Source organism: Paenibacillus chitinolyticus NBRC 15660 (assembly GCF_000739915.1).
Lineage (GTDB): Bacteria > Bacillota > Bacilli > Paenibacillales > NBRC-103111 > Paenibacillus_F > Paenibacillus_F chitinolyticus.
On sequence record NZ_BBJT01000023.1, the window covers coordinates 1 to 57,671 of the forward strand.

Below are 57,671 nucleotides of genomic sequence, written 5' to 3' on the forward strand. Positions count from 1 at the left end.
AATGGAGTGGTTTGTTTGGGTTACATCATTGATATTTTTCCACTATCATGATGTTTTATTGCTAACTGACCTCACTTCGAGGGTTGTCATTTAAAGCCATTTAATCAGCTCTTCCAGCTCCTCTACCAATCCTTTTGCAAGTTCAAAATCAGTATTTTTTAAAGCCAATTCTATTTTCATTTCAACTGATTTTTTCTTTTGTTCCGTTTCTAAATAATCTTTATCAAAATGACTATCATAAATCATCTGTCTAAACTTTGGCAAAGTCATTTTTCTAATCGTCTTATCGTCAATAATTAAAACATAATCCATACCATTTACAACAGAATAGAAATCATGGGAAACCATGAGAATCGCGCCTTTAAATTTTTCAATGGCTTTCTCCAGTGCTAGTTGTGTATAGGTATCTAAATGGCTTGTCGGTTCATCAAGAAGCAATACGTTTGCTTTACTGGCGGAAACCTTAGCCAATTGAAGTAAATTTTTTTCTCCACCAGATAGAGATTCTATCTTTTGACTAAGGGTCTCTCCTTCAAAGCCATAGTTGAAAAGATACAATCCGATCTCATCGTAAGTTTTGAACCCTGCATCGATGAATTCTTCTAGTATTGTATTAGCGTCCTTTAGCATTTCACCTTGAAGCTGAGACAAATAAGCTACTTTAACATCAGCATTGATTTCAATGGAAGCATGATTATTTTTAAAGATGTCTCGAAGTAAGGTCGTTTTCCCGGTACCGTTTGCGCCGATAATAGCTACTTTATCCGTAGATTTTATCTCAAAGTTAACATTGTCTAGCAGCAGCTCATCAAAGCCAACACTATAATGATGGACACTTACAACAATAGCGTCTTCCATTTCATTATCCACACCAAAACTGATATTCGGTTGTTTAATTTCAACGAATGGCGCTTTAATTCGACGCGCTTCCAGTCTTTCTTGAAATCTAACTCTAGCTTTTAACGCTCTCCCTCTCGAAGCGTCTGAATTGTAAGTTGCGATAACTCTAAGATTGTTGATGATCGTATCGTTTCTCTCCATCTCTTCTTGTTCAGCGACCGCGAGCTCTTGCAGCTCCATTTTTGTCTGAAGCAATGAGAAGTTATACTCGATATATCGCCCATCAAACTCCTGGATCTCCCTATTTTCAAGGTGTATAATTTTGTTGAAACAATGATTCAATAGATATCGGTTGTGCGTAACAACCAGTAGTATGCCTTTGTACGAATGAATAAGTTTTTTAAGCGCATTTAGGTTTTCGAAGTCTAGAAATACATCAGGCTCGTCCATAATCAATATGTCGGGACGATTAAGCATTTCCTTCATCACTTGAATAAGTTTGAATTCCCCGCCGCTCAGGTCGGCTACCTTACTATCTCTTCGCTTCATAAGGTTTGCTACATTTAGCTGCTTATGAATGTTGCTTTCAAAATCATCCCCACCAATAGCATCCAATGCGTCTAAAGCGAATTGATACTTTTCCAGTAACGGCTCTATATCTGTTGAGGTCTCCATTTCCGTACAAATCGATTGAATTTCATTTTGAAGCTTTATAAATGGTTCTCCTATATATTCAAAAACGGTTGTTTCTTTCGTGTTGTCTAGTTCTGAGAACTGACTTACGTATCCAATTGTACAATCGGGGTCCATCTCTAATTTACCATCGAAAAGATATCTTTCCGGGTCCATCAGTATATCTATCAATGTGCTTTTCCCACTGCCGCTTGTTCCGATAAAAGCGCAATGTTGTGCTTCTTCTAACGTAAATGAAATGTTGTTAAATAGTTCTTTTTGCGGAAACGAGAAGGATAAGTTATCGACTTTTATCATAGTATTACCTTTCTTTATCACTAAAATAGTGGCTATTAGATGTATTGCAAACCATAGATTTTGAATTTACCGCTGTTAGAGTAACACTGTTTACAACCAACTTCAATCCCATTGTATCCCTTGTGGTCCTTATCGGATTAGCTGTCATTGTGGCGGGTGGTCGTTTTTAAGCCGACGTTAATTGGGTCTTAGATCAATGGTCTTTGGGCTGTATGCCATCTTTACCATTTATCGTTATAATGAAGGGAGGGATTTACGAGCGGCCAAAGCTCAAGAAAGGAATGTCCGGCATTATGACGATAACCGAGTCAAATCGACTGAGCGAGCTGAGCATTGAAGAGTGTCAGGGCCTGATCGCAGGCTGCGCCGAGGGAGCGGCGAGCAGCCCGTTTCAAATAAACTACGGTAACGAAGTGCGCTCCAAAGTGCGTCTCTTTCTGTCCGAATTGACACCCGAGGAGGCCTGGCTGCTCGAGCTGAACATCGGGCTGTTTTTGCTTCGCAAGCAATCGACCGACCGCCACTCGGGCTACTTCGCCCAGGTGGCGGCATCCGAGACGATAGATACGATTGAGGCTCACCTCAATAGCAGCTTGCCGCCGGAGATCGCGGTCAAGCATCAAGGGCGACTGCTGGAGACGGCCGTTTACATCCGCGAAACGGTAAAGGCGAATGCGTGGTTCCCTCCAGCCTATTTGGATATCTATGTGGAGCTGTGGTTGATCCTGGTATCGTCCGATGCGGACAGCCCTCGCCTCTTTAAGGAGGAGCTGTCCCATTTGGCCGATGGATTCGGCAAGGAAAATAAGCTCTTCCCGCTTGTCGCCCGCGCTTGGATTCACTTCTGGCTTCAAGAGGATCAAGCTGCTTGGCGGCTGCTCGAAGCAGCGGAGCGGCATCGGCTAAATCCCGGGCATGTGTTCCGCTTTCTGCGCGTGCTGGAGGAGGCTGGCGAATGGATACGGCTAGAGGCTTGGCTAAGCCATTGCGCCACCGAGCGGGTCGGTCGCAGCCCCGGCAGCCTGGATACATATGGACGCTACTGGGAAGCCGTCGTCGGACAATTGCCGGAGGCCGAGAGGAACATGTGGAGCGCGATTACGAGCCTGCTTCCCTACTCCAGCAGCCTGTACGAGGAGAGCCTGATGCGCTTCGGCCGTTGGCGTCAGTGGGTTGATTATCAGCTTAGCCTCGGCAGCGATCCGCTCGACTTCCGGGCGAAGGATCTGCAGCCCATCGAGAAGGAGGCCCCGGAGGCGCTGCTGCCGTTCTACCACCAAGGCACAGAGAAATACGTGTTGTTAAGAAACCGCCACGGCTACAAGCGAGCGGTGAAGCTGCTCAAACGGCTGGCCAAGCTGTACAAGAAGCTAAAGCGTGAGCAGCGGTGGGACGTGTACATAGAGACATTCGTGAGCCGGCATAGCCGGCTGCGGGCCCTCCAGGAAGAGCTGCGGAAAGGAAAGCTGATTCCATGACGACGACGATCGATAATCTGGATACCATCGCGGTTCGAATGGTGTTGACGTCGCATGGCGACGCGTTGTTCTTCGCGGACCCGGATTCGCTGCGGGAGTGGACCGGGCTTCAACTGAAGCATCGCCTGTTCGCCTGGCACGAGCCGTCCTTCTATGGCACCGAGCTGGAGCTCGTCAAGGTCGGGGAGCTCGAAGCCATTGTGCTGCCCGCCGAAGAGGTCATCCCCTTCTTTGCATCTGGACCTCTACTGGCGCATATGGAGTGGAAGTGGGAAGACGATGCCGCGCGCTTGGCCGAATTGGCGCCATTGCTGGCCGAATGCCTGGAGAAGCGGCTGTACGCGCCCGATCTTGCGGCTTACCGCAGCGGCTCGCTGCGCTGGAGCTGGGATGCGGCGGCGGTCGGTGCGACCTTCGGACAGGCGCGCCGCGACGAACTGGACCTGAAGAACAGCAGTTGGAGCGATGAGGCGCGCGACGGGCTGAAGGCGGCCTTCTCGGCGGCCGTCATGAGCCGCTTCTACGGAACGGAGCCGGACGAGGCGGATCTGCGCCGCGAATTCCCGGCCCTGTTCGCGCGCGAGAATGCGGCGGCCGCGACGGCGGGACTGGACGACGAGAGCTGGCTCGTGCAGATTGGCTGGAAAGCGGATGTCGCGCCGTTCCGCCCCTTGCTGCAACTATTGGAGCCATGTGAGGGCGACGAGCACTCCCGCTGGCGGCTGCGGTTCGTGCTGCAGGACAAGAGCGATCCGGCTAAGCTCCGCAGAGTACGGCTCGGCGACGACGGCTCGGCGGTCGGCAAGTGGCCTGACGCATGGGCGGAGGCTATCCGCAGCCGCTCGGACGGTTGGCTGCAACGGCTGCGAGCCAGCCTTCCGCACGATCGGCTGTCGCGCGGCGAGGACGTGCTCGGCAAGCCGCTTGACGACGAGGCGGCCTGGCGGTTTCTGAACGAGGACAGCCGCCGGCTGCTCGAAGCCGGCTGGCAGGTGCTGCTGCCCGCATGGTGGGAAGCCGCCAGCCGCAAGAAACCGCGGCTGCGCGCGGCGGTGCAGTCGGAGGACGAGTCCAAAGAGCGTGGCGGCATCAAGTCTTTATTCGGGCTGGAAGCGATTCTGAGCTTCAACTGGCGCATCTCTATCGGCGGCGCCGACCTGAACGAGGAGGAGTTCGACGAGCTGCTCGCGCGAGGGGAGCGTCTCGTGAAGTTCCGGGACCGCTGGATCGTGCTCGACCCGGCGCTGATTGCCCAGATCCGCCGCATGATGGAAGGCATGGACAAGAGCCAGGGATTGAGCTTCCAGGATGTACTGCAATTGCATTTGCTCTCGCAGGCCGAGACGGACGCCGGCGCGGATGGCGGGGCCACGGATGCCGGCGCGGAGACATTCGGGACCGATGCTGCTCACGTTGAGCTCGATGTCGAGCTCAACGCGCATTTGACCGGGCTATTCGCCAAGATTAATCAGCAGAGCGAATGGCCGCGGCTCGATCCGCCGGCCGGTCTGCGTGCCGAGCTGCGCAGCTACCAGCAGGACGGATTCACCTGGCTGGCTTTTCTCCGCCGCTTCGGGCTCGGGGCCTGTCTCGCGGACGACATGGGCCTCGGCAAGACGGTCCAGTTGATTGCCTACCTGCTCTACGCCAAGGAACAGGCGGACGAGGGGATGGGGCTCCCTTCGCTTATCGTCTGCCCCACGTCGGTGCTCGGCAACTGGCAGAAGGAGATCTCCCGCTTTGCCCCGTCGCTGCGAGTGGCCATGCATTACGGCTCCGGGCGTAAGAACGGCGACGCGTTCCGGAACGAGGCCCGCAGCGTTGACGTCATACTGACCTCCTTTGCTACCGCCTCGCTCGACCAGGAGACGCTCGCCGGATTCCAATGGGGCGCCGTCTGTTTGGACGAGGCCCAGAACATTAAGAATGCCGGGACCAGGCAGGCCGCGGCGGTCAAGAGCTTTCCCGCGCTCCATCGCATCGCGCTCACCGGGACGCCGATCGAGAACCGGTTGGCGGAGCTATGGTCCATCTATGATTTTATCGTGCCCACCTATCTCGGGGCCGCCAAGTCGTTCCAGGAACGGTTCGCCTCTCCGATCGAGCGCGAGCAGGACGGGCGTCGCACGGCTGAACTAAAGCGGCTAGTGAAACCGTTCATGCTGCGACGCAAGAAGAAGGATCCCGCCATCCAGCTCGACCTGCCGGACAAAAACGAGATGAAGACGTATGTTCCACTGACCTCCGAGCAGGCCGCCCTGTACGACAATTGCGTTAAGGAACTGCTAGAGAAGCTGAAGAAGCTCGACGGCATCCAGCGCAAAGGCGCTATTCTCGGGGCGCTGACGCGGCTCAAGCAGGCTTGCGACCATCCAGCTCTACTGGATGAGGATATGGGAACGGAGCTGGAGGATGGCCCTCTACATACGGAGGCGATCGTCGCCCGCTCCTCCAAGCTGGAGAGGCTGCTGGCCATGGTCAAGGAGCTGCGCGAGGCGGACGAGCGCTGCCTCATCTTCACGCAATACATCGGCATGGGCAAGATGATACAGGATGTGCTGCAGCGCGAGCTGGACGAACCCGTGCTATACCTGAACGGCAGCACGCCGAAGGCGCAGCGGGACCGGATGGTCGAACGGTTCCAGTCCCGCGACCTTCCGCCGTCCGAGCAGCCGAACGTGTTCATCCTCTCCCTCAAGGCGGGAGGCGTCGGGCTTAACTTGACCGCGGCGAACCACGTCTTCCACTTCGACCGCTGGTGGAACCCGGCCGTCGAGAACCAGGCGACCGACCGCGCCTACCGGATGGGCCAGACGCGCGACGTGCAGGTGCATAAATTCATCTCGCTCGGCACGCTCGAGGAGCGCATCGACGAGATGCTGGTGAACAAGCAGCAGCTAAGCGACAACGTCATCTCCAGCTCGGAGGGCTGGATTACCGAGCTGTCGACGGATGCGCTGCGGGAGTTGTTCTCGCTGCGGCGGGACTAGTCTCGCGATTAAGCGGGATTTGGGCAACCTAGCATGGGTTCCTTACTTTCCTCTCTGAGAAATTCTTTAATCATCTCAAAGTATCGAAAACTACATGATAATTGCGACAGACGAAAACCTTGTTACGGATGAAACTTTTGAAATTGCCCTCCAAGCAAAAAGGATCTGGAAGCTTACTTTCAGATCCTTTGTCCAGGGGTAACTAATTATTATTTCGTTTGTTAACTTCAATCGCAATGAACTCCGGCAAATAATTGGGAATACAGCCCTTTGATACCATTTCATCTTTATAAAGACCCGTAACTCTAGGTAAACCTTTAGGAATGTTTTCCTTATTGAACCGGCAAATATATCCATATATCCATTTTGTATATTTCTTTCAGAGTCGGTACTCAGGTCACTAACCAACAATCCCAATTTTTTATCGTCACTTATGATAAGGTTCACCGTACTGACACCAAGCACAAAATTTATTTTGATAATAAGATATACATTAGCATATAAAACAAAGCCACTCCTTACAATGGAGTGGTTTTTATGTATGGTTTCCTTTCATTTCATCTGTTGCTTCCCTTAATTGATTTGCACCCTTCGTCAGTCCAAGGAAACTCCCTAATAGCAACAACATCAAAATTAAACTCATGTAATAGTTGGATAGATTCAAAAGTAAAATTATAGCCTATAGCAAAGTTCTTAACTTCATCATTAACACTTATGCCCATCTTACTCAAGGCTTTTCTCAAGCCATTACTTTGGTCTTATCCAATAAAACATACCACCCTTGGTAACAAAGCTAAGTTTGATGATATTCATTAACAATCACCATATACTACCTACTTATGATAAGGTTCAGCTTAACGGGGCTATCGGCGAAAAAAGGGCAACGGCGCATAATTGCCAACCTTTTACCCAGCCTACGGTTTTGATCAAATCTGCTTGATAAGCACGGAAGGCCACCGAAGTAAATCGGCGGCCTTTGCAAACTTGATTCAACTAACGTACCCGTTAGCGTAACAAAATACTGCCGATTGCGGAGTAACAATGATACCTATGGTTCCCAACGTTCTCGACTCAAGTAAAAATATATTAGCGTGTCTCTTAATTCGGGTTCCTTCTCGATGGAAACATGGGTTGGAGCGATAGTTGAACATGAACGTTATTTCAGAAGCGTTCTACTAGTCATATTGTGAGTACAGCGCAAGCATATCATCAGCACAGCCAGCTATAATAGTATTTGCTTGTTCAGCATGTTTTACTGCCTCAGCGTAAAGTTGTAGATTAAAACTAACAGAAGCCATTATTAAATGCCATTCAGCGTCCGTATTTCCCTTATCAGAAACAGTTTGCAACAGCCCGTATGCTTGCTCAAATGGATTGGTCTGTTCAGAATAATCTTGCAGATAATTCAGTGCCCTTGCATATGCTAAAATCATTTCATATGACCACTGTTCCTGAGGGTACTGCTGCAGGATTGATTTTATTTCATTATAATTATCTACAAGCTTCATTATATCCATCTCTGTCTCAAGACCGTTTATATACTGCATGTCAATCATTCAGCTTCACCTCTGGCTAGAGTCATACTAACATACTAAACTGAATTCCGTTCTATTTTCCGGATTTAAGAGAAACGCGAAGAAGTACAAGCAACATGCCGCTCCCATGCTATTTCATATGCCAATTTTACCAATTATTGATACATGATGTAAAAGAGGATTTCGTCCTATTTTTTGCTATCCTGACCGTTATTTAAGCGAAAGGCTGCCGATTGCCGGCATCCAATGTTTGAGCAAACGTCTCCATTAGTTGAGCATTCGCCACACATACTGAAGAAAATTTTGACGTGAATCAATTTCATAAATCATTTTCTCAGTGATCCGCTCAACCGAATATAAACATCGTTTTGAAAATTGAAGTTAAGCAGCTACTTTTTGAGCCTTTGTACTTCTAAATGACTTAAACCTTTTTTCCTCTAAAGATAAATAAAGCTTAAGTCAACTTAAACATCAACCATTTTTTAAATAATTCTGATCTTCGTTCAACTTTTCTAACCATTTTTCAAGTGTCTGTTTTATCTCAAACCTATCCCTTGAACTAATTTCCATTAGCGTATCCCATTTCCCATTAGTGATTGCTAATCCATACTCGCCGCTCGCTCTTGAATCTGGATGCCACCCTAAAAGAATATGTATCCTTCTATTTTCATCTTTAGGTACATTCCAACTCCCTTTTTCAAGTTCCATTTTACTTATTTGAAGTAGGTCTTGTGTAAAGAATGTCCAATTTGTTAAGAAATCATCTTCATTGGGGTCTGATATCGGTTCAACATCATAAAACCTATTATAATAAATAGCGAAACCTTGTGGTATTCTTAGTTCCATTAAATTCATGTTATCATTCCAATCTAATAAAATCCGTGTTTTATTTACTTTTGTTATCTTTGGACCTCTGTCAAGATAGCAGACACAAAATTTAATGATTTAACGTATTAAAGTAGTACTGGCATTCAAAATCAGATGGCGTGCTGTATCCGATTGATGAATGAATGCGTTCATGGTTGTAATGTCGAATACTATACATCTGGAGTTCTTCCTTTCTCTCTCTAGTGTGTGGTAGTGGCACTAAACACTTCGAGATTTGGGGAGGTACTCCTTTTTTTATGCCTTAAAATTTCAAGCCCAGTAAGGCTTTCGATTTATGAAATTGATTCACTTACTAAAATAAATCGCTCTTTACTTGGTGAAGCCTATGCACAGCAAGTAGCAAGGGAGGCAATGGAAGATCACTCGTGACGAAAAGGAGAACGCCGTGACGGACTTAAGGTTTTATGCAACGCTGAAGCATGTATTTTCTAAAATATATGTCCTAATACTATCAGTAACGATAACAAAAGACACCTGTGCTTCCGGGTGCCTTTTATCTGTTTAAAATAATTTCCCGATTTGAAATACATCTTTTCCTGTCGCTTCGACTGTCTGAGCCTCAATTCTTCTGTAAATTTTGTCTCCCACAAAACAAGGCTCATCCCCTGATTCAATTCTTCTTATAAATACAGCCTTTTCTTTAGAAGAATTTGCCCATTTGGAAATGATCTCAGATGCTTATTAGCAGTGCTATTCATGGAGTCTTTTTCTGTTACAAATTTTCCTGTTCTGATTTTGCTAGTCGCCATTCTCGAACAAAAATATCTGAACCTGTCATAAAAACATTATAAAATTGGTCTAAAAATTCTTCCGTCTCTTGAATAAATGGTTGTATAAATTCATAATCATTGACTTTATCATAATTAATTTTTATTGTATCTTTCTTCTTAATTGTTGATTCATCAAAGCTATTATACATTTGTGTCTTAAAATGTATAATTTTTTGCCCCGCAACTTCCTCAAGAAAGACAAATCCACCAATTGCAAAAGGTCTTCCACTTTCATGACAAGGATAACATTCGACCTCCGCTTCAACTCTCCATTGAGTGTCTTGTCCCCAAATATGTGTTTCAAGCAAACATACAATATTATTCATCACATCAGTGTAATTTCTGTCAGAAATAGCTTTTTCTATATCTCTGCAAATTGCTGGCATTTTTTTACGTAAAAGTTCATTCAACGAATTATATAAAATACTCTTTCTTACTTCTATTTTACTGTCTTGGTTCATTGTAATCTATCACCCCTAATTCTTCATTATAAATCATCGTATTTGAAGAATCTTTCATTTTTCCAAGCTTTTTTCTCCTGAATTATGGCAACCTTGACGAATGTCATTTGACATTCAGAATTTATTTAAAAATGTTGTGTTGAAGGCTCTGCCTTAAAGCTGTTTTGTCACAGACGACTACTGATTATCAGAATCAGCAAACAAAGGCGCAAGTTTAGATTAATCTTAACATCACTACATGTGTATACCGTTTACAGTGTCCACGCCATAATGGGGGCCACACTAAATTTTTCGCCGTCACTTATGATACGGTTCAGCTTAACGGGGCTAACGGCGAAAATTACGAAAGGAGCAGCCGCGGCATGCTCCTTCGTACAGATTGAATCTATTATTTTTCGATAATTTGCCAGTTCAGTTTGGCAGATGTATCTGCTAATAATTGGAGGAGCCTGCGTTTTACCCCAACCATTCTTTAAATTCATGTACTCTCCATTCATTTTCTTTAATTAGTCTTTCATCCTCCAAGACAACTTCATGTGCGCGTCTGATCATTTCCTGCCCTTCCAACTGAACACCTTCATATAAGTCGGTTAATACGCCATCACATAATAAAGCGAGCGAAGCCGCTGAATACCATCCTATTCTGAATTCAAAACTATCCCGGGCACTAATTTTAAAAATAACTTCAGTGTCTGCCTCACTTAGCTTTTTCTCAATTGGGCTTAATTGTTTTTGTCCGCTGAACAACTTTGTAAAAAGGGATTGCCTCTTAATCGATTCTTCAATACGATTAACGAACAATTCATAACCCGTTAGCAATTCGATATTATTCAAACTCCTGTTTGGACAATCATAGGTAACTATCTTAAAAGGAAGGAATCCTGAATGATTATTGAATGAAAAATTCGGATATATATCTACATCCATATTAAATTTCCTTATTTCAGCTAACCATGCTGGTATAATTTTGTCATTTAACCCTTTTAGTTGAACAGATAGTTCGAAACCCATATATTTCCCCTTTCTTGGAAGAATAGCATTGCCAACGAATTTTCTGCCCTTTAACGGAACGAGGTCACAGATCATTACCGTAGTGCCCCATACAAAATAATCGTGGAGGACGCTGATCCAGTTCTCGTTGCTTTTACTTACGTACATGACAACTTTTTGAGCTTCATAGATGGCCTAATCGCTTTCTTATGTATGTTTGTTATTTCCATTATAGTGATCGTTTGTCCTGAGTCTACCTACTTTTTACCTGATTTTTGGAAATGACCTTTGCAAGGGTAGTTTGGTCACGAAGTAAAGCCAGATGAATGTTCAACACGTCCTGCTTTCCAATCCTGATTGATAACAAACTTGTTACGATTCAATGGAAGAACAATAATAGCGTGAATCCATTATAATAATGTTATGCCAGAACGAAGGGATATGATAATAATGAAGAAATACAAGATCGACAGTTTTACCCGCGCCAGTGAACCGATCCGGACTCCCATAACGAAATTCGGAGGACAGCCAGTGTGGCTAACAGAACCGCAATGGCCGCTTAGCAGCGGGTGGGACAAGCGCCCGATGATGTTTATCGGTCAGATAGAGCTGAACCCGCAACTTTTCCCCACTTCAAAAGTTCCTAAGCCCCTGATGGCCTATCTCTTTGTTACACATGCGCAAAATATGGAGGAAGGCTTCTTTGATCCTGATATTATCGACCCGGATGGTGGTGAAAATGCGATCATTATCCAGCCCGGAGGCGAGCCTCTGATCGATACAGCCCCATTGGCTAACGGACCAACGCTGTGGGATGACAATGGTGAATCTTATGAAGGCATCCCTCAGCTGCAAGAAGCCCAAGACCCCGAATTTCTCGATTCCGACTCCTACATCTTGCTCAGTAAGGATGAGCAGAAAGTCTATAGCGATGAAGTTGACGGCGATAAAATCGGGGGTGTGCCCTATTTTTTCCAAGGCGATGGCTGGCCGGATGATAGTAACTGGCGGTTGTTGCTGCAATTGCATGCGAATTTCAAGCCTTTCTGCTTGCTGGTGGGAGCCTCGCCAACGATTTTTGCTTTTGTGAATGAGGATCTGACGACCGGAAAGTTAGTTATTCAGGATTGTTAGTGAGGAGCACTGCGATGTCATCGTAGACCTTTGGGAAGAAGCCATAGAGTTTGCCTTTCCAGATTCAAATGTAACCTGGATCAGTGTTGGAACTTGGTGACCATGCTGAATCTCCGCAACCATTTCTATAGGCTCTTCACCATCCTCTAAGACCCAATTTTTCGCCGTCACTTATGATACGGTTCCCCGCGGTTTATCTTAAACGCCCGATAAACCTGCTCCACCAGCACCAGCCGCATCAACTGGTGCGGCAAGGTCATGCGCCCGAACGACAGCTTCGCGTCGGCGCGGCGCAGCACCTCGCTCGACAATCCGAGCGAGCCGCCGATGACGAAGGCCACCTGGCTGCGCCCATAGGTGGCCAACTTATCGAGCGAGCCCGCCAGCTGCTCGCTCGTCCACATCTCGCCGTCGATGGCCAGCGCCACGACGTAAGCGTCCGGGGCGAGCTTGGCCAGCAGCCGCTCGCCCTCTTTGGCCCGCACCTGCTGCTCCTCCGCAGGGCTCATGCTTTCCGGTGCCTTCTCGTCCGGCACCTCCACAAGCTGCACCTTGGCATACGGGCCAAGGCGCTTAACGTACTCGTCAATCCCGTTGACGAGGTATTTCTCTTTCAGTTTGCCGACAGAGGCAATCGTGATGTGCATAGCGAAGTCGCTCCTTTTTTTACCGATCATTGGCTTAATCTTCCCTTACTGTACCCCAAATCCCACCTAAATCCAACCCGAATCCAACCCGAATCCAACCGGTCCCATTCCGAAAAACACCCGTCCGGCCATTTCCCGTATTTTCACGCCGCCCGATCCGAAAAAAACACACTTGACGTTTCCCCCCAAGCAGGTATGATGCCAGTAGGGGGTAATTTCCAGCAGGGCTCCTGCCGCGGAAAAACCCTCTTGGAGTGCGGTTTGCAGCCACCGAACAGAGAAAATAGAGCTGCATTTTCGAAAGTCTGCCCGATAAGCCTTATAATGAAGATAGAGATGCTGACCATTGAGGCAAGGAGATCGACCATACCGACGCAGAGGTGAACTAGAATTGACCTATTTCATGGGACTTGACATTGGAACGACGAGCACGAAGACCATCATCACGAACGAAAAAGGAACCCTCCTCGGAGCCGGGGAAGCCGGATATCCGCTGGCCGTACCGCAGCCTTCCTGGGCGGAGCAGGATTCGGACCTGATGTTTGAAGCCGTGCTTCAATCCATCAAGGAAGCGATTCAGCGCGCAGGCATTGACGGCAAGCAGCTCGAAGCGATCGGCTTCAGCACGGCGATGCACAGCGTCATTCCGATGGACGCCGACGGACGTCCTCTGATGAACAGCATCATTTGGGCGGATAACCGCAGTGTGGCCCAAGTACAGCGCCTGAAAGACGAGAATCTGAGCAGCATGCTTTATCATAAAACCGGCATCCCGATCCATCCGATGACCCCGCTTCCGAAGATCATGTGGCTGAAGGAAGAGCGTCCGGATATTTTCGAGAAAGCCGTTAAATACATATCGATCAAGGAATATGTTCTCTACAAATTTTTCGGCCGCTACGTGGTCGATCATTCGGTCGCAGGCGGCACCTGCCTCTTCAACCTGAACACCCTGAGCTGGGACCCGGACGCTCTGCGCATCGCCGGTATTCGCGAGGATCAGCTCAGCGAGCTGGTTCCGACCACCCACATCATGCGCGGCATGAACCGGGAGTTCGCCGACCTGCTCGGCCTTGATCCCGAGGTGGCTTTCGTCATCGGCGCGGCCGACGGAGCGCTTGCCAACCTGGGCGTCGGTGCGGTTGAGCCCGGCGTTGTCGCGCTCACGATCGGGACAAGCGGCGCCGTCCGCACCGTCGTGCCCAAGCCAATGACCGATTCCAAGGAGCGCACGTTCTGCTACGCGCTCACGGAGAATCACTGGGTCATCGGCGGGGCCACAAGCAACGGCGGCCTTATGCTCCGCTGGTTCCGCGACGAGTTCTCTTGGCCGGAGGTCGAGGAAGCGCGTCGTACGGGCCGCGACCCGTACGACGTCATGATCGCGGCGGCCAAGGAAGTCGCACCGGGCTCCGAAGGCCTGCTCTTCCTGCCGTTCCTGTCCGGCGAAAGAGCGCCGTACTGGAACGCGGACGCGCGCGGCAGCTTCTTCGGCATCGGCCTGCACCATAAGCGGCCGCACTTTATCCGCGCCGTGCTCGAAGGCATCCTCTTCGCCGTCTACGGCATCGGCATCGCCCTGCGCGACCTGGCCGGTCCGGCGACGGAAATCCGGGCGTCCGGCGGCTTCGCCCGCTCCCCGGAATGGCGCCAGATCATGTCCGACATGTTCGGCTACCCGGTTCACATTCCGAAGAGCCATGAAAGCTCCAGCTTCGGCGCCGTCGTGCTCGCTATGTACGCCGTAGGCGCGCTGGAGCGTCTGGAGGACGTGAACAAGCTCATCCCGATTACCGAGCGCCAGGAGCCGAACATCGAGATTTCGCCTACGTACATCGAGCTCTACTATCTCTATGACCGCGTCTACCGCAAGCTGGAGCAGGAGTTTTCGATTATCGCGGAGTACCAGCGCCGCACGACCACCAAGTAAGCCATTACTCTAAAGGCTTCAAAAGAAACTAAAAGAGACCGTACAGGACAATTTTCTTTTGTCTTTACGGTCTCTTGGTTTATTAAACGGGCTTTTTTATTAATACCTTCCACTTGCTGTCCACCTTTACAACCGTAATCCTGCTTTCTTCCTGACTAGCCTCCTTCATGATAAGAACTCTCATTTCATACCTACCGGGTTCTGACAAGAGAGCGTCTTTTATTTCAAAGTCTTTGATATCATTTGCCCAAATGTAATTTTTAAAGTCTGACCTTTCCTTAGGAGTAAGCGTCAAATCATAAACCACGTTCTCTTCAACCACCTCCGCATTATGTTTGATAACTGCCGTCAAATACCGATTTGCGCTTCGTTTTGCCTCAGTGGAAGCATCCTGCTTAAAAAATAAAATTCCCATCCCTAGAAGGACGAAAATAAAAAACGCAGTAGAAGGAACCATAATTGTTTTATAAGTTTCTAAGAAAGGTTTCAACCCAACACTCCTTCAACAAGAAATTTTTTCCATTTACTATATTAATGGAAGCCGAAAGTTTTCTCAAATTACATCGCTATATTTTACACTCCCCCACACCAAAAAGGCCTCTGCGCCAAGCTCGCTTCCAGCGAACCTTGTGCAGAGGCCTCTTTTTCAACTCGTCAAACGACCAGATACTGCGGTTTCTCCTTGCAGTGCTCGCAATGAGCGGGAGGCTCCCACTCGGCGAACTTCACTTTGCCCAAATCCACGATGTCCGGTGCGTCCTCGTATTCGTCCACGAATACATCAATGGCCAGCTCCAGGTGCTCTTTACAGACGGAATACATTGCTCGGCCCCTTCTTCCCTTAATTCTCTCCCGCTTCGGCAAGCGTCAGCTCGGTCTTCTGCTTCTTTCCTTCGCGGTAATACGCAACTTCAATTTTATCCCCTATCTTGCTTTCGTTATACAAAAATTTGCGGAGCTGGACGGTCGTCTCGATCTTCTTTCCGTTGATCGCCACGATGACGTCCTCGCTTTTGAGGCCCGCGATCTTTGCCGGTCCCGAAGCTTCGATGACGATCAGGCCCCTCTTCACGTCGGCAGGCAGCTTAAGCTCCTCCGTCCCTTGGAAAAGCTGCAGCTCCTGGGTCGACACGCCCATCAGCGGGCGGATGACTTTGTGGTTGTCGATCAGCGACCGGATCACAGGTTCCGCATCCTTGATAGGGATGGCGAAGCCTAAACCTTCCACGCCCATATCGGAGATTTTCAGCGAATTGATGCCGACGACCTGACCGTTCAGGTTAACGAGCGCGCCGCCGCTGTTGCCTTGGTTAATGGAGGCGTCCGTCTGGATCAGCTCCATCTCCCAATCGTACTGGCCGTCCATGGCGAACGAGATCGGGATAGACCTTTTGGGCGACGAGACGATGCCCTTGGTGACGGTCGGCGAGAAGCCGAGCCCCAGCGGATTGCCCAGCGCGATGACGGTTTCTCCGGCTTTCAGGCTGCCGGAGTCGCCGAATTCCGCGATGGACGTCAAGTTCGACGCGTCCGTCTCCAGCACGGCCAGATCCGTGATCTGGTCCTTGCCGAGCAGCTCGGCTTTCTTCTTCTCGCCGGACGCCGTATAAACCTCGAACTGCTTGCCGCCGTCTACCACGTGGTAGTTCGTGACGATTCTTACCTTCGAGCCGTTCTTCTCGAACACAATGCCGGACCCGATGCCCGTCTGCTTGAGTTCGTTCTTGTCGTTCGGCTGCAGATTGACGATGCTGACGATGGCCAGCTTCACCCGTTCCGCGGCTTGAACGACAGCATTGTTGTAGGAGTCCTCCATCTGCTTGGGAGACAAGGCCACCGGCTTCGCGCTGCCGGTTCCGGCCAGCGCCTGCACGAGCAGGACGACGAGCAGCATGATCACGGCTCCCGTGCCTCCTGCCAGCCATACCGTGCGGCTTCCGCGGTCCGTGAGCCCTCTCAGACCCGTCAGAGGGCTGTTTGCCGAGGAGAAAGGCTTTCCCTTCGACCAGCCCCCCTCCTCCTGCTTCCGCCGATCCTTGCGCTGCTTCGTAGAATAGAAATCGTCATCGAACAAACTCACGCGATCACACCTCTCGCTCTATCGGCGGATTATTGTACATGTTGCATTTCATTCGGGAAAACACGGAGAAAACAGGAATGTTTTTGGGCCAAACAGCCTACAATAATAGTAAATGGTTTTATAAGAATGCTAGACCAAGGACGGCCCACTAATCCGTAAAGGAGCTACCCTCCATGAATAACCGTATCCGCACCCACCTGGATGAAGTCCAGCTCATCGGCAAGCTCGCCGATCTCAAGGAAGACCATTACCGCAATTCGCTCATTCTTACCGCTCTCATTGACGTTCTGATCGATAAAGGCGTAATAACCACGCAGGAGCTTCAAAACCGGATGGACAAGCTCGACAACAGCTTCAGTCCGTACCCAGCTCCTCCCATTTCGTAGGACGGTCAAAATACGTGTCCATCAGCCGGATATTGCGCTCCTTGAGGGAGACGCCCCGGTCTTCTAATACACTATTCAGCGTAAGCCTGGCCAAATCCATCAGGTTATGATTTTGGCTCAAATGCGCCATATACACGGCTCTCGTACGGGCCGTCATAATATCCAGCAGCGCTTCTCCGGCCGCTTCGTTGGACAAGTGGCCGAGATCGCTCAGAATCCGGCGTTTGATGTTCCACGGGTAACGCCCCATCCGCAGCATCTCGATGTCGTGATTCGCTTCCAGAATAATGGCGTCGGAATCCCCGATGACATCCTTGACCTTGGTGCTCATATAGCCCAGATCCGTCGCCATGGCGAGCTTTTGGCCTCCGCTGTGAAAGCAATATCCGACCGGCTCCGCAGCATCATGGGAAATGCCGTAAGACTCGACGCGGATGTTCCCGAAGTACTCTTCCGTGCCCGTCTCCATAATCCGGCGGTTCGGTTCCGCTATCGTACCGATATGTTTATCAAGCGCTTCCCAAGTCTTGGTATTGGCATAGACGGGAAGATCATATTTCCGCGCAATGGCCCCAAGGCCCTTAATATGATCCGAATGCTCGTGGGTCACCAGAATCGCGTCGATCTGATCCCCGCTGACCTCCCGTTCCTTCATAAGCTGTTCGACTCTCCGGGCGCTGAGTCCCGCGTCTACCAGCAGCTTCGTTTCCCCGTCGCAGATAACGGTCGCATTGCCCGTCGAACCGCTGGAGAGCACCGTAAATCGTAAACCCATAAGCGTTAACTCCTCTATCGTAAAATCCCGTCCCGGAAGACCGGATTACTTTTTAGTATCCGCGGCTGCATCTTCCGTCGAGGCCGTCTGCATTTCGACCGCCCCGTTAAAAGCATGCACATAATAAATATCGCCGTTATTAATCGTGACACGCCAGTTCGGCACCATATATTGCGTCTGGGAATCAAACAATTGCCCGTGGTAACCGAGCCTTACATCCGTAATTACCGAACCGTCGAGCAGAAACTTCTCAACCAGACTGCGCACCGCAATATAAGCCGGAATCACCTTCTGCTCCTTGTCCTCTCCACCTGATTCTACTTCAACATACGCTTGCCGGTAACTGGTAATTTGTGCATCGGTTTCATAGAGCTTTAATTGAACATCGAACATCGGATAATCGTTGTACATCTGGTTCAGCACGTACATCCCTTTCTTACTGAGTATCGGGTCGTGCTTGTACGCGTCCAGTTTGGGAATGTCGGTTTTCGGCAAATCGTCCTTCGGAGAAATCCGGTTCAGGAGGCTGGCGATTTTGAACGGGTACTGAAGCTTGAGTATGACGTTCGGCTGGTAAGACTCCACGAACTTAAACGTGATTTCCTTGAGCTTCGGCGCTTCCTTGGGCAGCTCGTGGCTGAGCTGAATGCTTTTTCCCTTCAAAAGCTTGTTCGTCTCCTCCAGCACACCCGTCATATCCGTCGCCAGCTCGGTCTGCTTCGCTTTTCCCGTCCATACGAGATACCCCAGCACCACATTCAGAAAGAAAAACGAAAGAATCAGAATGGTTTTGGCTCTTCCCCAGTTCAACTGCGCAGCCTCCTTCCCGTAAAAATAGTAGATACTCGTGTCGCGTGAACGCCTCATCTGCTTGTTTTGATTCTTGAGCTTCTAAAAAGCTCCTCGTACACTCAGCGAAAAAATTCGTATGTCCCGTCTTTAAATTCGATCGCCCACACGGGAGACAGATTGACGGTCTTGACGCCCAGCGTCGGCCGGTAAGCCGGGAACACGTTCACGATACTGTAGCGCTTCGGATGATTCGTAATCTTCGCGTTCAGGGCTTCGCCGCCGATCAGCTCGCTTTTCTGCTGGTTGATGAGTTTCAAATCGGAATAAACCACGGAGCGCTCATAGTTGGAGACGACTCCTTTTTGCAGGGTAATATGGATGGCCCCGTATCCTTCCTTCTGCTCGGTCAGAATCGGGAACGCGTCGTATACCTGCCGGAACACAAACATCTGATTCGAAAAAGCGTGCTGCTGCTGCGGCTTGCTGATCGTATACGTCCCGTTCCAGCCGCCGTGCTGGTTAATAAACTGTACCCCCGCATCGAGGTTTTCCTTGATGCTGTTCTTGCTGTCCGTTACCGCAAGCGGATCGGTATATTTCATCCACTTCTTTTCCTGGTTGATCTGCAGCCCCCGCTTCGCGTCCGTGTAGATCTGCGAGCCGTCCCTGTCTTTGAGGTTCCTCGTTAAGGAAGGGTCTGCGAAAAGGCTGCTTTTCAGCTTCTCCGTCGGAAACTCCTTATAACCGAAGTCATAGGAAGCCGCCGGAAGCGGATTGACCGGCAAATAATACTCCCCGCCGGATGCCGCCACGTAAGGAGGGTTGGTGCCGGCAATAGCCGTAAAGTTCTCTACATCCTTCGCCGTAAAATCGGCCCCGAGCACTTCGAAAGCCGTATTCGAGGAGTCCGTGAACAAGTACGTCCCGGCGGATTTTTTATCGCTGCTCGCGAAAATCCAGATCCGGGTAATCAGCTCCGTGTCGTCCGGGATATCCCCTTTGATCTGAAACGTATTCTGCAGCACGCTCAGCGGAAGACCGTCCCGGAAGCGGACCTCGACGCCTTCCTGCTTCTCGCGGATTTCGTCCCAGTTCGTCCGTTCCTGATTCAAGATAACTTTACGGAAACGTTCCATTTTCCGCTGTTTGACGCTTTCGAAAATGGTCGAGTACGAAGTGGAATCCGGATAAAGGACGGTATGCTGCTGATTGCCGAAATGCAGCACAATCTGATCCGGGAACAGCAGATCTTCCAGCTTCGCCTTCGTCCCTTCCAGTTCGCTGGAAATATATTCGGAAGGAGGCAGCGGCTCGTAGTTCGGTGTGCTGTACGCCAGCAGATAGCTGAGCAGCAGACTCAGCAGAATCAGTACGGTCAGCGTGACCGACTTCAGCTTCTCTATCATGACGCATTCTCCTCCTCCGGCAGGACCGGCAGCATAAAGGTGACTTTCGTGCCGGACCCCGGCTCGGACTCCAGAGACATGGCGCCGCCATGGGCTTTTACTATTTCCCGGGCAATCGAGAGCCCGAGGCCGGTGCCGCCCATGTTGCGGGAACGCGCCTTATCGACCCGGTAGAACCGGTCGAAAATGCGCGGCTGATCCTTCTTCGGAATCCCGATGCCCGTATCCTGCACCGAGATTTCGAGCTGCCCCCCCTCCGCCATCCGGGCATAGATGGTGATGGCTCCCTCGTCCGGCGTATATTTGATCGCGTTGGAGACCAGGTTGTCCAGCACCTGGTCGATCTTGTCGCGATCCAGCGCCACCGGACGGATTCCCGGCTCCGCCACGATGCGGATCCGGATGCTCTTCTGCCGCAGCTGGAAGGAGAAGCGGTCCGCTACCTCCTCCAGCATATCGGCGATATCGGTCTGCTCCTTCGTGAGCAGCGCCTGCTTCGAATCCAGGCGCGACAAGTGGAGCAGATCCGTCACGAGCCGGATCATCCGCTCGGTCTCGTTGCGCGTCACGCTCAAGAAGCGCGGAGCGAGCTGCTTATCTTCCATCGCGCCATCCTCCAGCGCCTCGAGGTAGCTCTTGATCGTCGTAAGCGGCGTCCGCAGCTCGTGAGACACGTTCGCGACGAACTCCCGGCGCGACTGCTCGAGCTTCTCCTGCTCGGTGACGTCCTGGAGCACCGCAATCGCTCCGGTTACGCCGTCGCCCCTGCGGTGAATCGTCGTGAACGTCACACGCACGGTCTGCACGTCCTCGTCATCCGGCAGAGGCACATCGATCAGCGTCGTGTTGCGCTCGCCGTTCACGTACTGGTCGATCTCCTCGCGGGTGAGGCCGAGCAGCTCCGAAATGTGCCGCTGTGCGGATTGCTCCTCCTTAACCTGGAGAATCTGCATCGCCCGGCGGTTCATGAGGATGATCTGCCCCGCTTCGTCGGTGGCGACCACCCCGTCGTTCATATTCGTCAGAATCGAGGCCAGCTTCTCCTTCTCTTCCTCATTGATGAAGATGGCTTCCTTGAGCCGGTTCATCATGAAGTTGAACGTATGGCCGAGCTGGCTGATCTCGTCTTTGCCGTAGACTTTTACGCTCTGGTCGAAATTCCCCTCGGCGGCGGCCGTCGCCTGCTGGGTAATTTCCTTGATCGGCTTCGTGATCGTACCGGACAGAATGACGCCCAGCCCGGCCGTGAACGCAAGGGCGATCAGCGTCGCCACAATGAGAATCCGGTTGATGCTGGACATCGTTTTGTACAGATCCTCCATCGAGGAGACGATATACACCGCGCCCAGCACCCGGACGCCGCTGCCGATCGGCTTGGCCGTCGCGAACTTGCGCGTATTGTCCACGTCCGTGAACATGCGGTCGTTATCCCGGATTCCCTGAAGGGCGCGGGTCACTTCCGTCTTCGTCGTTTTCTGATTCACAATCTGTTTATTCGCTTCCAACGACGTGCTGAGCACAACCCCGCCGGCGTCGATAATCTGTATTTCTGTATTTCCCGGCGCGAACAGGCTGTTAACGAAGTAGGTCAGCTCTTCCGACAAGTTCTTCGTATCGCTGTTTTTCGGCTCGTTCAAATACTGGCTTTCCACCAGCCCCGCGATCAGCGTAGCCTGGCTGTTGATGGAATCGCGAAATTCATTTTTATAATGGCTGTCGAGCGTCTGATAGAAATAAGCCGCGATCAGCTGCATGGCGATCAGGATCAGCAGAACGTAAATAATAATCAGCTTCGCCTGGATGGATTGGAAAAACCGGATCACCTTCATCTTAGAAGCCTCCGTTTTTCGTTCCCCGCATCATGTAACCGAGCCCCCGCCGGGTCACGATGTACTCCGGTTTGCTCGGATCGGCCTCCAGCTTCTCGCGCAGACGCCGTATCGTGACGTCCACCGTCCGGACATCGCCGTAATAGTCATAGCCCCACACGGCCTGAAGCAGATGCTCGCGCGTCATCACCTTGCCGGGGTGCTTCGCCATATAGTGGATCAGCTCGAACTCCCTGTGGGTCAAATCCAGCGGTTCTCCATCCCGGTAGACGACATACATGTCGCTGTCGATAAAGAGCCCGTGAAGCCGGATTCCGTTGGCTTCTTCCGGTTCCGGCTCCGCTTGTCCGAGCGGCGTGGTTTTGCTTTGGCGGCGTAAATGTGCCTTGACGCGGGCAAGCAGCTCCCGGTTGCCGAAAGGCTTCGTCACATAGTCGTCCGCCCCCATCTCCAGACCGAGCACTTTATCCAGCTCCGTGTCCTTGGCCGTCAACATGATAATAGGCGTATTCAGCCTGGCGCGGATTTCCCGGCACACGTCCATCCCGTCTTTGACCGGCAGCATCAGATCGAGGAGAATAAGATCCGGCCGCTCCGAAAAAGCCAGCTCTACCGCCGCTCCGCCGTCATAAGCGCAGACGACCTGGTAGCCCTCTTTTTCCAGATTAAACTTCAATATATCTGCAATCGGTTGTTCGTCGTCGACCACGAGTATTTTGCCATTTGTGCCGAACATGTCTCTCTCATCACCTGTCCTTCACCTAGAAAACCATACCCTTTTATTGTAGCATACCTGTACGCAAAAAGAGACATAGCCCCCGCCCGGGAGGCCACATCTCTCTTAAAACTTGCGTCTATGAATAGGCGATTCGCATCGCGATTTACCGGTTCAAATATTTCAGCGGATTTTCCAGGCCGCCGCCTTTGTGGATCTCGAAGTGAAGATGAACGCCGGTCGAGTCGCCCGTGCTCCCCATGACACCGATCTGCTCTCCTTTTTCCACGATGGTGCCGGCAGTGGTTTCTACCTTGCTCATGTGAGCATACATCGTTTCGTACCCGTTCATATGATCGATAAGAACATAATTGCCGTAATCCGATTTATACCCGGCCGATACCACTTTCCCGTTGTCCGCCGCCATGATCGTGTGATTGCCTACAATGTCGATGCCTTTGTGCATCTTGCCCCAACGTGTACCGAACGTAGAGGTGATGGATGGAGAAAGAACCGGCCATGCGAATGTCCCTGTGCCTTCCCCTTTTACAACCTTGGTGCCTTTTCTTACTTTCTCCGTTACCGGTTGTTCAACGATATCTTCTCCGACGATTTTCTCGTCCGTCAGTTGGCCGTTGATCTTCGTCAGCTCATACGTGACCTGCTTCAATCCGTTCTTGCCCGGAGAGATTGTCTCCACAATGCCTTCTTTCATCGTCGGATCCGTCTCGACTTCGGTTTCGAAGTGGACGTCCTCGTTCTCCACCATCTTCTCGACCGTCTTGACGGACAGATCCGGCTGGATGACCGTAAGGTCGAGCACATCGCCTTCGCGGATCATATCGTCATGAATCCAAGGATTCTTGTCGTAAATCACCTGCTTCGGGATGTTCAGCTTCTGGGCGATGCAGCCCACACAATCTCCGGCTACCACCGTATACTTCGTCGGCTGTACGCCGCCCGTCTTGATCTTGGCGATTAGCTCCTCGGGCTTCATCACATCCTGAGGCTGGATATCGACGGCTTCCTCCGTTTTGACCTGCTGCACGAATTCCACCTTCTCGACCGTGGTCGGAGCCGCAGACGGACTGCCGTCCGCCGACAGAACGGCGACCTTGCTTTCCTTTTCCTTCTGCTCGAAAGGCTTCTTGATCTCCGCCAGCACACGGTCGGCCGTGGCTTGATCTTTGACGATCGCATACGTTTTGCCTTCGATGACCAGTTCTACACCGGATGCGATAGGCTTCAGCTTCTCGTCAAGTAGCGCGAGCACCTTCCCATCGTCCGTTTTCTTCATGAAAGCTTTCTCCGGTTTGGGTTCTTCGATGTCGGGTAATGCCATATGTACATCCGGATACTGCTTCCCCAGCTTTTCTTCACGTTCTTGTTTGTACTCCTGCAAGACTTCTTTCGAACTGATATAACCGAGTGTCTCCTGACCGACTTTGACCGGGTAAATGTCCGCGAGATTCGCTTTGACATACTGCTGACCGCTAACGGTTAAAAATCCGACTATTGCTATGGAACTGACGCTATATAGGAAGAACCCTTTTCCCCGCCCTGCCGGACCAGCCGCAAGTTCGGTGGAAGGTTCCGCTTTATTCCCGGTCAAGCTATGCCACTGAGCCCGGCTTTGATTCCACAACTTCCTGGCCCAATCTACCGCTTTAAAACCTTTCATATCCTTCTCCTTATCCGTTTGTTTCTTTACGTGGCACGAGAATGATAGGCCCTGCCGATCATCTCTAACTCTACCACCGCATAAAACTTCCTTAATAATTTACCACACCTTCTCTTGCGGTTTCAAGAAAACGGGGGGTTGCCACTATTAGGAACGGCCTGGAAGAAGCTCATAAATCAGGGTTGAAAGGGGTTCAAAAGGGCTTAATCAGCCCCCATATTTTTTCAAAATCCCCGAAAGTTGTTCATATTCGGTCGAATTCAGGTATTTTTTCAGCTTGCTGTCCACTTCCTTCAGCTCCTCGGCTGTAATGCCGTCTTCCACCATCGCGGAAAGCTTCTGAACTTCTTCCGCAGGCAGCTTCGCGACGAGAATAGAGAAGATTTTCTGTTTGTCGCCGCTCGACAGAGCGTCCTTCTTCTTGGAAAAGTCATCCGTCGACATGACCACGTCCCGCTTCTGCGCATCCTTCGGATCACGGCTTGCCTGCCCCTCCTTCAGCTCGCCCATTACGGCTACGGCATCCGGCATTCCGCTCGGCTCCGGCGAAGAGACGCCTCCCTGTACCGGGGAAGAAGACGGTGACGGCATCCCAGAGCCGTCCAGACTGCCCGTCACGGGCTTTTCCGCTCCTCCGGGGGTTGAGGTGGGGGTTGGACTCGGGCTTGGACTGGGCTTCGACGAGGAAGCCGCTATGCGCTCCACCCGATCGTTGACCGAACCTCCCTTGCCTACCGCGCCTATACCGAACTGCTCACCCAGCTTCCCCGTAATCTGAGAGAAGGAAAGCTTGTTCCCTATCGGCGGCAGCTGAAACTGCTTAAGCACTTCATCTACCATCGTAGTCACAATCACATACGTCGTAAATATGGACAAAAAAGACATCACAACCGTACCGGCCGTCCACCTGCCCAGCCTTCCCAACCATTTCATTCGTTCGTCCACCGCCTTGAAACTTCTCGTTTATTCTGGTTTCTCTATAAAACCAGTATTGACGGTTTAGAACCGGATCAACCCCGCTGTTCCCCAAAAAAGACCGGAGACTCCAGCCCGCGGCTCGCAGCTCGGGTTGACTTCGCATGAAGGTGGTCACCCGGCCCCCGCCGGTCACTCCTTTCGGACAATGAAAAAGACCCCGCGCAGCCGGAAGCATATCCGGCTGCGTGAGGTCTTAGGGACGATGATTAAGAAATCGTCCTTTCCATACAATTTTTTAAAGAACCGATTAAGAGTAAACCGGACGGACCAGGTTCGTCTGCTCACGGTTGCGGCCGACGGAGAAGATGGCAAGCGGAATGCCGGTCAACTGGGAAACGCGCTCCAGGTAATGACGCGCATTTTCCGGCAGGTCGCTGAGCGACTTCGCGTTGGAAACATCTTCGCTCCAGCCCGGGAGCTCTTCGTATACCGCTTCGCACTCGGAAAGCATGTTGAGGCTCGCCGGATAGTGCTCGATGATCTCGCCTTTGTATTTGTAACCGGTGCAAATCTTAACGGTCTCCAGGCCCGTCAGCACGTCGATGGAGTTCAGGGACAGGCCGGTGATGCCGCTCACGCGGCGGGCGTGACGGACCACGACGCTGTCGAACCAGCCGACGCGGCGCGGACGTCCGGTAACGGTGCCGTATTCGTGGCCCGTCTCACGGATTTGGTCGCCGATGGCATCGTTTAGCTCCGTCGGGAAAGGACCGTCGCCGACACGGGTCGTGTAGGCTTTCGCTACGCCGATGATCTGGTTGATCTTCGTCGGGCCTACGCCGGAACCGATACATACGCCGCCGGCCGTCGGATTGGACGACGTCACGAACGGGTACGTGCCTTGGTCGATGTCGAGCATAACGCCCTGCGCGCCTTCGAACAGAACGCGCTTGCCGGTGTCAATCGCATCGTTCAGGACCACGGACGTGTCCGTTACAAACATGCGGAGCTGCTCGGCGTAACCGAGGTATTCTTTCAGAATCGCATCCGCATCCAGTCCGTCGCGTCCGTACACCTGCTTCAACAGCGTGTTCTTGTCTTCGACGATATGGCGGAGTTTGCGCTCGAACTCTTGCGCGTCCATCAGGTCCGCGATGCGGATACCGTTGCGCGCCGCTTTATCCATGTAGCAAGGGCCGATGCCTTTGCGGGTCGTGCCGATTTTGTTAGCGCCTTTGCGGTCTTCTTCCAGCTCGTCCAGAAGCAGATGATAAGGCATAATCACATGAGCGCGGTCGCTGATTTTCAGGTTGTCTACCGAGAATCCGTTGTCGCGAATATATTGAAGTTCGTCTACCAGAGCAGCCGGGTTGATGACCATGCCGTTTCCGATGACACACATTTTATCGTGATTGAAAATACCGGACGGTATCATCGTAAGCTTGTACTTCTTGCCTCCGATCAGAATGGTGTGGCCGGCATTGTTGCCGCCTTGGTAGCGGGCGACCACTTCCGCGGACTCCGCCAAATAGTCCGTGATTTTCCCTTTCCCTTCGTCTCCCCATTGGGTTCCGACTACAACCACTGTTGACATTCTGTATTACCTCCGTTAGGCGAATTGCATCGCCACTCATTTTGCTTACTTCTTTTAGACACCACTTTAGTGTAGCAGACTGCATGAAGCAAAGTCAATAAAACGCGAACAATCATACTATCTCTAGTATGATTGTTCGGATATTTCAGTCAACCTGTCTGCATCTCCTGATGAGCGCGATCCATGTTGACGAATTTATTAAAGTTTTTGAGAAACGCCAGTTCTACCGTGCCGACCGGGCCGTTACGCTGCTTGGCGATAATGATCTCGATGATGTTCTTTTTCTCGGATTCCTTGTCGTAGTAATCGTCCCGGTATAGGAACGCCACGATGTCGGCATCCTGCTCGATCGAACCGGATTCCCGAAGGTCGGACATCATCGGACGCTTGTCCTGACGCTGCTCCACACCCCGGCTGAGCTGGGAGAGCGCGATGACCGGCACGTTCAGCTCACGCGCAATCTGTTTAAGCGTACGGGAGATCTCCGAGACTTCCTGCTGACGGTTGTCTCCCTTGCCCCTGCCCTGGATAAGCTGCAGGTAGTCGATCAGGATCATGCCGAGCCCCTTCTCCTGCTTGAGGCGGCGGCACTTCGCCCGGATGTCCGCTACCGTGACGGAAGGCGAATCGTCGATATAGATGTCCGCTTCGGAAAGCGAACCGATCGCCATCGTCAGCTTCTCCCAGTCGTCGCCTTCGAGGAAGCCGGATCTGAGCCGGGTGGCGTCGACGTTGGCTTCCGCGCAGATCATACGCTGCACAAGCTGAGCGGCGCCCATCTCGAGCGAGAAGATCGCGACGGTTTCCTTCGCCCTGACACCGACGTTCTGTGCGATGTTAAGGGCGAAAGCCGTCTTACCTACGGAAGGACGGGCCGCCACGATGATCAGATCGGAGCGCTGGAAGCCCGACGTCATTTTGTCGAGATCGTTGAAGCCCGACGGAATCCCGGTGGAGCCGCCTTTATGGGAATAAAGAAACTCCACCCGCTCGAAGACTTCCATCAGAACGTCCCGGATGGAGATGAAGCCGTTGGAAGCCCGGCGCTGCGAAATTTCGAGAATGCGGGCTTCCGCGTCGTTGAGCATCATGCCCACATCGTCGGCGCTCGCGTAGCCGTCCGATACGATCTGCGAGGCGGTCCGGATGAGCCTCCGGAGCAGCGATTTCTCTTCTACGATTTGCCCGTAGTAGTCGATATTCGCTGCCGTCGGTACGGCATTGGCCAGCTCCGACAAATAGGCGACGCCGCCGATTTCCTCCAGTTGCTGCTTGTTCTGCAGCCGGGCGGTCAGCGTCACGAGATCGACCGGCTCGTCTTCCTCCGCCAGCTCGATCATCGCTTCGAAGATGTGCTGGTGGGCCGGACGGTAGAAATCGTCCGGACTCATCCGCTCCATCGCCGTGATCAGCGAGTCGCTGTCCAGCAGGATCGCGCCAAGAACGGCCTGTTCGGCTTCTATATTTTGCGGCAGAACACGTCCCATGAACATTTCTTCGTTCATGAAGCTTCACCTGTTCTATTGTTAGTTTCTATCCTGTCCAAACTTAGAAGGAATAATAACACCGTCTATTCTTCCGATACTTGCACGCTGATCGTTGCCGTTACTTCCGTATGCAGCTTGACGGGCACCTTCGTTACGCCCAGGGAGCGGATAGGATCGTTCAGCAAAATTTTACGCTTGTCGATTTTATAGCCGGCTTTCTCCAGCTGTTCCGCGATCTGCTTGCTTGTGATCGCCCCGAACAAACGGCCGCCTTCGCCGGCTTTCGTTTTGATGGTCACCGTTGTTTCGTTCATCTTGCCCGCCAGAACTTCCGCGTCTTCTTTCTCCTGATCCTTACGCTTCTGTTCGGCTTTCTTCTGCTGGTCAACCTGCTTAACCGCCCCATCCGTTCCTGCCGCGGCCAGTCCGCGGGGGATCAGGAAATTCGTTGCGTAGCCCTCGGATACCTCTTTAATTTCCCCTTTTTTGCCTTGCCCCTTAACGTCCTTCAGAAATACGACTTTCATTCGAAAAGCCCCTCCTCTTCCTCTATCTCTTGCAATATTTGTTTCAGCTTCGCCGCCGCTTCCCGCGGAGTCAGCTCAAGCTGGGTCGCTGCGTTCGTCAGGTGGCCGCCGCCGCCCATCCGTTCCATCACGATTTGAACGTTCATCGCGCCGAGCGAGCGTGCGCTGATGCCGGTTAAACCGTCCGGCCGTTCACAGATGACGAAGGAGGCGAAAACGCCGGTCATATTTAATAAGGTATCAGCCACCTGGGCAATCATCAACTGAGAATATTTGTGATTCTGTTCGCCGACCGCCAGAGCGATATGATCATACATCATTTCCGTATGCCTCATAATCTCGGCTTTCTCGATATAGGCTTGAAGATCTTCCTTCAGCATCTTCTGAATGAGAGTCGGGTCCGCTCCGTTCCGTCTCAGGAAAGAAGCCGCTTCGAACGTACGGGAGCCCGTACGGAGACTGAACTGCTTCGTGTCGACCACGATCCCGGCAAGCAGTACGGTGGCCTCCAGCGCATCCAGCGACATCTTCTCGTTGAAGTACTGGAGCAGCTCCGTTACCAGCTCGCAGGTCGAAGATGCGTACGGCTCCATGTACACGAGCACGGCGTCGTGGAAAAACTCTTCGCTGCGGCGGTGATGATCCACGACCATGACACGGTGTGTCAGGTTGAACAGCTTCGGCTCGGCGACCATCGAAGCCCGGTGAGTATCCAGCACGACGGCCAGCGTGCGCTGCGTCGTGATCTGCATCGCCTGCGCCGGTGTGATAAACCACCGGTTCAGCTTCTCGTCCTCTTCGATCATCGCCATCAGCTTCTCGATCGAAGGATTGATGCCTTCCAGCACAATGTAGCCTTCCTTGTTGCTGATCTGCACGGCCTTCAACAGGCCGATCGCCGCGCCGATAGAGTCCATATCCGGAAAGCGGTGTCCCATGATGATGATCTTATCGCTTTCCTTGATCAGATCTCTCAGTGCGTGCGAGATCACGCGGGCACGCACCCGTGTGCGCTTCTCTACGGCGTTGGTGCGCCCGCCGTAGAACGAGATGCGCTGACCCGCCTTGACGGTCACCTGGTCGCCTCCGCGGCCCAGAGACATGTCCAGGCTCGTCTGAGCGACCCGGCCGAGCTCCTCGAGCTCCTCGATGCCGGAGGCGATCCCCACGCTGACCGTAAGCGGCAGCTTGTATTCCATCGTGAGATCGCGCACTTCATCGAGGATATCGAAGCGGTTCTGCTCCAGCTCGCGCAGCGCCTTCTGATTCATCAGAATCAGAAAACGGTCGGACGCGGTCCTGCGCAGATACACTCCGTACCGGTGAGCCCACTCCGTGATTTCACCGGTTACCCGGGCGAGCATGATGCTCCGCGTCTGATCGTCCATTCCCTGGGTGACTTCGTCCAGGTTATCCATCAGAACGATGCCGATCGCGATTTTTTCCTCGTCATGCTTCTGAACGAGCCGGACGTAATCCGTCACATCGCGGATATACAGAAGACGTTCTTCGGCACGATGCCATATTTTATACACCTGGCCGTCCTGCTCGACTTCATACGTCTCTTCTTTTTCCTTCTCCTTGCCCGGCTTCCAGCTTGGAAGTACGTCCTCCAGGGAATCCCCGATCACGGAGTCCTTTTTGGCGAGCTTGGCGACGAACGGATTGTGCCATTCGATTTCTTTTTCTTCATTATATAGAATCATGCCGATCGGCAGCTCCGATATCACGTCGCCGGCGGATTTTTTAACCCGGTGTGTGATGGTGCCCAGATAAGCATTCAAATCGTGACGAAAAGCACTCTCCGCTTTCCACGAGAAATACAGCACAAGTCCCGAGGCGAGCAGAGCAGCGACACCCAGTACCCATTCATACAGAAACAGTACAATCGTTAAAGCGCCGAGCAGCGCAAACGTCCATACCATATGTTGTCCATGCCATCGTTTCGACAAGAATTTCGGCATTTATTCTCCCCTGACCCTTATCTAGATTTGAAGAGCCTTTCCCGCAAAGGAAAAGCCACATCGAACACGCCGAGTAAACTGTAGAGCACAAGCAAAAACGGCATAAACACGATCAGAAGAATCGTGCCGGCCACCGGCAGCAGTTTACCCCAACCTTTATAATGGGCCACGAACGCAAGAAACGAAATTGCTTGGATGGCGAACGCGAACATAAGCAGCGGCAGCAGATTGATAAGCAGCGCCGACATCAGCGAATTGGTTGCCGATACGAACAGCATATCCGCCGCGAACGCGATGAGGTAAATCCAGACGAAAGCTCTCGGAAGTTTCCACTCTCTCACAGGCGGCATGCCCGGGATATCCTCTCCCATGCGATTAAGCAGCCGGCGTCCGATTAGATGAGTAACTCCGATAAAATAGAGCGAGAACAGAATCATATCCAGCGGAATGATTTGTACGAGCACATCCACATACCACTGCATGTCGCCCTGGGTCGGCAGCATTCCCTTTACAGCAGGCTGCATGTTGTTTAAGTAATCCAGCATGATCGTCTTGAATTTCTTAATGAAATTCAATTTGAACAAGAACCCGATCACGAGCGTAAGCAGCATTTCGGCCAGAAAAGTAAGCGTCCCGTATGTGATGACCAGATGTGCGGGGGCCTTCTTCTTATAAAGCGTGCCGATTACGATGACCGGCGGCAGCAGGAATAGTGAAATGGCCAAGACGACGAATCCCGTCCACCCCAGCAATAAATTCACAATGAGGAGAATTCCCAGATAGAAAGCCGTAAATCGTTTGGCGTCCAGCTTCACGAACAGAATCAAGACCGGAATCATCAGAAAACTGGCCGTAATCACCAAGTAGGACGTCATAAAAGATAACAGAAAGAGTATATACAGCAGACCCCATCCGATGAACTGCAAGTTTTTCTTTGTCAACGCGTTCACCTCTTACGAAGATGATCTTCCAGCGCCGAGATATCTCCATACCAATCCTCGAGCTGGTGACCTTCTTCTCTATGCTTTTTCATTTTATCCATGATTGCTTCATCTAAACTTCGAAAAGAGACCCCAAGCCGGCGGCCAAGTATATATACGCTGGAAATCAGACTGGCAAGGCCATCTATAATTTTAGCTTGATTGCCTTCCCATATCCCTTTCAACAGATGCGCTACCTGATCAACAACTTCGGTTTTGAGCCATTCAATGACCTTGACCCGCTTCGCGAGATCAACCTCTCCTTCCCGATTGGACAATGCCCGCTCCTCCCCTTATCCCTTACAAAGCTTTATACACGATTATACCACAAAACAGCTTGAGCTGTGTTTCCTGAACTTGGCGCTTAGCGGGCTTCGGGCACGTTAAATTTCAGTCAGGTTTGAGTTCTTCCCGGGGGATTCGGTCTCCTTTAGTACCCGGTTTGGAGATAACTAGAAACTCCGCAGCATCATGCGAACGGTTATGAATACAGTGCGGAGTTCCCGGTGCGATCCGAAGCCCTTCTTGAGGCCCCAGCTCAAGCCACTCGCCATCCGTTTCCATCACAACCTGTCCCGTTAAAATGAAAAAGAATTGAGCCGCGCGCTCATGCAGATGTCTCTCCTCGCTCGTTCCCGGAGGCATTCGTTCGTGAATAATCGTTTCGTCTCCTTTGTGGAGATACCAGCCGTCGCATCCGTCTCCCCATACGTAATGCTCGGCGTTTTGTTTGCTGATTTTCAAATCATCCGCCACTCCTCGTTTTGTAGATAACTTGCGTCCGTATTTTATCCACATGTGCATAACCTTTCGTCCGGATTTAGTCGCCGTGTTTTCCACATGTCCCCAAGTCCTATCTCCATTCTATAAAAGTTCCTGTGGACTGTCTAACTTCAGCGGTTATCCACAGTTCTGCTCCCCTCGGGAACGCAAAAAAAACCGGAAATTTCTCTCCGGTTTCCTTCGTTTTATCCTTTTTTTCTTAAATAATTCTTGTTTATGCCGCTGCCTTCCAGCTCAGCTTTCTTTTTTAGCGATAAAAAAAAGACAGCCGGCAGAACCGGCTGTCTTCTTCTCTATACAAACTACTCCGTAGTGTATGGAAGCAAAGCAATTGTGCGCGAGCGCTTGATTGCTGTTGTCAGCATACGCTGATACTTCGCGGAAGTACCTGTTACACGACGAGGCAAGATTTTACCTCTTTCGGAGATAAATTTCTTAAGGGTCTCGATATCTTTGTAATCGATATGAGTGATCTTGTTTGCTGTGAAGTAGCAAACTTTACGGCGCTTACCGCCTTTACCGCGGCGTGGAGTGAATTTACGCTCCGAACGCTCCGGACGATCACCGCCTTCCGAACGTTGCGGACGGCTGCTTGTTTGTTGTTCGCTCATTTGAGTCAGTCCTTTCTACTTAGAATGGCAAATCATCATCGGATATGTCGATCGGTTTCCCGTCGTCGAGGAAAGGATCCTGCTGTTGATCCCGCGTATTCCGGCCGCTGCCGCTTCCGCCGCCGCCATATCCACCGCCTGAACCGCCGGAGTAAGAACCCTCTTCACGGTTAGCGGAATTAGCAGATTCCAGGAAACGCACATTGTCGGCAATGACTTCGGTTACGTAAACTTTACGTCCCTCGTTATTGTCGTAAGAGCGTACCTGCATGCGTCCTTCCACAGCCGCCAAACGGCCTTTGCGAAGATAGTTGGCGCAAGTTTCCGCAAGCTGTCTCCAAGTTACGACAGGTATGAAATCGGCTTCCCGTTCCTTCGATTGCGAACTTACGAACGGCCGATCCACCGCCAGTGTAAATTGGGTTACGGCCACACCCGCAGGTGTGTAACGCAGCTCAGGATCTCTTGTCAGTCTGCCGATAAGAATTACACGGTTTAACAACGTTCATCCCTCCGATGCTTCCTTACTTAACACGCTGATTAAGCTACGTCTTTAACGATCAGGTAGCGAATGATTTCGTCGGAAATCTTCATTACGCGATCAAGCTCTGCTACAACTGCAGGTTCTGCGTTGAAATGTACGAGTACATAGTGTCCGTCACGGAACTTTTCGATCTCGTACGCAAGGCGACGTTTACCCATCAGGTCGTGCTTCGTAATTTCGCCACCACCGTTGGTGATAATGCCTTGGAACTTTTCTACAGTAGATTGAACTTGTTCTTGTTCAATGTCTGTACGAATGATATACATCACTTCGTATTTACGCATGCTTGTCACCTCCTTTTGGACTAAGCGGCTCCCAATTCTGATCGGGAGCAAGGAGCGAGAATTAGTTGTATTACAAAACTCGCACCTAAATACTATAGCAGATTGCTTTCCCCTTTACAAGTCATATCCTGTCCAGCCGCCAGAACTGCCAATGTATGCTTACCGGCGGGCTCCCTGCGCGGCACATGCTTTCTTAAGCAAGGGACATACTAACGCCGTAATTAAAACTTGGGGGTGAAAAGAATGGGTGAGAAAACGCAGTTCGTGCCTGGCGACAAGGCGCCCAACGAAGGCCGCTACATCGAAATCGGCGAGAATGCTTTTCATATGGGGATCAACAACCCGGAAATCGTTCACTTGAAGAAAGGTGACTCGTTTCCCGACACCAAAAATCACAACCGCAAATGGAAACGGCTGTACCACTGAAAAGGAGCTCTGCCTTTATGAAGAAATCCTTCACGCTGTACGGAACGATGCTCGGTCTTTTACTCTGTCTGATTCATTATTTCGGCCATAACCAGGACTCGCTGTATCTGCTCTTCTACTCCCTCAGCGTTCCTGCCTGGTTTGCTCCCATGTTCACGAATGTCTACGAGATCTCCATGGGTAAAATGTTCGTGATCTACGTGCTTACCGTAGCTTCCTGGGCGCTTATCGGTTACGTCATCGACCGTTTCTCCGTTGTGCGGAAAGAACGGCAGGGACGTACCGGCGGGGCAGCCTGAGAGCGGACGAAGTCCGTCGCTTCGCAAAACGAACTTTTGGCCCGCTTCGGCGAGCCGATGTAAGCTTGAACCGCAATGGTATGCAAAAACCTCCTGCTTCATAACGAAGCAGGAGGTTATCATTGGTAAAGTTATGGCGGAAAGAGTGGGATTCGAACCCACGCACGGCTTGCGCCGCCTAGCTGATTTCGAGTCAGCCCCCTTGGGCCTCTTGGGTACCTTTCCGTATCGAGAACATTTTTTATTGTAGCACAAGCTATGGTTAGTCTGCAAGAGGCAAATTCGGCAAGAAAAAAAGGAGCGTCAAGAACCTGACACTCCGTTTTCCGAAACTTCCGCTCCCTTATCTGCCGAGGACCGGAGCACCTTCTTCAGTTTGCTTTCGAACTTGGCGCGCGGCACCAGCACGCTGTGTTTACAGCCTACGCATTTGATCCGGATGTCCATGCCCATACGAATAATCTCCATCTCATTCGTTCCGCAGGGATGCTGTTTTTTCATCTGCACGATATCCCCGAGTTCGTACTGTTTCTTCTCCATAGGGCTACATGGCTCCCCTTTCCCCTTTGAAATAGGTCACGGTTTTCGGACACGGAATCTCGATTCCGTGCGCATCCAGCTGCTTTTTCACTTCCGCGAACATTTTACGCTGCACATCCACTTGCATATTCGGTTTGCACTCCGCTGTAATCCGCAGGACAATCTCCGACTGTCCCATAGACTGGACACCGAGCACCTTCGGCTCGCTTACGATGTTCTCGTTGCCTTCCGCCATGCGGTCTACCGTGTTCTGCAGAACCCCAATCGTCTTATCGATATCGGATTCATAAGCAATCGAAATATCGACGATCGCCAGCGAATTGTTGATGGAATAGTTCGTAACCTGCTTGATGTTCCCGTTGGGGATAAAGTGAACTTCCCCCGTCCAGCTGCGGAGCCGGGTCACCCGGATACCGATTTGCTCTACGGTTCCCCGGAACGCATCGATTTGTATAACGTCCCCTACGGCAAACTGATCCTCGAAAATGATGAAGAATCCCGTTATGACATCCTTCACCAAGCTTTGGGCTCCGAAACCGATCGCAAGTCCGAGAACCCCCGCTCCGGCGAGAATAGGTCCCAGATTAATGCCTACTTGGGCCAGAATAAGAAGAATCGTTATGAAGTTGACTACATAAGAAATGATATTGTGAATTAGCTTGCCGATTGTAGCCGTACGCCTCGGATCGAATTTGAGAGGGCTCTTCTCCCTCGTTTCCATCATCCGGGTTACAAGCTTGTCGGCTACTTTAATGATTAGACGCGAGAGTACGTATATGACGACAATTTCAACGATCGTCGCCCCGTACTTGATCAGCTGTTGGGAATCCAGCAAATATTTTTTGATATCATCCACGAAATGGGTCACCGTTTCTTCAGGATTTTGCAGTCCCGTAATGGCAGCCAGTCTGTTCCCCATGTTAGTCATTTTTCCACCGCCCTTACTGTTCCATCCTAACATATTCGGATTCTTTTTTGAAATAAATGCCTCTGATTTCAACCTGCTCCGTCTCGATGATCCGCTGAACTTCCGCATAGTCCTCTGCCGGAAATTGAATGGAAAGCGCGCAGCCCGCCGTTACGCCTTTGGGAGTCGGGCACAGGTCGATTTCGATGTCCGCGTATTCGAGCAGCATTTCAGCCCGCAGCGCCTGCTGGGTAGAGTCGAATGCAATGAGCAGCCATTCCCCCATTCTTCATCCCTCTTTTCACTCTAGTTTCTTCTCTATCGGCTACGTATATTTCCCCGGCTTTCTCCGTATACTAGTAAAAACTTCTAAGCGCCCAGCTACTGCCTGCCGAAAGCACTTTGCCACGATTAAGAAGACAAACCCGGAGGGATCCTCAATGAAACCATTCGGCTTTTCCGCGAAACCGGCTGCCGAGCAGCCCGCTTCTATTAAACTTTCCCATTCGGAAAGCGGCACGCCTGCAGCTCTATCCGCATACTTTTCCGAGATTCTAAAAAAGCTGCCCTCCTATCAACCTATTGTAATCGTTTGTGTCGGTACGGACCGTTCCACAGGCGATTCACTAGGCCCCCTGGTTGGCAGCAATTTAAAGAGACGAAGCGGCGCTTCCTACTCCCTGTACGGAACCTTGGATGAGCCGGTACACGCCATGAATTTGTCGGATACGATTGCGTCCATCGAGACAGCCCACCGCTATCCCTTTATCGTGGCGATCGACGCTTGTCTCGGTCAGGTATCCAGTGTCGGCTCTATTCAAGTCGGGCATGGCCCGCTTAAGCCGGGAGCAGGCGTAAATAAGGAACTTCCGTCGGTTGGCGATATCCATGTTACCGGTATTGTAAACGTCGGTGGTTTTATGGAGTATTTCGTGCTTCAAAATACCCGCCTCAATCTGGTGATGAATATGGCCGACGTTATCGCCGGCTCCCTCCATCACGCGCTTTACTCCGTCCGGCGGTCTTCCCCTACTTCTGCGCTAACGTCAGACTGATCGCTTCTTTCTCCTCGGGAGAAAGCGAGTATGGGGAACCGCCCTTCTCGACCGGTTTGGCATAGATGTATGTATCTTCTCTGCTGTGAATGCCGGTGATGAGAATCCCGTCTTCATACTCGTCCAGAATAGCCACCGTGAAGCTCATAAGACTCCCCGTGTCCGAGAAGGCGTTATAGCGGTGAATGCCGACCTTGGATTTCATCCGCTTCATGGATTGGCTGATCCGGTTCAGCCGGTCCGTCGTATCTCCCTGCAGGATGATCTGGTCCTCAATCTGCTGCTGCATGTGAACAAGCAGCTGTTCGATATTAACCTCTCCGGCACCATTCATGACTTTCTTATATTGTTTGCGAAGCTTGCTAAGTTTAATCCACAACGCAAGCATTCCAATTAACAGCAACAAGACAAGCAAACAAAGAACCGATAAAATCGGTTCAACCGGCAGCCCGATGTTGTTTTCACCCATGTCCTTCTTCCCCTCTGCTATCTTGTCTCGCTGTTTCTTGTTCATTCCAGTCGGCTGCATTCATGCTTATAAAATAACGGAGTCCGCTATTTCTTTGACCGCTTCAATTAAAGTATCCACTTCTTCATCTGTCGTAAAATAGCTGACGCTTGCCCGGACGGCACCGGTTTTACCTGTGCCTGCGGTTTCATGCGCAAGCGGCGTGCAGTGATAGCCGGCTCTGACCGCGATGCCGTAATGCTGGTCCAGGATGAACGCCACCTCGGACGCATCCATATGCTCCAGGACGAAGGACACGATGCCCGTCCGTTCTTCGCCGATTGCGGGACCGAGAAGCCGGAGATGCGGCACATCCCGAAGTGCTTCCATGATCCGCTGAGTCTGCCCCCACTCCTTCGCGTGGATGTTTTCCGCACCCGTTCGGAGGACAAACTTCAAGCCTTCGCTTAACCCGGCTAATCCCGGGGTATTCGGCGTGCCCGCTTCGTACCTGTCCGGCCTTACGGAAGGCTGGTCGATTGCTTCCGACTGGCTGCCTGTTCCGCCGTGCATAAGAGGCTCCAGATCGAGCCGGGGATGGATATACAGTCCTCCCGTCCCTTGAGGCCCCAGAAGGCCTTTATGGCCCGGAAACGCCAACATGTCGATCCCCATCTGCTCCACGTGAACAGGAAGGATTCCGGCCGTCTGAGCGGCATCTACGAGCAAGCATATCCCCTTATCTCTGCAGAGCTGCCCAATGTCAGCGACAGGCAGGATGCTTCCGAGCAAATTGGAGCTATGATTGATAACGACAAGCGAAGTGTTGCTTTGAATATTTTCCTTTAAGGCGTCTATGTTTATTCTCCCGAATTCATCGGTTTCCAGATAGGTGACCTGTACATTTTTGGTACGTCTCAAATATTCAAGGGGTCTTCGGACGGAGTTATGCTCTACTGCTGTACAGATAACATGCTCTCCCTCTTTCACATGGCCTTTGATAGCCAAATTGAGGGCCTCCGTTGTGTTGGAACCGAACGCAAGATCATTGGGATTTTTAAAACCAAACAGCTTCGCAGCATGCTTGCGTGCTTCGAACACAACCCGGCTTGCCTGTACAGCCATGGCATGACTGCCTCTGCCGGGATTAGCCGCACACTCATTGATACATCGCAGTACAGCCTCTCCGACCTGCGGCGGTTTAGGCCACGAGGAAGCGGCATTATCGAAATATAAAAGTGGCTTCGTCACTGCCGGTCCCTCCTCACAAAGATAGCATACCTTCTCTCACTTTCTTTACGGACAGAAAGCCAAAGATTTGTATGCTATGTATGGTTTAGTTAGATAAACAATCAGGAAATTTGCCCTTGAAGCATTTCCAGCAATCTTTCCAAATCATCTTTGGAGTAATACATCAGCTCGATCCGTCCTTTATAATTTTGATGCTTGATCCGGACCGTCGTACGATAGTGATCCTGAAGCTGCTCTTCCGCCTGATGAAGATAAGGATCTTTCTTCTTGTCTTTCACCTTCGGTTTTTCCTTGTCTTCCGAACCAAGCTCTTCACGCCGCTTAATCTCTTCCTCCAACTGGCGAACGCTCCATTGACCTCCAATACAAGCATCCGTCAGTTCTTTCTTCACCTTGTCATCCTTAACCCCTACAATCGCACGGGCATGTCCCATGGACAGTGTTCCACGTGAAACATATTGCTTAATGGACTCAGGCAGGTGAAGAAGACGAAGGAAGTTCGCGATATGAGAACGGCTCTTCCCTACTTTTACGGAAAGCTCTTCCTGCGTTAATGAAAACTGGTCTATGATGGCTTGATAAGCGATTGCAATCTCCATCGCATTCAAATCTTCACGCTGAACGTTTTCGATCAATGCAATTTCCATAACCTGCTGATCGGAAAGTTTTTTCACAACCGCTGGAATGGTCGCTAAACCGCTTGCCTGAGAAGCGCGAAATCTTCTCTCCCCGGCAATAATCTCATACCCTTTTAAAACCGTACGCACAATGATCGGCTGAATAACGCCATGTTCCTTGATGGAAGAAGCCAGCTCTTGAATACCGTCTTCGTTAAAATGTTTACGAGGCTGGTATGGATTCGCCCGCAGCTGATTCAAAGGAATTTCAATGACCTTGTCCTCTTCCCCGATCTCCAACTCCGGAATAAGCGCTCCGAGTCCTTTACCTAGTCGTTTGCTCAAGACTAATCACTTCCTTTGCAAGCTCTAAGTATACTTCCGCACCTTTAGACCGCGGGTCATAAGTAATAATGGATTGTCCATGGCTCGGTGCTTCGCTGAGTCGGACATTACGCGGTATAATCGTTTGATACACTTTTTGCTGAAAATATTTCTTCACTTCTTCAATGACCTGGATACCTAGGTTTGTACGGGCGTCAAACATCGTTAAGAGAACGCCTTCAATTTGCAGTGATGTGTTTAAATGCTTCTGCACAAGTCTGACTGTATTCAACAGTTGGCTTAATCCTTCAAGCGCGTAATACTCGCACTGAATCGGGATAATCACGGAGTCGGAAGCCGTCAGTGAGTTAATGGTCAAAATCCCTAACGACGGAGGACAATCGATGAGGATATAATCGTACATATGCTCGACAAGCTGAAGCGATTTCTTCAACCGAACTTCACGCGATATCGTTGGAACCAATTCAATTTCGGCGCCAGCCAATTGGATCGTAGCCGGAATAATGTTCAAATTCGGAATTTTAGTAGCAACTGTAGCGTCTTTCGGGTGAATATCATTAATTAGGACGTCATAAATACAGTATTCTACATCTGCTTTATTGACCCCAATTCCACTCGTCGTATTACCCTGAGGGTCGATGTCCACCAGCAGTACCCTTTTGCCGAGCGAAGCCAAACAAGCACCCAGATTGACAGATGTCGTTGTCTTCCCTACGCCGCCTTTTTGATTCGTTATCGCGATTGTCTTGGACAATTCATTCACCCCACTACCTTAAAACCTCTCATTAAAAACTTAACAAAGAGAATACTACTATATTACCATAATCAAGAGAGCGAAACTAATAAAAATGCAGGTTCCGACAACAAAACGAAGAAATTTGGCGGATCGCTCGGCTATAGTCTCAAATCGGTTTCCAAGTGTCGATTAAACCGGCTACATGCGGCTCTTCCCCACACAGAAAGCATACGTAAATAACGAACAAACCTATGACGTATCTCGCACCTAAAAAGTTTGCAAACTTCCTGATAATTTTTCATTTAAATTTTAAATAAATTTCTGGCATTCCTCTCCCTCAATTAACTCCACATTCCGTTCTTCCTAAACAAAAAAACCTCCTGCCACAAATTCAGCTTCCTTTACGGGAAACTGCCTTTGTCATACAGGAGGATTATGCTTTAATCCTTTGATTATTTTGCCGAATGCTGCTTAGGAATTTTAATGATGATTTCGTAGTGATCTTCGTGATCCTGCTCAGCCGTATTAATATTGAGTCCCGAACTGGCCACCATCTCAACGGACTGTCTGATGGTATTTAGCGCCAAGCGTACGTCCTTCGAAAAAGAGACACGTTTGCTTTTCTTAATCTGGGTAGCTTCTTTCAAAAATTGAATGCGTGTTTCCGTCTGCTTCACGTTAAGCTCTTTAGCGATAACCTCATCAAGAATTTTAACCTGGAGCTCTTCTTGATCCAAAGAAAGCAGCGCACGCGCATGCCTCTCCGTGATCTTCCGTTCAATAAGCGCCATTTTAACAGGTTCGCTCAAATTCAGCAGACGAATCTTGTTGGCGATAGTCGATTGACTTTTTCCCAGACGCTGTGCCAGACTTTCTTGTGTAAGATTATGCATCTCTATAAGCTGCTGATAAGCGGCTGCTTCTTCGATCGCCGTCAAGCCTTCACGCTGCAAATTTTCGATTAAAGCAATAGACGCAGCTTGAGAATCGTTGAATTCTCGCACAATGGCAGGAATGGTTTCCAGACCGAGCTTTTTGACCGCTCTTAATCTGCGTTCCCCTGCTATTAACTCAAAAGTATTATTACGTACCCTTACAACGATAGGCTGAATAACGCCATGTGTACGAATCGTTTGGCAAAGTTCATCAATGCGATCATCATCAAAAATCGTTCTTGGCTGGTACGGACTCGGATTGATGTTTTGTACGGGAATGTTTTTAACTTCATCCATATTGCTTCGCTCCGTAAAACCAAAAAGTTTTGATAGCTGCTCTTTCATGAATATAATACCACCCAACTCTTCCCCGATATTTTACAGGAAGGAGAAAGCAAAGCCTCGGCATTCTACCAACCCGTTTATCTGAAACCAAAGAATTAAAGAAGGGTCGCAGACTCCCCTGTCACGACAATTCTATCCATAGATCTTTAAATCGCGTAAAAATCCCCTATATAAGATATTCGTCAACTGCCCATTTTTTCCTGCCAATAAAGGTAAGAATTCATGAAATTCCTGGTAATGATGTTCCACGTGAAACATCCTATTTCACTAAGGGCTGTTTTAATGGCAATCCAGCTTTACGAGGATATTTACCGGGTGTAGGTGCTATCTTGCTGATTTGAATAAAATGTCGTACGGATTTCTCGACTGGCAATTCTAAACGATCTACCTGTTTAAGCTGGCCTTTGAGCAAACCTATACTAAAGGCAGCCTCTTTCAACTCTTCTTCCGCATCCGCGGCCTTCATTGCAACAAACAATCCCCCTACCTTCACAAAAGGCAGACAAAATTCGTTTAGCACGCTGAGTCTAGCGACTGCCCGCGCCGTAACCAGATCATACTGGTCACGGTGCTGCTGAAGCCGGGCTGCATCTTCCGCGCGGGCATGGACACAGGTTACATCTTTCAAACCAAGCTCTTTTACAAGCTCATTCAGAAAAACGATCCGTTTATTCAATGAATCCACAATCGTAACTTTTAGATGCGGAAAAGCGATTTTCAGAGGGATACTGGGAAAACCGGCTCCAGAACCGATATCCGCCATAGTCTCTACTTTTTCCATATCCACATAAAAGGCAAGCGAAAGTGAGTCGTAGAAATGCTTCAAATAAACCTGGTCGCGCTCTGTGATTGCGGTTAGATTGATTTTCTCATTCCACTCCACAAGCAAACGGTAATACGTCTCGAACTGCTGGAGCTGTTCATCGGAGAAAGACAGCTGGTGAGGCTGCAAATGACTAACAAACTGCTCTTGTATTAAATCGGTCATAAATTCCTCTATCCCCTTGCAGCGATAACTTGGTTATAATGCTCCAGATACACGAGCAGGATGGAGATATCCGCCGGTGTTACACCGGAGATCCGGCTCGCCTGTCCAATGGATACGGGACGAATTTTTGCGAGCTTCTGCTTCGCTTCCGTGGCGATTCCGTGTATATCTTCATAGATGATATCGTCCGGAATCTTTTTCTTTTCCATCTTTTTAAGCCGTTCTACCTGCGCCAGTTGTTTTTCGATATATCCCGCATATTTCACTTGAATTTCAGCCTGCTCTTTTACCTCATCGGAAAGCTCTGCCGGCAGAGGAATCATTCCCTCAATGTGGGAGTAGTTGATCTCCGGGCGTTTCAGCAGGGTAAGAAGATCTACGGCATTATTCAGCAGGACAGTGCCCGCTTCTTCGAGAATAGCCTGGACGTGAGGTTCCGGACGGACCTTGGTCGTTTTGAGACGATGAAGTTCCTGTTCGATCTGTTCCTTCTTCGCCATAAAACGCTGGTAACGCTCTTCCGGAATCAGCCCGATTTTATGACCGATCGGAGTGAGCCGAAGATCGGCGTTATCATGACGGAGCAGCAGACGATACTCCGCACGCGAAGTGAGCAAACGGTAAGGCTCCGGAGTTCCCTTGGTCACCAGGTCATCAATCAGTACGCCGATGTAGCCTTCGGAACGGTCGAGAATGACCGGGTCTTTCCCCTGCACCTTGCAGGCCGCATTAATACCGGCCATGATGCCCTGACCGGCCGCTTCTTCATAACCCGATGTGCCGTTGATCTGTCCTGCCGTAAACAAACCCTCAACCTGTTTGGTTTCAAGAGTGGGTTTCAGCTGCGTCGGAACAACTGCATCGTATTCGATCGCGTAACCGGTACGCATCATCTCAACCTTCTCCAGGCCTGTAATCGAGCGCAAAATTTTGAGCTGCACATCTTCCGGCATGCTTGTCGACAGTCCCTGTACATAGTACTCGGACGTATTACGTCCTTCCGGCTCAAGGAAAATCTGATGCTTCGGCTTATCGGAAAAACGCACGATTTTATCTTCGATAGACGGACAATAACGGGGACCCGTTCCTTCAATGGCTCCCGAAAACATCGGTGCACGATGCAGATTGTCGTTAATAATCTCGTGAGTATTCTCGGTCGTATAAGTCAGCCAGCAAGGCAGTTGATCTTGAGTGCCTTCTTTCGTTTCGTAGGAGAAAAATCTTGGATTTTCGTCCCCGGGCTGAATTTCCGTTTTGGAAAAATCAATGGAGTCCTTATGCACACGCGGCGGAGTTCCCGTTTTGAAACGGACGAGTTCCAGACCCAAATCACGCAGAGATTGGGACAACCGGACAGAAGGCTGCTGGTTGTTAGGGCCGCTTTCATACATCAGTTCACCCATAATGACTTTCCCGCGCAGATAAGTACCTGTCGTCAGAACGACCGCTTTGCCGTAATATTCGGCCCCGGTCTTCGTTACTACGCCTTTGCAGACGCCATCCTCCACAAGCAGCTCTTCCACCATCCCCTGACGTAACGTCAGGTTTGGAGTACTTTCAATGGTTTCTTTCATCATATGCTGATACAGAAACTTATCCGCTTGCGCACGCAGCGCGTGAACGGCCGGTCCTTTTCCCGTGTTCAACATCCGCATTTGAATGTACGTTTTGTCGATATTGCGTCCCATTTCTCCGCCAAGCGCGTCGATTTCACGGACAACATGCCCTTTTGCAGGCCCCCCGATAGAGGGATTGCAAGGCATGAAAGCAACCATATCCAGGTTGATTGTCAGCAGAAGCGTTTCGCAGCCCATCCTGGCTGCGGCCAGCGCCGATTCGACGCCCGCATGGCCCGCTCCGATGACGATAACTTCGTAGTTTCCGGCTGTATAGCCCATCCTTTCTACCTCCTATACCGTCTTATTTTCCAAGACAGAACTGTGAAAAAATTTGATCAATCAACGATTCGGCAACCGAATCTCCTATAATTTCACCGAGATGCTCCCATGCAGCCCGGATATCAATCTGAATCATGTCGATTGGCACATAGGCATCATTGGCTTCCATTGCCTCGCGAAGCGAGCCTTTGGCCTGCTTCAGCAGCCCGATATGCCGGACGTTGCTGACATAGGTTAAATCCGTGGACTCCAAATTGCCTTCGAAGAAAATAGCCGAGATCGCTTTTTCCAGCTCCGCGAGGCCGCTTCCTTCCAGAAGAGATAGGGAAACCACTCGCCCTTGCGGGAATTTGGCTTCGATCTCCTCTTTATCTATTTGTAAGGGAAGATCCGTTTTATTCAAAATGACGATAGTTTGACGCTGCCGCAGTTCTTCTATCATGGCCAGTTCTTCAGGCAGCAGCGGTTCGCTGCTGTTTAACACCAAGAGAATCAAATCCGCTTCGGACAAGGCCGTCCTGGAACGCTCTACCCCGATTTGCTCTACAAGGTCCGACGTTTCCCGGATACCGGCCGTATCAAGAAGCTTGAGCGGAATACCACCCACATTGACGTATTCCTCGATCACGTCCCGGGTTGTCCCCGGAATATCGGTGACGATAGCACGGTTCTCTTGCGCCAGTGTATTGAGCAGCGAGGACTTTCCGACGTTCGGCTTGCCGATAATCGCCGTCACAATCCCCTCACGCAAAATCTTCCCGTGTTCGGCCGTTCTTAACAGCTCGTCGATACGGGAACTCACTTGAATGCAGCGTTCGCGGATAAACGCATTGGTCATTTCCTCAACGTCATGCTCCGGATAATCAATGTTCACTTCAATATGAGCCATCAGCTCAACCAACTGGTAGCGCAGCTCGCCTATCGCTTTGGATAAATTGCCGTCCACCTGCTTCAGCGCAATTTGAAAAGCACGGTCCGATTTGGACCGGATCAGGTCGATGACCGCTTCCGCCTGAGTCAGGTCGATCCGTCCGTTCAGAAAAGCACGCTTCGTGAACTCACCGGGTTCGGCAACACGTATCCCCTGCTCCAGCAGGAGGTCCATCACCCGTTTGACGGAGACAATTCCCCCGTGACAATTGATTTCAACGACATCTTCCGTCGTAAAAGAACGCGGTGCACGCATGACGCTGATAAGAACTTCCTCTATTTTATCACCCGATGAAGGATGAATGATATGCCCATAATGAATGGTATGTGTCTGAGCCTCGGACAATTTCACTTTAGACCGGAATAACGGCTCCACCAGCTTGACGGCTTCGTCGCCGCTGACTCTCACAACCGCTATTCCGCCTTCCCCGAGTGGGGTGGCAATGGCGGCAATTGTATCTGAAATCATAAAATAAACACCCCGTAAGCGGAGCGGTAACCGCTCAAATTATGAAAAAAGCAATGACGCCTAGAAAATACAGGGTCATTGCAGACAGTTATCTTAACGTAATTACAACGCGACGATTCGGCTCGTCGCCTTTGCTGTATGTTTTCACCGACGGATGCGATTGCAGCTCGGCATGAATGATTTTGCGCTCCTGAGCGTTCATCGGCTCCAAAATCAATTCCTTCCGGGAACGGACGACACGGCCCGCAAGCCGGTGTGCCAGTTCCTGCAGCGTCTGCTTCCGTCTGTCTCTAAACTGCTCGGCATCGAGCAGAATACGGACATGCGCATTCGAGAACCGATTTGCGACGATATTGACCAAATATTGAAGCGCGTCCAAAGTTTGTCCTCTTTTACCGATCAATATTCCGAGTTCGGATCCGCTTAAGTTAAACAAATGGCCTTCTTTCGTTTGCTTCTGGTCAATGGAGATAGCCAGCCCCATCGTGTCGAACAGATCTTTCAGAAAAGCAACGGCTTCTTCGATCGGATCCGGGATCTTCTCGAGTTCCACCTTCGCTTCCTTCGTGCCGATCAATCCGAGAAAACCTTTGGACGGCTGTTCCAGGACGGTGACATGCACCCGGTCTTGCGTAGTGCTTAACTGCGCAAGACCGGCCTTTATTGCATCATCAATCGTTTTTCCCGTCGCAATCACTTTTTTCATGCAGCCTGTCCACCTTTTGTTTTAGGAGATCGACCGTACAAGAAATAGGTCTGAACGATGGTGAAGACGTTGCTGTAAATCCAGTACAGCGGCAAAGCGGATGCGAAGCTCATCGACATCACGAAGATCATCACCGGGAAAATAAACATGATGCTCTGCATCTGTTTGTTCATCGGGTTCTGAGCCGACATCACTTTTTGCTGAATGAACGTTGTAGCCGCCGCTAGGACCGGCAGTACATAGAACGGATCGGGTTTACCGAGTTCCATCCATAGAAATTGATGAGAAAAAATGTGCGGATTCCGCACGATCGCTTGATAAAGCGCCAGCAAGATCGGCATCTGAATCAGAATCGGGAAACATCCGGCAAGCGGATTGACACCATGCTTCTGGAAAAGCTTCATTGTCTCTTCCTGCTGCTTCTGCGGGTTATCTTTAAACTTCTCGCGGATTTTAGCCATTTCCGGCTGGACCTCCTGCATACGCTTGGAGCTCTTGTACTGCTTGAGCGTCAGCGGCAGAACGATCACACGGATAATGATAGTCACGATCAGGATAGAGATACCGTACGAATTGCCAATCGAATTGGCAAAGAAATCGAGCAGATCAGACAGAGGGATAATGAAGTATTTGGTGAAAAACCCTGCTGTCGCGGGATCCAATGGAGGATACGAGGTAGGCGACGTGCCGCAACCCGTTAGCACGAACAACAGCAGAAGAAGCGGTGCATATTTGTAGGTTCGACGAATCAATTGAGGTCCTCCCAGTTTTCTATTCCACCATAAACTATACCATAGTTTAATCCGGCAAGGAAATAATTGCTTGGAAAATAAAGCATGTCCAAATCGAGCCGGGATCAGCTGTTTTTTCGCAGCAGCCCCGCTCGTTTGAAAACATGGTAGATGCTCTTCTCCATCTCGTGGAAATCCATTTCGACGGCCGGTTTTCTCACGATGACTATATAATCGTAACCACCGGGAAACCGTTCCTCGTTCAGCCGGATAATTTCCTTTAAAACGCGTCGCAGCCGGTTGCGGATGACGGCGTTTCCAATCTTTTTGCTGGCCGAGATCCCCAGCCGGAAATGTTCATTCTCACGACGAGGCATATAATATAGAACAAACTGGTGGTTCGCTGCCGATTTTCCGTAGCGATACACCTTTTGAAAATCTTCTCTTTTTGCAAGCCTAAGCTTTTTTTCCACAAGCAAGCACTCCAAACAAAACCGCTTCTTTGACCGCCCATTCTCTAGTTTTCACCGGTAACGGGCGGTTTAATCGGTCGAAACCCTCACAAGCCTATAAAAACCCAGAAAAAAAGACCACATCAAGTGGCCTGGCAATTAAGCACTCAGTACTTTTCTACCTTTTTGACGGCGTGCTTGCAGCACTTTACGGCCGTTTTTCGTGCTCATTCTTTTACGGAAACCGTGGTTCTTCTTCCGTGTTCTTGTGTTCGGGTTAAACGTAGGACGCATCTATTTGCACCTCCCTGAGGATCTATCTAATCCCAAAAATGTCTTTTTCAATTAAAGCACAAAGAGACCCTAAAAGTCAAGGTGGAAGCTCGGCTGGAACAACCTGTGTACAAATTTTTCAACCCTCTGTGCAGAACTTGTCGAAAGCAAACAAATTATCAACAATATCTAGTGGTGTTAATATTAACTTTACACAAGGGGTTGAATATGTGGATAAATTAAAACATTGCGTTGATAATCCCTCTCTCATTTGCTAATATAGTATTGTTTCTGTTGTGGATATTCTCCTGACACCCTTCGTTTATCAACAGCCTGTGGATAACATTGTGAACAATTTTCCCTCTATTCGAGCAAGTCTCTTCTGCATAACCTGACTCGTGTGGATAAGAATCGACAAGATTTTGTGGTAATTGACATGAAGCAAGGCGACATGGCGTTTTCCGCAAGTCTTTTTTATGTTTAAAGGAGTGAACTGTTGTGGATAGCCATACGACCGACTCATGGCAGCAAGTCCTGTCTATCATACAAAAAAAATTAAGCAAGCCGAGCTTCGATACTTGGCTTAAATCCACAAGAGCTACCGTCTTTACGGATACGACTGTCGTCATCAGCGCACCGAACAATTTTGCGAAAGAATGGCTGGAAAGCCGCTACGCGAAAATGATCGGGACCACGATCTATGAATTTCTCGGCAAACAGGTCGAGGTCAAATTCGTAAACGAGTCCGACGAGAAATCGCCCGTCGCGGTACAAACCACGCCCCCGGAAATTCCGAAGGAGCCTGCCGCTCCCGTTCAAGAAGAAACTTTTCATCATATGATGAACTCGCGGTATACGTTCGATACGTTCGTTATCGGCGCCGGCAACCGGTTCGCCCATGCGGCTTCCCTTGCCGTTGCGGAGGCCCCGGCCAAAGCATACAATCCGCTTTTTCTATACGGAGGCGTAGGACTCGGGAAAACCCACTTGATGCACGCAATCGGGCATTATGTACTCGAACATAATCCGCGGGCGCGCGTTCTTTACATCTCTTCCGAGAAATTTACGAACGAATTCATCAATGCGATCCGGGACAACCGCGGCGAAGGATTCCGCAACAAATACAGAAGCATCGACGTGCTTCTTATAGACGATATTCAATTTCTTGCGGGTAAAGAACAGACGCAGGAAGAATTTTTCCACACCTTCAACGCCCTTCATGAAGAAGGCAAGCAGATCATCATTTCCAGCGACCGGCCTCCCAAAGAGATCCCGACGCTCGAAGACCGTCTGCGCTCGCGCTTCGAATGGGGGCTCATTACGGATATTCAGCCGCCGGACTTAGAGACGCGTATTGCCATTCTCCGCAAGAAAGCCAAGGCCGAGAATCTTGAAATTCCGAATGAAGCGATGGTGTATATCGCCAATCAGATCGATACGAACATTCGGGAACTCGAAGGTGCGTTGATTAGGGTCGTCGCCTATTCCTCGTTAAGCAACCAGGATATTACGACTCATCTGGCTGCGGAAGCGCTGAAAGATATTATCCCTTCAAGCCGGCCGCGGGTCATTACGATGCAGGATATCCAGCAGAAAGTCGGAGAGTTCTACGGGTTGAAAATGGAGGACTTCAAAGCGAGGAAACGGACCAAAGCCGTTGCTTTTCCTAGGCAGGTTGCCATGTATTTATCCCGGGAAATGACCGATTTCTCTCTTCCCAAGATCGGCGAGGCGTTCGGCGGACGCGATCACACGACCGTCATCCACGCGCACGAAAAAATTAGCGAGGCCCTGAAGACAGATCAGGAACTTTTCAAAATCATTCATAGCCTGACGGAAAAAATCAAAAATCCGTCCTCTTAATAACTACAAGCCTATGCACAAACTATGCACATGTGGATAGGCTTGTTTTTTGTGACTTTCGTCCACATATCCACATATCCAGTGCCTCTACTACTATTACTAATAAAAAAAAGGTATTATATAAGGGTATGCAGTCCGGCTAGAATTTAGAACCACAGGAGTGAAAACATGAAATTAACGATATTGAAAGATCAACTTAATGAATCCATTCAGCACGTCTCCAAGGCCATCTCCAGTAAAACGACTATTCCGATTTTGACCGGAATCAAAATAGACGCCACTTCAGAAGGTGTAACACTGACTGCCAGTGACACCGACATTTCCATCCAAAGCTTTATGCCAACCGAAACTGCTGAGCTGAAAGTAATTGAGCTCTTTCAACCGGGAAGCGTCGTGCTCCCCGCTAAATTTTTCATGGAAATGATCCGCAAGCTCCCCTCCCAAACGATCGAGATCGAAGTTAAGGACCATTTTCAAACCACCATTCGTTCGGGATCTTCCGAAGTGCAAATTATGGGTCTCGACCCTGAAGAATATCCGCTTCTGCCCCAAATCGAAGAAAGCCGTACGATCCGGATTCCAAGCGATCTGCTCAAAACGATGATCAAGCAGACGTCTTTTTCCGTTTCGACGAATGAAACTACGCCTATTCTGACCGGTGTACTCTGGCAGATTTCGGACAATAAGCTGAAATTTATCGCTTGCGACCGCCACAGACTGGCTTCCCGTGAGATTAACCTCGATCTGGAGCCGGGACAAAAATTCCATCCGATTGTTATTTCCGGACGTACGCTTAACGAGCTGAGCAAAATTTTGCCGGATCAGAATTCCTTGATCGATATCGTTATCGCGGACAATCAGGTCTTGTTCAAAATGAACTCGATTTTGTTCTATACGCGCATTCTGGACGGAACTTATCCGGATACATCCAAGCTTATTCCGCAGTCGTTCCAGACAGAACTCGTTGTGGGCACCAAAGAACTGGCCGATGCGATTGACCGTGCTTACCTTCTTTCCAGAGAAGATAAGACCAATATCGTTAAACTCGTGATGAAAGAAGATGAAACCATCGAGGTTTCTTCAAGTTCGACCGAATTGGGCAAAGTAACGGAGCAACTGCAGCTTCAGAAAATCAACGGCGAACTGCTGCGGATCTCCTTTAACTCCAAATATATGCTCGATGCGCTTAAAGTTATGGATAGCGACCACATTCACATCGGATTCACCGGCGCTATGCAGCCGATTATTATCCGTCCGGAAGAACAGCAAAATATTTTGCAGCTTATTCTCCCGTACCGCACAACAAACTAAGCAGACTGACAATTAAATCAGACAAACGGAGGAGACTCGATGAAAGAGGTCACCATTCGTACGGAATATATAACCTTGGGTCAATTTTTGAAACTGGCGGACTGCATTCAAACCGGAGGACAGGCCAAATCCTTCCTTCAGGAAGCCCATATCGAAGTAAACGGAGAAAACGAAAACCGCCGCGGGCGGAAGCTGTACTCCGGAGACAAAGTTGCCGTAGAAGGCTGCGGGGAATTCGTCGTGTCCCGGGAATAGGCCCGAGGAAGCACAGGAGGAACGCCATTGTTTGTCAAACGGCTGTTGTTGGAACATTATCGAAATTATCCACATGTGGAAATCTCGACGGATCGGAATGTTAACATCTTTGTAGGTCCCAATGCGCAGGGGAAGACCAACTTGCTGGAATCCATCTACGTGCTTGCACTGACCAAGTCCCACCGTACCCATCAGGAGAAGGAATTGATTCAATGGCAGGAGGACCATGCCAGACTTTTTGGCGAGGTGGAACGGAAATACGGAATGAGTACGCTCGAGCTTTCCATATCGGGCAAAGGCAAGAAAGCGAAAGTAAACGGGCTTGAGCAAAAAAAGCTGAGCCAGTATGTCGGGGCGCTTAATGTGGTGATGTTCGCTCCCGAAGACCTGGAGATCGTCAAGGGAAGCCCCGGCATCCGCCGGAGGTTTCTCGATATGGAGATCGGGCAGGTCTACCCCAGCTACCTTTACGACCTCACTCAATACCAGAAGGTGCTTGTGCAGCGCAATAATTTGCTGAAGCAGTCCTACCCCCCTTCCGCGGCCAATAGCTCTATGCTGGATGTATGGAACGAACAGCTTGCAGCCTTCGGTGTTAAAATTATGAAAAAACGTCAAAGCTTTATAAAGAAACTCCAAAGCTGGGCGGAGCAGATTCATCAGGGAATCACCAACGGCAAGGAAATGCTCCGGGTGGAGTATGCTCCTTCCTTTGCGGACGGGCACTTTGAAGATGAATCTGTTTTATTGGACCGATTTATGATAAAGTTATCACAGATAAAAGAACAGGAAATGCGAAGAGGCGTCTCATTGATCGGTCCGCACCGGGACGACCTTCTTTTCTGCATTAACGACAAAGACGTACAAACGTACGGATCCCAAGGGCAGCAGAGAACGACTGCTCTTTCTTTAAAGTTAGCCGAAATCGAACTCATCCGGGAGGAGGTCGGCGAGTACCCTGTGTTACTCCTCGACGATGTTCTTTCCGAACTTGACGAATATAGACAGACCCAACTCATCCAGACGTTCCAGAAGAAAGTACAAACGTTTATCACAACGACCGGACTCGAAAGCGTCCATTTGGACCAGTTAGACCATGCGGCCGTTTTTCATGTTTCGAGCGGCAGCGTCATCGACAGGAGTTGAGAGATTGTGTTTATCCATTTAGGCGGCGAAAAGATTATTCGTTCCTCGGAACTCATCGCGATTTTCGATCTGTCGATCGAGAAGTCTTCGAAGATATCCAAGCAGTTTATTGCGGAGGCTACTCGCAGCAAGAAGATTGAGATCATTGGCGAAGAGGAATGCAAATCGCTTGTCGTGACGCAAGGCAAAGTGTATTATTCCCCAATCTCCTCGATGACTTTGAAGAAACGCGCAAATCAGCTGTTGACGAACTGAGCGATTTGACTATGTAAAAGCAGGTGAAGGGTGTATGACTTTGAACCAAAATTCGTACGATGAGAATCAGATTCAGGTACTGGAAGGGCTGGAAGCCGTTCGTAAAAGACCGGGCATGTATATCGGCTCGACCAGCAGCCGCGGCCTGCACCATCTCGTGTGGGAAGTTGTCGATAACTCCATCGACGAAGCGCTGGCCGGTTATTGTACCCGTATCGACGTCATCGTTCATAAAGACAACCGGATTACCGTAATTGACAACGGACGCGGAATTCCCGTAGGGGAACATGCCAAGATGAAGCGTCCCGCGCTAGAAGTGGTTCTCACCGTACTCCATGCAGGCGGTAAATTCGGCGGAGACGATTCGGGCTACAAAGTTTCCGGCGGACTTCACGGGGTAGGTATTTCCGTTGTTAACGCGCTGTCCTCGCATCTTCACGTACGAGTCAAGCTGCACGGTAAAATCCACGAACAAGAATATCGCCAGGGTAAACCGCAATATGATCTTCGGATTATAGGCGAAACGGAAGAAACCGGAACAACGGTTACGTTTACGCCCGATCCGGAGATTTTTACGGAGACGACCGAATATGATTACGAGATTCTGCAATCCAGAATCCGTGAGCTGGCGTTTTTGAATAAAGGAATCGAGATTAATCTGACCGACGAACGTACGGATACTTCCGAAAGCTTTATGTACGAGGGAGGAATTAAATCCTTCGTCGAGCACTTGAACCGGAACAAAGAAGCCCTTCATCAACCTCCGATTTATGTCGAAGGCAGCAAGGAAAATATCCAGGTTGAAGTGGCTATTCAGTACAACGACAGCTATACGGAGAACATCTATTCGTTTGCCAATAATATCAATACACACGAAGGCGGTACTCACGAGTCCGGTTTCAAAAGCGCATTGACGCGGATTCTGAATGACTACGCGCGCAAAACGAATGCGATCAAAGAAAGCGGGTCTAACCTGTCCGGTGACGACGTTCGTGAGGGCCTAGCCGCCATTATCTCGGTTAAGATACCCGAGCCTCAGTTTGAAGGGCAGACCAAGACGAAGCTCGGCAACAGCGAAGTGCGCGGGATCGTCGATTCTCTGTTTGCCGAGAAGCTTCTCGAGTTCCTGGACGAAAACCCGGCGATCGCGAAGAAGATCGTGGAGAAAGGACTCCAGGCTTCCCGTGCGCGCGAAGCGGCCCGCAAAGCAAGAGAATTGACCCGCCGTAAGAGCGTGCTGGAAGTAAGCTCCCTTCCGGGCAAGCTGGCTGACTGCTCGTCCAAGGATGCGTCCATCAGCGAGCTGTACATCGTGGAAGGGGACTCCGCCGGCGGATCGGCCAAACAGGGCCGTGACCGTCATTTCCAGGCCATTCTGCCGATCCGCGGTAAAATTTTGAACGTCGAGAAAGCACGTTTGGACAAAATTTTATCGAACCTGGAGATCCGTGCCATTATTACGGCGATGGGTACAGGAATCAGCGATGATTTCGATATTACCAAAGCTCGATACCATAAGCTGATCATTATGACGGATGCCGACGTCGACGGAGCCCATATCCGTACCTTGCTGCTTACGTATTTCTATCGTTATATGCGCAAGCTGATTGAAGTGGGGTATGTGTATATTGCGCAGCCGCCTCTTTATAAGCTGGAGCGGGGCAAAGTGGCCCGCTATGCATACAGCGACAAGCAGCGGGATGAGATCATGAAAGAGTTTGGCGAAGGAGCCAAAGTCAACGTTCAGCGTTACAAAGGTCTCGGGGAAATGGATGCGGAACAATTGTGGGATACAACCATGGATCCGGAAACCCGCACCCTGCTGCAAGTCACCATCCAAGATGCGATGGATGCCGATTCTATTTTCGATACACTGATGGGAGACAACGTGGAACCTAGACGTAACTTCATTCATCAGCACGCGAAGTATGTAAAGAACTTGGATATTTAGGGCTTCAAGAGATAGAAGGCTGGATTTATTCCAGCCTAGGATGCACGTTTCAGGAGGATAAATCATGACCGAAGAAATGCGTTCGCAAGTCGTTGAGGTTGATATTAGTTCGGAAATGCGCACCTCATTTTTAGATTACGCCATGAGTATCATCGTCAGCCGTGCGCTTCCCGACGTCCGGGACGGCCTCAAACCGGTTCACCGGCGTATTTTATACGCGATGTCCGAGCTGGGCATGTATTCAGATAAACCGCACAAAAAGTCAGCCAGAATCGTCGGCGAAGTAATCGGTAAATACCATCCTCACGGGGATTCTCCGGTATATGAAACGATGGTCCGGATGGCTCAGGATTTCTCGCTGCGTTACATGCTCATTGACGGGCACGGAAACTTCGGTTCCGTCGACGGCGACATGGCGGCAGCTATGCGTTACACGGAGGCGCGTCTCTCCAAGATCGCAATGGAGATGCTGCGTGATATCAATAAAGAGACCATCGACTACATTCCGAACTATGACGGAGAGGAACAGGAGCCGGTCGTACTGCCGGCACGGTTCCCTAACCTCCTTGTTAACGGATCTTCCGGGATTGCCGTAGGTATGGCCACCAATATTCCGCCGCATAATCTTGGAGAGGTTATCGACGGAATTCAGCAAATGATCGAGAACCCGGATGTAACTCCGTTGGAATTGATGCAGTCAATCAAGGGCCCGGACTTCCCGACGGGTGCGTATATACTCGGCCGCGAAGGAATTCGGCAGGCTTATGCCACAGGCAGAGGCTCCGTCACCATGAGAGCGAAAGCCGACATTGAAGAAGTGAATAATAAAGCACGGATTATCGTGCATGAAATTCCTTATCAAGTAAACAAAGCACGTTTGATTGAAAAGATCGCCGAACTCGTCCGCGACAAGAAAATCGACGGCATTACAGACTTACGCGATGAATCGGACCGTAACGGTATGCGTATCGTTATGGAGCTGCGTCGTGATGTGAATCCGAATGTCGTTCTCAATAATTTGTATAAGCATACAGCTTTGCAGTCCAATTTCGGTATCATCATGCTCGCCCTCGTAAATGGGGAACCTAGGGTTCTGAACCTGAGGGAGATGATTTATTATTACCTGGAGCACCAGAAGGTCATCATCCGCAGACGTACCGAATACGATCTGCGTAAAGCCGAAGCTCGTGCTCATATTCTCGAGGGTCTGCGTATCGCGCTCGACAATCTGGATGAAGTCATTGCCCTAATCCGTTCTTCGCGTACAACCGAAGCTGCGCGTGAAGGCTTGATGACAACTTTCAACCTTTCTCACGATCAGGCGCAAGCCATTTTGGATATGCGTTTGCAGCGCCTTACAGGTCTGGAGCGGGAGAAGATTGAACAAGAGTACGCCGAGCTTCTTCAAAAGATCGCAGAATTAAAAGCTATTCTTGCCGATGAGCAGCTTATTCTCGCTATCATCAGCGAAGAGCTCAATGAAATCAAACAAAGCTACGGCGACGAAAGACGCAGTGAAATTACCAAAGGCGAAGACAGCATCGAAGACGAAGACCTGATTCCTCAAGAGGATGTTGTCATTACTATTACCCACACGGGCTATATTAAACGCCTTCCGGTAAACACGTACCGAAGCCAGAAACGCGGAGGCCGCGGAATCGTCGGTATGGATACGAAGACGGATGACTTTGTAAACCATCTGTTCGTAACCAACACGCATCACTATCTTCTCTTCTTTACGGACAGAGGCAAAGTGTACAAGCTTAAGGCCTACGAGATTCCGGATCTTAGCCGGACTGCGCGGGGAACCCCGATTATCAACCTGATTCAGATTGAACAGGGCGAAACCGTAAGTGCCGTTATTCCGGTTCAGGAATTTAGTGCGGACAATTATCTGTTCTTTGCCACAAAGCAGGGGATTGTGAAAAAAACTCCGTTGGATGATTATATCAATATCCGCAAAGGCGGTCTGATCGCAATCAATCTCCGTGACGATGATTCGCTTGTCGGCGTAAAACTGACGGATGGCAAGCGTGATATTATCATGGGTACGCGTGACGGCATGTCCATCCGATTCCCGGAAAACGATGTCAGATCCATGGGCCGTTCCGCCACGGGTGTCAAAGGCATTCAAATCGGACCGGAAGATACGGTTATCGATATGGACGTGGTGGATGAAGACGCAAGCGTTCTGATTGTGACCTCCAAAGGTTTCGGCAAACGGACGCCTATAGCGGAATACCGCGTGCAATCACGGGGCGGTAAGGGCATCAAGACGCTCAACGTTACCACCAAGAACGGTGCGGTTGTAGGTCTTAAAGTCGTGAACAACGAAGAAGATCTCATGATCATTACCGCGAGCGGAACACTTATTCGGACAAGCATCTCCGGCATTTCTGAAATGGGACGCAACACGCAGGGGGTTCGTCTAATCAACATCCGCGAGGATGATGAGGTGGCGACTGTCACTCATGTGGCCAAGAGCGAGGAAAGCCAGGATGACGAGTTCAACGAAGAAGATCAGGAACAA

General features: G+C 50.2%; 56 protein-coding genes, 1 tRNA gene and 1 pseudogene (1 of these 58 running past the window's edge). 15 read left to right on the forward strand and 43 right to left on the reverse strand.

Annotated features, from left to right (window positions below):
• Positions 1-90: 90 nt before the first annotated feature.
• Entirely contained in the window at positions 91-1,830 is a 1,740-nt protein-coding gene (locus tag PCH01S_RS28250; protein ID WP_042235582.1) for an ABC-F family ATP-binding cassette domain-containing protein, read from the reverse strand.
• Between the two features lie 293 nt (positions 1,831-2,123).
• Here PCH01S_RS28250 and PCH01S_RS28255 point away from each other — a divergent pair, with 293 nt between their 5' ends.
• Both PCH01S_RS28255 and PCH01S_RS28260 read left to right on the forward strand, forming a co-directional pair.
• Complete coding sequence (locus PCH01S_RS28255; protein ID WP_042235717.1) at positions 2,124-3,308, forward strand: hypothetical protein; 1,185 nt, start codon at positions 2,124-2,126, stop codon at positions 3,306-3,308.
• Positions 3,305-6,298 (forward strand): DEAD/DEAH box helicase, encoded by a 2,994-nt coding sequence (locus PCH01S_RS28260; protein WP_042235584.1) that lies wholly within the window; start codon positions 3,305-3,307, stop codon positions 6,296-6,298. Before PCH01S_RS28255 ends, PCH01S_RS28260 begins: the two co-directional genes overlap by 4 nt.
• A gap of 202 nt (positions 6,299-6,500) precedes the next feature.
• Here PCH01S_RS28260 and PCH01S_RS31570 read toward each other — a convergent pair.
• The 5 genes and pseudogenes from PCH01S_RS31570 to PCH01S_RS28290 form a co-directional block, all read right to left on the reverse strand.
• Positions 6,501-6,605: pseudogene (locus PCH01S_RS31570) on the reverse strand (DNA alkylation repair protein); the annotation flags it as partial.
• 868 nt (positions 6,606-7,473) lie between these two features.
• Positions 7,474-7,854: a hypothetical protein gene (locus tag PCH01S_RS28270; protein ID WP_042235588.1), complete on the reverse strand. Its 381-nt coding sequence runs from the start codon at positions 7,852-7,854 to the stop codon at positions 7,474-7,476.
• A 450-nt stretch (positions 7,855-8,304) separates the two neighbouring features.
• Complete coding sequence (locus PCH01S_RS28275; RefSeq protein WP_042235590.1) at positions 8,305-8,688, reverse strand: hypothetical protein; 384 nt, start codon at positions 8,686-8,688, stop codon at positions 8,305-8,307.
• Positions 8,689-9,433: 745 nt separating this feature from the next.
• Positions 9,434-9,952, reverse strand: a complete 519-nt coding sequence (locus tag PCH01S_RS28280) for a hypothetical protein (protein ID WP_042228745.1) — start codon at positions 9,950-9,952, stop codon at positions 9,434-9,436.
• A 456-nt stretch (positions 9,953-10,408) separates the two neighbouring features.
• Positions 10,409-10,963, reverse strand: coding sequence for a hypothetical protein (locus tag PCH01S_RS28290; RefSeq protein WP_129112444.1), 555 nt, complete (start codon positions 10,961-10,963; stop codon positions 10,409-10,411).
• Between the two features lie 429 nt (positions 10,964-11,392).
• Here PCH01S_RS28290 and PCH01S_RS28295 point away from each other — a divergent pair, with 429 nt between their 5' ends.
• The gene (locus tag PCH01S_RS28295) at positions 11,393-12,076 is read left to right on the forward strand and encodes a DUF1963 domain-containing protein (protein ID WP_042235599.1); all 684 of its coding nucleotides are present in this window, start codon (positions 11,393-11,395) and stop codon (positions 12,074-12,076) included.
• 167 nt (positions 12,077-12,243) lie between these two features.
• Here the strand turns inward: PCH01S_RS28295 and rlmH are convergent, their stop codons facing one another.
• A complete protein-coding gene (gene rlmH, locus PCH01S_RS28300) occupies positions 12,244-12,723 on the reverse strand; it encodes a 23S rRNA (pseudouridine(1915)-N(3))-methyltransferase RlmH (RefSeq protein WP_009673450.1) in 480 nt (159 codons plus the stop codon).
• Between the two features lie 403 nt (positions 12,724-13,126).
• On the opposite strand from rlmH, the gene PCH01S_RS28305 reads away from it, so the two are divergent.
• Positions 13,127-14,653 carry a gluconokinase gene (locus PCH01S_RS28305; protein WP_042235719.1) on the forward strand — a complete coding sequence of 509 codons (1,527 nt, stop codon included), beginning with the start codon at positions 13,127-13,129 and terminating at the stop codon, positions 14,651-14,653.
• A gap of 82 nt (positions 14,654-14,735) precedes the next feature.
• Here PCH01S_RS28305 and PCH01S_RS28310 read toward each other — a convergent pair whose 3' ends face one another.
• The 3 genes from PCH01S_RS28310 to PCH01S_RS28315 all read right to left on the reverse strand — a co-directional run bounded on the left by PCH01S_RS28310 (position 14,736) and on the right by PCH01S_RS28315 (position 16,733).
• On the reverse strand, positions 14,736-15,143 hold the full coding sequence (locus tag PCH01S_RS28310; RefSeq protein ID WP_042235601.1) for a DUF4878 domain-containing protein: 408 nt from the start codon (positions 15,141-15,143) through the stop codon (positions 14,736-14,738).
• 164 nt (positions 15,144-15,307) lie between these two features.
• Positions 15,308-15,475 (reverse strand): CxxH/CxxC protein, encoded by a 168-nt coding sequence (locus PCH01S_RS30055; protein WP_084706695.1) that lies wholly within the window; start codon positions 15,473-15,475, stop codon positions 15,308-15,310.
• 19 nt (positions 15,476-15,494) lie between these two features.
• Positions 15,495-16,733 (reverse strand): S1C family serine protease, encoded by a 1,239-nt coding sequence (locus tag PCH01S_RS28315; RefSeq protein WP_042235603.1) that lies wholly within the window; start codon positions 16,731-16,733, stop codon positions 15,495-15,497.
• A 173-nt stretch (positions 16,734-16,906) separates the two neighbouring features.
• Here PCH01S_RS28315 and PCH01S_RS28320 point away from each other — a divergent pair, with 173 nt between their 5' ends.
• Positions 16,907-17,119: a hypothetical protein gene (locus PCH01S_RS28320; RefSeq protein WP_042235605.1), complete on the forward strand. Its 213-nt coding sequence runs from the start codon at positions 16,907-16,909 to the stop codon at positions 17,117-17,119.
• On the opposite strand, the gene PCH01S_RS28325 is transcribed toward PCH01S_RS28320, so the two are convergent.
• From PCH01S_RS28325 to rpsF, 17 genes are all read right to left on the reverse strand, one after another.
• The gene (locus tag PCH01S_RS28325) at positions 17,088-17,894 is read right to left on the reverse strand and encodes an MBL fold metallo-hydrolase (RefSeq protein ID WP_042235608.1); all 807 of its coding nucleotides are present in this window, start codon (positions 17,892-17,894) and stop codon (positions 17,088-17,090) included. The genes PCH01S_RS28320 and PCH01S_RS28325 overlap by 32 nt on opposite strands.
• A gap of 45 nt (positions 17,895-17,939) precedes the next feature.
• On the reverse strand, positions 17,940-18,704 hold the full coding sequence (gene yycI / locus PCH01S_RS28330; protein WP_042235611.1) for a two-component system regulatory protein YycI: 765 nt from the start codon (positions 18,702-18,704) through the stop codon (positions 17,940-17,942).
• A 101-nt stretch (positions 18,705-18,805) separates the two neighbouring features.
• Positions 18,806-20,092 (reverse strand): YycH family regulatory protein, encoded by a 1,287-nt coding sequence (locus PCH01S_RS28335; RefSeq protein WP_042235614.1) that lies wholly within the window; start codon positions 20,090-20,092, stop codon positions 18,806-18,808.
• Positions 20,089-21,921, reverse strand: coding sequence for a cell wall metabolism sensor histidine kinase WalK (walK, locus tag PCH01S_RS28340; protein ID WP_042235617.1), 1,833 nt, complete (start codon positions 21,919-21,921; stop codon positions 20,089-20,091). The genes PCH01S_RS28335 and walK overlap by 4 nt, the downstream gene beginning before the upstream one ends.
• 1 nt (position 21,922) lies before the next feature.
• Positions 21,923-22,657, reverse strand: coding sequence for a response regulator YycF (yycF, locus tag PCH01S_RS28345; RefSeq protein WP_009673491.1), 735 nt, complete (start codon positions 22,655-22,657; stop codon positions 21,923-21,925).
• 145 nt (positions 22,658-22,802) lie between these two features.
• Positions 22,803-24,317 (reverse strand): M23 family metallopeptidase, encoded by a 1,515-nt coding sequence (locus tag PCH01S_RS28350; protein WP_042235620.1) that lies wholly within the window; start codon positions 24,315-24,317, stop codon positions 22,803-22,805.
• Positions 24,318-24,524: 207 nt separating this feature from the next.
• Positions 24,525-25,250: a hypothetical protein gene (locus PCH01S_RS28355; protein ID WP_042235624.1), complete on the reverse strand. Its 726-nt coding sequence runs from the start codon at positions 25,248-25,250 to the stop codon at positions 24,525-24,527.
• 292 nt (positions 25,251-25,542) lie between these two features.
• Entirely contained in the window at positions 25,543-26,829 is a 1,287-nt protein-coding gene (locus PCH01S_RS28360) for an adenylosuccinate synthase (protein ID WP_042235627.1), read from the reverse strand.
• A 149-nt stretch (positions 26,830-26,978) separates the two neighbouring features.
• A complete protein-coding gene (gene dnaB, locus PCH01S_RS28365; RefSeq protein WP_009673460.1) occupies positions 26,979-28,334 on the reverse strand; it encodes a replicative DNA helicase in 1,356 nt (451 codons plus the stop codon).
• Positions 28,335-28,399: 65 nt separating this feature from the next.
• On the reverse strand, positions 28,400-28,843 hold the full coding sequence (rplI, locus tag PCH01S_RS28370) for a 50S ribosomal protein L9 (protein ID WP_042235630.1): 444 nt from the start codon (positions 28,841-28,843) through the stop codon (positions 28,400-28,402).
• Positions 28,840-30,807 (reverse strand): DHH family phosphoesterase, encoded by a 1,968-nt coding sequence (locus tag PCH01S_RS28375; protein WP_042235632.1) that lies wholly within the window; start codon positions 30,805-30,807, stop codon positions 28,840-28,842. The genes rplI and PCH01S_RS28375 overlap by 4 nt, the downstream gene beginning before the upstream one ends.
• A 17-nt stretch (positions 30,808-30,824) precedes the next feature.
• Positions 30,825-31,748, reverse strand: a complete 924-nt coding sequence (locus PCH01S_RS28380; RefSeq protein ID WP_042235637.1) for a DUF2232 domain-containing protein — start codon at positions 31,746-31,748, stop codon at positions 30,825-30,827.
• A 5-nt stretch (positions 31,749-31,753) separates the two neighbouring features.
• On the reverse strand, positions 31,754-32,065 hold the full coding sequence (locus PCH01S_RS28385; protein WP_042235640.1) for a MazG-like family protein: 312 nt from the start codon (positions 32,063-32,065) through the stop codon (positions 31,754-31,756).
• 112 nt (positions 32,066-32,177) lie between these two features.
• Positions 32,178-32,531 carry a cupin domain-containing protein gene (locus PCH01S_RS28390; RefSeq protein ID WP_042235643.1) on the reverse strand — a complete coding sequence of 118 codons (354 nt, stop codon included), beginning with the start codon at positions 32,529-32,531 and terminating at the stop codon, positions 32,178-32,180.
• A 341-nt stretch (positions 32,532-32,872) separates the two neighbouring features.
• Positions 32,873-33,181, reverse strand: coding sequence for a 30S ribosomal protein S18 (gene rpsR / locus PCH01S_RS30060; protein WP_082211313.1), 309 nt, complete (start codon positions 33,179-33,181; stop codon positions 32,873-32,875).
• Positions 33,182-33,200: 19 nt separating this feature from the next.
• Positions 33,201-33,683, reverse strand: coding sequence for a single-stranded DNA-binding protein (gene ssb / locus PCH01S_RS28395; protein WP_009673468.1), 483 nt, complete (start codon positions 33,681-33,683; stop codon positions 33,201-33,203).
• A gap of 38 nt (positions 33,684-33,721) precedes the next feature.
• Positions 33,722-34,009, reverse strand: a complete 288-nt coding sequence (gene rpsF, locus PCH01S_RS28400; RefSeq protein WP_042235648.1) for a 30S ribosomal protein S6 — start codon at positions 34,007-34,009, stop codon at positions 33,722-33,724.
• Positions 34,010-34,252: 243 nt separating this feature from the next.
• Between rpsF and PCH01S_RS28405 the strand changes: the two genes are divergently transcribed.
• A complete protein-coding gene (locus PCH01S_RS28405; protein WP_009673434.1) occupies positions 34,253-34,435 on the forward strand; it encodes a YjzC family protein in 183 nt (60 codons plus the stop codon).
• Between the two features lie 17 nt (positions 34,436-34,452).
• Positions 34,453-34,734 (forward strand): hypothetical protein, encoded by a 282-nt coding sequence (locus PCH01S_RS28410; RefSeq protein ID WP_042235651.1) that lies wholly within the window; start codon positions 34,453-34,455, stop codon positions 34,732-34,734.
• Between the two features lie 134 nt (positions 34,735-34,868).
• On the opposite strand, the gene PCH01S_RS28415 is transcribed toward PCH01S_RS28410, so the two are convergent.
• The 4 genes from PCH01S_RS28415 to PCH01S_RS28430 all read right to left on the reverse strand — a co-directional run bounded on the left by PCH01S_RS28415 (position 34,869) and on the right by PCH01S_RS28430 (position 36,467).
• A tRNA-Ser gene (locus tag PCH01S_RS28415) sits at positions 34,869-34,959 on the reverse strand.
• A 78-nt stretch (positions 34,960-35,037) separates the two neighbouring features.
• The gene (locus tag PCH01S_RS28420; protein WP_042235654.1) at positions 35,038-35,274 is read right to left on the reverse strand and encodes a DUF951 domain-containing protein; all 237 of its coding nucleotides are present in this window, start codon (positions 35,272-35,274) and stop codon (positions 35,038-35,040) included.
• Positions 35,275-35,278: 4 nt separating this feature from the next.
• Complete coding sequence (locus tag PCH01S_RS28425) at positions 35,279-36,202, reverse strand: mechanosensitive ion channel family protein (protein ID WP_042235657.1); 924 nt, start codon at positions 36,200-36,202, stop codon at positions 35,279-35,281.
• 13 nt (positions 36,203-36,215) lie between these two features.
• Positions 36,216-36,467 (reverse strand): DUF3343 domain-containing protein, encoded by a 252-nt coding sequence (locus PCH01S_RS28430; protein ID WP_042235660.1) that lies wholly within the window; start codon positions 36,465-36,467, stop codon positions 36,216-36,218.
• Between the two features lie 154 nt (positions 36,468-36,621).
• On the opposite strand from PCH01S_RS28430, the gene yyaC reads away from it, so the two are divergent.
• Positions 36,622-37,236, forward strand: a complete 615-nt coding sequence (gene yyaC, locus PCH01S_RS28435; RefSeq protein WP_042235663.1) for a spore protease YyaC — start codon at positions 36,622-36,624, stop codon at positions 37,234-37,236.
• On the opposite strand, the gene PCH01S_RS28440 is transcribed toward yyaC, so the two are convergent.
• The 12 genes from PCH01S_RS28440 to rpmH form a co-directional block, all read right to left on the reverse strand.
• On the reverse strand, positions 37,211-37,705 hold the full coding sequence (locus PCH01S_RS28440; RefSeq protein WP_042235666.1) for a DUF4446 family protein: 495 nt from the start codon (positions 37,703-37,705) through the stop codon (positions 37,211-37,213). The two genes, yyaC and PCH01S_RS28440, sit on opposite strands and share 26 nt — an antisense overlap.
• Before the next feature lie 66 nt (positions 37,706-37,771).
• Positions 37,772-38,935 carry an aminotransferase class V-fold PLP-dependent enzyme gene (locus PCH01S_RS28445; protein ID WP_042235668.1) on the reverse strand — a complete coding sequence of 388 codons (1,164 nt, stop codon included), beginning with the start codon at positions 38,933-38,935 and terminating at the stop codon, positions 37,772-37,774.
• A 101-nt stretch (positions 38,936-39,036) separates the two neighbouring features.
• Positions 39,037-39,897 (reverse strand): ParB/RepB/Spo0J family partition protein, encoded by an 861-nt coding sequence (locus PCH01S_RS28450; RefSeq protein WP_042235671.1) that lies wholly within the window; start codon positions 39,895-39,897, stop codon positions 39,037-39,039.
• Positions 39,878-40,651, reverse strand: coding sequence for a ParA family protein (locus PCH01S_RS28455; RefSeq protein ID WP_042235674.1), 774 nt, complete (start codon positions 40,649-40,651; stop codon positions 39,878-39,880). Before PCH01S_RS28455 ends, PCH01S_RS28450 begins: the two co-directional genes overlap by 20 nt.
• A gap of 434 nt (positions 40,652-41,085) precedes the next feature.
• Positions 41,086-41,913, reverse strand: coding sequence for a nucleoid occlusion protein (gene noc / locus PCH01S_RS28460; RefSeq protein WP_042235677.1), 828 nt, complete (start codon positions 41,911-41,913; stop codon positions 41,086-41,088).
• A gap of 259 nt (positions 41,914-42,172) precedes the next feature.
• Complete coding sequence (gene rsmG, locus PCH01S_RS28465; protein WP_042235680.1) at positions 42,173-42,901, reverse strand: 16S rRNA (guanine(527)-N(7))-methyltransferase RsmG; 729 nt, start codon at positions 42,899-42,901, stop codon at positions 42,173-42,175.
• A gap of 8 nt (positions 42,902-42,909) precedes the next feature.
• Positions 42,910-44,799, reverse strand: a complete 1,890-nt coding sequence (mnmG, locus tag PCH01S_RS28470) for a tRNA uridine-5-carboxymethylaminomethyl(34) synthesis enzyme MnmG (protein ID WP_042235682.1) — start codon at positions 44,797-44,799, stop codon at positions 42,910-42,912.
• Positions 44,800-44,821: 22 nt separating this feature from the next.
• The gene (gene mnmE, locus PCH01S_RS28475) at positions 44,822-46,198 is read right to left on the reverse strand and encodes a tRNA uridine-5-carboxymethylaminomethyl(34) synthesis GTPase MnmE (RefSeq protein WP_042235685.1); all 1,377 of its coding nucleotides are present in this window, start codon (positions 46,196-46,198) and stop codon (positions 44,822-44,824) included.
• Positions 46,199-46,286: 88 nt separating this feature from the next.
• Positions 46,287-46,904: an RNA-binding cell elongation regulator Jag/EloR gene (gene jag / locus PCH01S_RS28480; protein ID WP_042235688.1), complete on the reverse strand. Its 618-nt coding sequence runs from the start codon at positions 46,902-46,904 to the stop codon at positions 46,287-46,289.
• On the reverse strand, positions 46,901-47,656 hold the full coding sequence (locus PCH01S_RS28485; protein ID WP_042235691.1) for a YidC/Oxa1 family membrane protein insertase: 756 nt from the start codon (positions 47,654-47,656) through the stop codon (positions 46,901-46,903). The genes jag and PCH01S_RS28485 overlap by 4 nt, the downstream gene beginning before the upstream one ends.
• Positions 47,657-47,760: 104 nt before the next feature.
• Positions 47,761-48,108, reverse strand: a complete 348-nt coding sequence (gene rnpA, locus PCH01S_RS28490; protein ID WP_009673476.1) for a ribonuclease P protein component — start codon at positions 48,106-48,108, stop codon at positions 47,761-47,763.
• Between the two features lie 138 nt (positions 48,109-48,246).
• Positions 48,247-48,381, reverse strand: a complete 135-nt coding sequence (gene rpmH / locus PCH01S_RS30065; RefSeq protein ID WP_009673467.1) for a 50S ribosomal protein L34 — start codon at positions 48,379-48,381, stop codon at positions 48,247-48,249.
• Positions 48,382-48,858: 477 nt separating this feature from the next.
• Here rpmH and dnaA point away from each other — a divergent pair, with 477 nt between their 5' ends.
• The 7 genes from dnaA to gyrA all read left to right on the forward strand — a co-directional run.
• On the forward strand, positions 48,859-50,223 hold the full coding sequence (dnaA, locus tag PCH01S_RS28495) for a chromosomal replication initiator protein DnaA (protein WP_042235694.1): 1,365 nt from the start codon (positions 48,859-48,861) through the stop codon (positions 50,221-50,223).
• Between the two features lie 168 nt (positions 50,224-50,391).
• Positions 50,392-51,534, forward strand: a complete 1,143-nt coding sequence (gene dnaN / locus PCH01S_RS28500) for a DNA polymerase III subunit beta (protein WP_042235697.1) — start codon at positions 50,392-50,394, stop codon at positions 51,532-51,534.
• A 39-nt stretch (positions 51,535-51,573) separates the two neighbouring features.
• Positions 51,574-51,789, forward strand: a complete 216-nt coding sequence (gene yaaA / locus PCH01S_RS28505) for a S4 domain-containing protein YaaA (RefSeq protein ID WP_042235700.1) — start codon at positions 51,574-51,576, stop codon at positions 51,787-51,789.
• A gap of 27 nt (positions 51,790-51,816) precedes the next feature.
• The gene (gene recF / locus PCH01S_RS28510; protein WP_042235702.1) at positions 51,817-52,935 is read left to right on the forward strand and encodes a DNA replication/repair protein RecF; all 1,119 of its coding nucleotides are present in this window, start codon (positions 51,817-51,819) and stop codon (positions 52,933-52,935) included.
• 6 nt (positions 52,936-52,941) lie between these two features.
• A complete protein-coding gene (gene remB / locus PCH01S_RS28515; RefSeq protein WP_042235705.1) occupies positions 52,942-53,190 on the forward strand; it encodes an extracellular matrix regulator RemB in 249 nt (82 codons plus the stop codon).
• Between the two features lie 34 nt (positions 53,191-53,224).
• On the forward strand, positions 53,225-55,141 hold the full coding sequence (gyrB, locus tag PCH01S_RS28520; RefSeq protein WP_042235708.1) for a DNA topoisomerase (ATP-hydrolyzing) subunit B: 1,917 nt from the start codon (positions 53,225-53,227) through the stop codon (positions 55,139-55,141).
• Positions 55,142-55,205: 64 nt separating this feature from the next.
• Positions 55,206-57,671, forward strand: partial view of a DNA gyrase subunit A gene (gene gyrA / locus PCH01S_RS28525; RefSeq protein WP_042235711.1) — the 5' portion only. 60 nt of this gene lie beyond the right edge of the window; only the first 2,466 of its 2,526 coding nucleotides appear in the window; it begins with the start codon at positions 55,206-55,208; the stop codon falls past the right edge of the window.

Excerpts from the sequence above, each read along its gene's own strand:
- PCH01S_RS28355 (WP_042235624.1), bottom strand. The coding sequence starts at position 25,250 with ATGAAATGGTTGGGAAGGCTGGGCAGGTGGACGGCCGGTACGGTTGTG.
- jag (WP_042235688.1), bottom strand. The coding sequence starts at position 46,904 with ATGAAAAAAGTGATTGCGACGGGAAAAACGATTGATGATGCAATAAAG.
- dnaB (WP_009673460.1), bottom strand. The coding sequence starts at position 28,334 with ATGAACGAAGAAATGTTCATGGGACGTGTTCTGCCGCAAAATATAGAA.
- PCH01S_RS28405 (WP_009673434.1), top strand. The coding sequence starts at position 34,253 with ATGGGTGAGAAAACGCAGTTCGTGCCTGGCGACAAGGCGCCCAACGAA.
- PCH01S_RS28290 (WP_129112444.1), bottom strand. The coding sequence starts at position 10,963 with ATGGGTTTCGAACTATCTGTTCAACTAAAAGGGTTAAATGACAAAATT.
- PCH01S_RS28350 (WP_042235620.1), bottom strand. The coding sequence starts at position 24,317 with ATGAAAGGTTTTAAAGCGGTAGATTGGGCCAGGAAGTTGTGGAATCAA.
- rplI (WP_042235630.1), bottom strand. The coding sequence starts at position 28,843 with ATGAAAGTCGTATTTCTGAAGGACGTTAAGGGGCAAGGCAAAAAAGGG.
- yaaA (WP_042235700.1), top strand. The coding sequence starts at position 51,574 with ATGAAAGAGGTCACCATTCGTACGGAATATATAACCTTGGGTCAATTT.
- dnaN (WP_042235697.1), top strand. The coding sequence starts at position 50,392 with ATGAAATTAACGATATTGAAAGATCAACTTAATGAATCCATTCAGCAC.
- rpsF (WP_042235648.1), bottom strand. The coding sequence starts at position 34,009 with ATGCGTAAATACGAAGTGATGTATATCATTCGTACAGACATTGAACAA.
- PCH01S_RS28250 (WP_042235582.1), bottom strand. The coding sequence starts at position 1,830 with ATGATAAAAGTCGATAACTTATCCTTCTCGTTTCCGCAAAAAGAACTA.
- PCH01S_RS28335 (WP_042235614.1), bottom strand. The coding sequence starts at position 20,092 with ATGATAGAGAAGCTGAAGTCGGTCACGCTGACCGTACTGATTCTGCTG.
- PCH01S_RS28410 (WP_042235651.1), top strand. The coding sequence starts at position 34,453 with ATGAAGAAATCCTTCACGCTGTACGGAACGATGCTCGGTCTTTTACTC.
- PCH01S_RS28420 (WP_042235654.1), bottom strand. The coding sequence starts at position 35,274 with ATGGAGAAGAAACAGTACGAACTCGGGGATATCGTGCAGATGAAAAAA.
- PCH01S_RS28440 (WP_042235666.1), bottom strand. The coding sequence starts at position 37,705 with ATGGGTGAAAACAACATCGGGCTGCCGGTTGAACCGATTTTATCGGTT.
- PCH01S_RS28375 (WP_042235632.1), bottom strand. The coding sequence starts at position 30,807 with ATGCCGAAATTCTTGTCGAAACGATGGCATGGACAACATATGGTATGG.
- PCH01S_RS28425 (WP_042235657.1), bottom strand. The coding sequence starts at position 36,202 with ATGACTAACATGGGGAACAGACTGGCTGCCATTACGGGACTGCAAAAT.
- PCH01S_RS28325 (WP_042235608.1), bottom strand. The coding sequence starts at position 17,894 with ATGGGTTTACGATTTACGGTGCTCTCCAGCGGTTCGACGGGCAATGCG.
- PCH01S_RS28430 (WP_042235660.1), bottom strand. The coding sequence starts at position 36,467 with ATGGGGGAATGGCTGCTCATTGCATTCGACTCTACCCAGCAGGCGCTG.
- gyrB (WP_042235708.1), top strand. The coding sequence starts at position 53,225 with ATGACTTTGAACCAAAATTCGTACGATGAGAATCAGATTCAGGTACTG.
- noc (WP_042235677.1), bottom strand. The coding sequence starts at position 41,913 with ATGAAAGAGCAGCTATCAAAACTTTTTGGTTTTACGGAGCGAAGCAAT.
- PCH01S_RS28305 (WP_042235719.1), top strand. The coding sequence starts at position 13,127 with ATGGGACTTGACATTGGAACGACGAGCACGAAGACCATCATCACGAAC.
- walK (WP_042235617.1), bottom strand. The coding sequence starts at position 21,921 with ATGAAGGTGATCCGGTTTTTCCAATCCATCCAGGCGAAGCTGATTATT.
- PCH01S_RS28275 (WP_042235590.1), bottom strand. The coding sequence starts at position 8,688 with ATGAATTTAATGGAACTAAGAATACCACAAGGTTTCGCTATTTATTAT.
- PCH01S_RS28280 (WP_042228745.1), bottom strand. The coding sequence starts at position 9,952 with ATGAACCAAGACAGTAAAATAGAAGTAAGAAAGAGTATTTTATATAAT.
- PCH01S_RS28295 (WP_042235599.1), top strand. The coding sequence starts at position 11,393 with ATGAAGAAATACAAGATCGACAGTTTTACCCGCGCCAGTGAACCGATC.
- PCH01S_RS28270 (WP_042235588.1), bottom strand. The coding sequence starts at position 7,854 with ATGATTGACATGCAGTATATAAACGGTCTTGAGACAGAGATGGATATA.
- PCH01S_RS28260 (WP_042235584.1), top strand. The coding sequence starts at position 3,305 with ATGACGACGACGATCGATAATCTGGATACCATCGCGGTTCGAATGGTG.
- rpsR (WP_082211313.1), bottom strand. The coding sequence starts at position 33,181 with ATGAGCGAACAACAAACAAGCAGCCGTCCGCAACGTTCGGAAGGCGGT.
- rpmH (WP_009673467.1), bottom strand. The coding sequence starts at position 48,381 with ATGCGTCCTACGTTTAACCCGAACACAAGAACACGGAAGAAGAACCAC.
- rlmH (WP_009673450.1), bottom strand. The coding sequence starts at position 12,723 with ATGCACATCACGATTGCCTCTGTCGGCAAACTGAAAGAGAAATACCTC.
- rsmG (WP_042235680.1), bottom strand. The coding sequence starts at position 42,901 with ATGACCGATTTAATACAAGAGCAGTTTGTTAGTCATTTGCAGCCTCAC.
- yycF (WP_009673491.1), bottom strand. The coding sequence starts at position 22,657 with ATGTTCGGCACAAATGGCAAAATACTCGTGGTCGACGACGAACAACCG.
- PCH01S_RS28320 (WP_042235605.1), top strand. The coding sequence starts at position 16,907 with ATGAATAACCGTATCCGCACCCACCTGGATGAAGTCCAGCTCATCGGC.
- mnmG (WP_042235682.1), bottom strand. The coding sequence starts at position 44,799 with ATGGGCTATACAGCCGGAAACTACGAAGTTATCGTCATCGGAGCGGGC.
- PCH01S_RS28360 (WP_042235627.1), bottom strand. The coding sequence starts at position 26,829 with ATGTCAACAGTGGTTGTAGTCGGAACCCAATGGGGAGACGAAGGGAAA.
- yyaC (WP_042235663.1), top strand. The coding sequence starts at position 36,622 with ATGAAACCATTCGGCTTTTCCGCGAAACCGGCTGCCGAGCAGCCCGCT.
- mnmE (WP_042235685.1), bottom strand. The coding sequence starts at position 46,198 with ATGATTTCAGATACAATTGCCGCCATTGCCACCCCACTCGGGGAAGGC.
- PCH01S_RS28255 (WP_042235717.1), top strand. The coding sequence starts at position 2,124 with ATGACGATAACCGAGTCAAATCGACTGAGCGAGCTGAGCATTGAAGAG.
- PCH01S_RS30055 (WP_084706695.1), bottom strand. The coding sequence starts at position 15,475 with ATGTATTCCGTCTGTAAAGAGCACCTGGAGCTGGCCATTGATGTATTC.